Genomic DNA, 57513 nt, shown 5'->3' with positions numbered 1-57513 from the left:
ACCTCTATTTTTTGATCGGTAACAAAAACCCGTGATGACTTTCATCACGGGTTTATTTTATGATTTGCTATTTTCAGCTTGCTTTTTAGTTCTTGCTAGTCTCAAAGCTCTATTTGGATTGAGGCGATTAAACAGTTCTTCTAACTTCTTCTCATTCCAGACATCTGCTGCAGAAACAAAATTTCCATCAGCATCACGGAAAGATATCGGTTTATCTCCCATAGCTATCTCCTAGTCCACAAATTCAAACTCAAACTTACCGATACGAACCAAATCTCCATCCTTGGCGCCACGGGCACGGAGAGCTTCATCAACTCCCATGCCACGCAACTGACGAGCAAACTTCATAACAGACTCATCACGGTCAAAGTTAGTCATGTTAAAGAGTTTGATGAGTTTTTCACCTGAAAGTACCCAAGTTGCATCATCATCACGACTAATTTCAAATGGTTTTTCTTCTTCATCAAAGCCATAATAAACTTCTTCTTCCATTTCTGACTCGTCATAAAGAAGGAATTCTGGAGTCTTATCAAGAAGATCTGCTGTTGCATCTAGTAAAGGTGCTAAACCTTGTTTGGTCAAACCTGATATTGGGAAGATTGCTGGTAATTCCTCGAACTCATCAAAGTTAGTTGCCAATTTTTTCTTGAATTCTTCGAGATTTTCTTGACTCTCTGGCATATCCATCTTATTAGCGACAATGATTTGGGGACGCTCCATCAGACGAAGGTTATAAGATTCCAACTCCTTGTTAATAGCTAGATAATCTTCGTAAGGATCGCGACCTTCACTGGCTGACATATCGATGATGTGAAGGATAACGCGAGTACGCTCAATATGGCGAAGGAACTGAGTTCCCAAGCCCACGCCTTGACTAGCACCTTCAATCAATCCAGGTAGGTCTGCCACTGCAAAGGACTCCCCTGATTGGGTACGGACCATACCAAGATTAGGAACGATTGTTGTAAAGTGGTAGGCACCAATTTTAGGTTTTGCAGAGGTAATTACACTGAGCAGAGTTGATTTTCCAACTGAAGGGAATCCAACCAAACCAACATCAGCAAGAATCTTAAGTTCTAACTGTAATTCACGTTCTTGACCAGGTTCTCCATTTTCTGAGATTTCTGGCGCAGGATTTTTAGGTGTTGCAAAACGGATATTTCCGCGACCACCACGACCACCGTGAGCAACAATAAACTCTTGGCCGTGCTCAATCAAGTCAGTGATAACTTTTCCAGTTTCTGCATCACGTACAGTTGTACCTTGAGGCACTCGAACAATCAAGTCCTCTGCTCCTCTACCATGCATTCCTTTGGTCATCCCTTTTTCACCCGATTGGGCTTTGAAATGACGATTGTAACGGAAGTCCATCAGGGTACGTAAACCTTCATCTACAACAAAGACAACGTTACCACCACGGCCTCCATCACCTCCCCATGGACCGCCATTAGGGACGTATTTTTCACGGCGAAAGGCAACCATCCCATCGCCACCATTTCCAGCCTTGACCTTGATCTTGGCTGTATCTAAAAACATACTCATATTCTTTTCTCACTCTAAAAAGGGCTGGGAAATCCCAGTCACCAACTATTACAACTTGCTAGAAAATCTAGCATTTTAAAATCTGCTAAATACACCTATGGCTGTAGCAAAGATACCTGCTAGGGTTACAAATAACATAATCAAAACGACAAACATTGTTAGTTTTTCAAAGAAAGTTTTTTTACGTTTCCCATTATCACCAAATGCCATTTTTTCTCCTTTACTATTCTTAAAATTCATCTGATACAGGAGCGATTGCCCACAAAATCAAGTAAGCAATAAGTCCAGCACCATAACAGAAAGCTAGAACTCCCCAAATCACACGTACAATTGTAGGATCAATATCAAAATAATTAGCTAAACCAGCGCATACACCACCGATTTTTTGATCTCTACCACTTCTCATAAATTTCTTTTTCATTTTTTTCCTTTCTTTGATTCGATTAATCGTTCAAATATTTTCTTAAATGACTCAACTGTTTTCTAGAAGCCTTCAACATACGTCTTGAACCCTTGACTGGCATAGACACTGCTTGTTGTGGTATATAGAATACTGTCTTTAAAATGCGTTTCGTAACAGGTTCATCTGCAGTCAATTCTTTTTCAAAATTATTTGAAATAATAACATCTAGATAGAATTCATGCACTCTCTTAGCAAAATTCTCAGCCGAAATTTCATACAATTTTTCAGCCAAAAGTTTCTCATCCATCTTTGGAGTTGCAATTAAAGCTTCTAAAATAGCCCCTGCTAGATCTCTCTCTTCATAATAAAGCGTTCCAAACATTTTATGATTGATGAGGTTATCAAGATAGGGATTTCCATGAGCTATTACCGGAGTCTTACTTGCAAGACTTTCAAGATAGGTCAAGCCTTGAGTTTCACTAGTTGAAGCTGAGATAAAGAAGTCAGCCGCCTTATAATAGAGCGCTGTCTCACTCGGGGCAACCATACCAGTAAAGATAACAGAATCTTGAATCTTTAAATCTGATGCTTGCTCCTTGAGATTTTCCAGATAAGGACCATCTCCAGCTACGACTAATTTAACATTTTGCTCTTCTTTTAGAACATCTGGAAATGCTGCCAGAACGGCTTGAATGTTCTTCTCGTAAGAAACACGCGAAAGGCTAAGAAGCATCTTTTCATCTTCCTTAATACCTAGTTTAACCCGTAAGTCTGCGATATGTTCTGGTCCAATCTCTGGTCGTTCAAACTTGGCTAGCTCAATCCCTGTAGGAATAACACGCTTTTCAACTTTGACCTTATAATCTGATAGAAGGTCGCGCACAATTTCACTCGGACAAATCACACCATCAACATCATGAAGGAAGCCCCTCACAAGATACTTGACCATACCTGGACGAATCAACATCCCTTTAGCGATATAGTGAACATAATCCTCGTACTGGGTATGATAGGTATGTATAACAGGGATTTTCAACTCACGCGCTATCCAAATCCCTAATAAACCAAGAGAAAATTCGGTCTGCGTATGAATAATATCCAGCTTGTATTGCTTTGCTATCTCAAGAGCTTTCGTAAATCCACGATAGGCGAAACGACGATCCTTAAAGGCAAAGAAAGGAACACTAGGGATACGGATAATCTGCCAGTCTTCATAACGATTAACATCCTTGTCTGTTGTTGTAAAGATAAAGACGGCATGGCCTTGCTTTTCAAGTTCTGTTTTTAAGGTTCGAATACTGGTCGCAACACCCGAGACCTGCGGGAAATAAGTATCTGTAAATAAACCAATTCGCATATACTACCTCATTTTTTTCCTAAAGCTGCTTGCTCCCGATAGAATTTTAGCCAGATTTCAAGAAGATGCTCTTCTGAATATTCTCTTGAAATAGCCTTAGCCTTTTCTTTTAATTCTTTTAGTTCTTCTGGATGCTCGCGATATTCCAAGATAGCCTCTCTCATCTCTTCAACATCACTTGTTGGTCTGTAATTTCCTTCAAGAATGACCTTGTAAAGATCTAGATCACGAAGCATAATGGGTGCTTCACAACTCGCAGCTTCTAGAATAGTCATTGGAAAGAGCTCGTTATAACTTGGAAGCAAGAAAAGATCAGCCAAGGCATAGAGTTCTCTCATCCGTTCTGGATCTACAATCCCTGGGAAAATTAGATTTTCAGGAGGATTATCCATAATTTTTTTATAGCGCTCATAACCATCGGTTATTCCCCCAAAAGAGAATCCACCAGCCCAAATAAAAGTGATATCAGGTAATTCCTCAGCTAGAGTGATAAAGTCATCTATTCCTTTACGCTTCTGAACCTGACCTGCACCAACGACTACAAACTGATTCTCATCAATCCCCATATCTTTACGAAGTTGTTCAATTTGCTCTATAGGAAGTGGATGCCATTTTTCTTTGTTGACAAAGTTAGGAATATAGGTCACTTTTTCACGTGGAATTCCAGCAGCAACCAAATCCTCAATGAAGGTAGGATTGACCACTACCAGATGCTCCATACGGTCATAAAAAGAAAACACATAGCGTTTGACAATCCCCTTTAAGAAGAATGGAATCTTCAAACTACCTTCCAAGGTATCCGGTAAGAAGTGAACATAGCCAATCTTACGTCCAGAACGTTTTTTCTGAAAGGTCGAGAGATAATAAGGAAAATCAATCGTATGAAAATGAGTAACATCCGCTTCGATTGGAAGATTTTCTGTTACGATCAGTTGGTCTTTCGCATCTCGTTTTAAAAGCTGTACCAGTTCACGGTATGCACCAGACACACCTTGGCCCGCCACTTTTTCACTTGAACTTAGCATGTTGATGCGTAATTTCTCTTTTTCCATAGTAACCATTATACCATTTTCTTCAAATAAAATCAGCAAATAAAAAGAGAGATAGCATAAAAGCTGGGAATTCCTGGCGTCTACACTATTTCTCTTTTCATAATATACTTACTTGATACCTAAAGCGATACGAGCGTAACGGCTCATTTTCTCAACTGTCCAAGCTGGATACCATACTAATTTGACTTCAACGTTAGTAACTTCTGGAACATCTGTCATAGCATCATAGATTTGGTCAGTTAAAAGATCTGCCAAGGGACAACCCATGGTTGTCAAAGTCATATCAATTTCAGTCTCACCTGTATCGCCATCAAAACGAATCTCGTAGATCAAGCCTAGATTGACAATATCAATCCCCAATTCTGGGTCAATCACTTCTTCTAGTGCTGTCAAAATACGTGTTTTGATATTTTCAATTTGCTCTTCTGTATAAGCCATCTTCACTCTCCCTCAACTTAATCTTCAATGAAATCACGAAGTGGTTTGCTTCGACTTGGCTGGCGAAGTTTTCTCAAAGCTTTTGCCTCAATCTGACGGATACGTTCACGCGTTACGTTGAAGACTTTACCAACATCCTCCAAGGTACGCATTTTCCCATCATCAAGACCAAAACGAAGTCGAAGAACATTTTCTTCACGATCTGTAAGAGTATCCAAGACCTCATCCAACTGCTCACGCAAGACGATGCGAGTTGTGTAGTCCACTGGATTCTCAATCACTTCGTCCTCGATAAAGTCACCAAGATGGCTATCGTCCTCTTCCCCGATAGGTGTTTCTAGAGAAACAGGTTCTTGGGCAATCTTGAGGATTTCACGAACTTTGTCAGGTGTCATATCCATGCGTTCAGCGATTTGTTCAGGAGTTGGATCTTGTCCCAACTCTTGAAGAAGATTACGTTGTTCACGAACAAGCTTGTTAATGGTTTCCACCATGTGTACAGGGATACGGATGGTACGAGCTTGGTCAGCAATGGCACGAGTAATAGCTTGACGAATCCACCAAGTCGCATAAGTTGAGAATTTGAACCCTTTAGAGTAGTCAAATTTATCAACAGCCTTCATCAAGCCCATGTTTCCTTCTTGGATCAAGTCAAGGAACTGCATTCCACGTCCAACATAACGTTTAGCAATAGATACTACCAAACGAAGGTTCGCTTCTGCAAGGCGTTGTTTAGCTTCGATATCACCCGCTTCAACAGCAAGAGCTAATTCTTTTTCCTCTTCATTTGTAAGCAGAGGAACAACCCCGATTTCTTTCAAATACATACGGACAGGGTCATTGACCTTAGCAGAGGTTGAACCAATCAAATCTTCATCAGTCAACTCTGGTTCTTCCTCAGTGCTCAAAACACGCGCACTTGGATTTCCTTCGTTGTCCGTAATTGAGATACCAGCATCTTGAATACGTTGCAAAAGATTCTCAATACCTTCCACATCTAAAGTGAAGGGGATTACGAGGGCGTTATTGATTTCGTCATCTGTAGCCGTCCCAGTCTTTTTATGATTGCGAATAAATTCCGCTACTTGGACGTCAAAGGTTGTTACTTCTTTTTGTTTTGTTGCCATTCTTACTCCATTCTTCTTTTTTGGGCAATTAAGCGTTCTAGCTCTTCTAATGCGGTTTCTGTATCACCGACATGGCTAGCTTCCTGAACTTTCTTTTTAATTTGCAGATTTTCCTGATTCAAAAGAGCTCTTTTTCGAGACTCTTCCACTTCAGCTAACTCGTGAGGGGACATCTCAGGTGGCAAATCTAAGGCTAGGACTTGATACCAAGCACTCTCCACTTCTCTAGTCTGATGAGCCAAATCCTCAGATGAGATACTTCCATTATCAATCAAGAGTCCATACAAGGTCTGAAACTCTGGAGTTTCAAAAATAAAGTCATCTCTTAAGCGGTAGTCATTGAGCACCAAAGGATGTTCCATCATTCGGTAGAGGATATGAGCCTCCGCTCTCATCACTGCTGTCAGCTGCTTGGAGACAGACATAGTGATAGGACTAGGACTATAGGTCTCCTTGACCTTCTCCTTTCTCTGTCTAACACGACTTTCATTGACAATATGTTCGACTTGCTGATAGTCAAAAGATGGCAAGTGATCCGTCAAAATGTGAATGTAGGAATTCTGAGCTGTGATAGAGGGTTCCTTGGCGATTAAGGGAGCAATTTTCTCTATAAATTCAATCTGAGCTTGTAGATTTTCACTGTTTTCCGGTCTGAAATGATGGATGTAAAACTCAACAGGACTAATGCGTGTATTGGTTAAGAGATAAGCCAAGTCTTGAGGAGAGTTTTTCTGCAAATATTCATCCGGATCCATCGCGTCAGGAATCTGGACTACTTGGACAGGTATATCTTTAAGCTCGTCCAAGGCTTTAGCCGTCGCAGCTTGCCCAGCCTTATCTCCGTCATAGGTGACGATCACTTTTTTGGTAAAGCGTTTCAGATGCTCCACATGTTCACTCGTCAGTGCGGTACCCATAGAAGCAACTGCATTTTCAATACCAGCACGATAAGCCGCAATGACATCCATAAACCCTTCCATCAGGTAGATTTCAGGTGCCTTGCCCGAGCCTTTTTTTACCCTCTCCAAATGATATAATTCGTAACTTTTGTTAAAAATTGCCGTCGCTCGACTATTTTTATACTTTCCAGTTTGAGAATCAGTCTCTTGCCATACACGACCAGAAAAGGCAATCACCTTTCCTTGATCATTTGAAAGAGGAAACATAATACGATTATGAAAGGTATCAAAGAATTGGTTACTCTCAGATAGATAAAACAAACCTGAATCCAGCAAGTCCTTCTCACTATAATCATCTGCTAAACGCTGATAAAGATAAGAGCGTTCTGCTGGAGCTAAACCAATCATAAAATGCTTGAGAACATCATCTGTTAAGCCACGTTTATAGAGATAGTTTCTCGCCTCTTCACCCATCTTAGTCGTCATGAGAATGGCATGATAAAAACGAGCGGCTTTCTCATGCATATCGTAGAGATTCTGATGGGGCGACCTAGGCTGTACAGAACCTTGAACAGGCGCTGCCATCTGAATCCCAAGTCTCTCAGCTAATATCCTCACTGCATCCGCAAAGGTTACCTGCTGATACTCCTCAATAAACTTAAAAACATCTCCAGAACGACCACATCCAAAGCAGTGGTAAAACTGCTTATCTTCGACCACGTTAAAGGAAGGGGTCTTTTCACCATGAAAAGGACAGAGCCCTAAAAAGTTCCGTCCAGATTTTTGTAAAGAAATCACTTCTCCTATGATTTCGACAATATTGGTATTGTTTTTGATCTCTTCGATGAGTCTCTTGTCAACCATAGACAATACCTCCATTTTATCACAGTTTACTCTAACTAGTATAGCTTATTTCTGAAAAAAAGTAAACCATTTCATACACTTTACATGAGACTATTTCATAAGTTTCCAGCTATCATGAAAAACTGAATCTTCTGAGCAAATCATTCTAATATTTGAAAGAAAAACAAAAGAAATAAAATCCTATTTCACTTGATCTTCGAGATTATTTTTCAATATTCTGCTAATATACTGACCATCTTTTCTACTAATACAAGCCGTTGCAAAAGTCATAGGTGCTATATAAACTTCTCCTCTATATGATGGGTCGGTCAATACAGGCATAGAATAATAGGCATTCTTTTTATTATTAAGATCAATAAACCATTTACCTCCTAGGTGCTTACGGAAGGTTTCACCGATATAAACGGTCAAATAATCCAACATCTGGCGGTCTGCTATCAAAGCATGGTGGTCTTCGTAGTGAGCCAAGATCCAAGCCTCCAAATCATCCAAAGACTGCATGCTATAGTCTAAATGAAGTCCTTGTTCCTCAGCAATCTCCCTAGTAAAATAGTCCATCTTAAATCCAATTTGAAAAATCCATTCTTGAAAATCTTCTTGTGTGTAAGTCATCTTTTTATCTCCTACTCCTATCAAAGTTTAATATTCTTATACTGATTATACTCCAAACTAAAACTGACGAAAAGGAAAAAAAGCAATATTTAAAATTCACCAAAAAACTTAGAAGCAAAAGCCTACTTCTAAGTTTTTTATCTCAATTATTTAAAATCAATTACTCAAACAGTTGATAGTAATCGGAAATTTTCATCTTGGCTTTTTCATCCTTGTTTAAATCTTGGATGATTTGTCCATCTTTCATAACAATCAAGCGATTTCCATACTTGAGAGCATCTTCCATATGGTGAGTAATCATCAAAGCAGTCAGATGGCCCTTGTTGATAAAGTCATTTGTCAATTCCATCAAGGCGACACTTGTTTTAGGGTCAAGAGCAGCTGTGTGTTCATCCAGTAAAAGGAGCTCTGGACGTTTCAAGGTTGCCATTAAGAGACTCAAAGCCTGTCTTTGTCCACCTGATAAAAACTCAATCGGAGTATCCAAATGCTTCTCTAGCCCATTGCCAACCTTCTCAATGGTTGCTTGAAATTCTTCCTTATAGGATGACAATTTTCTTGGGAAAAGTCCCCGTTTTTCTCCACGGAACTTGGCAATCAAAAGATTTTCTGCAACCGTCATACGCGGAGCTGTCCCCATCTTTGGATCTTGAAAAACACGCGAAAGATACTTGGCACGCTTTTCAGGGCTAAAATGAGTTACATCTTCGCCCATGATGCGAATGCTACCGCTGGTTAAAGGTAAAGTTCCCGCAATGCTATTAAAGAGGGTTGATTTCCCTGCACCATTTCCACCCAAAATTGTGATAAAGTCGTGTTCATAAATATCAAGCGAAACATCATTTAGGATAATCTTTTCTTCGTCAAAGCCATTTGTCACAATTTTTGTGGCATTTCTTAATTCTACTATTGCTGTCATTTGCTTAACTTGACTCCTTTCAAGTATTTATCCTTAATCGTTGGAATGACTAGACAAGTTGCTAGGATAAGGGCACTGTATAGACGGAGGTAGCTAGTGTTAAATCCGAGAGCAATGACTCCCCATACCAAGAATTGATAGCTGATGGAACCCACTACAATAGTAACCAAGCGTTCTGCTAAGGTAAGACTCTTAAAGAGGACTTCACCGATAATCAAGCTAGCAAGACCAACAACGATAACACCGATACCACGAGAGACATCCGCATAACCTTCTTGTTGAGCGATAAGTGCGCCAGCAAGTGCGATTACACCATTTGACAAGACCAAGCCCATAAGCTCCATACGTCCTGTATTGATACCAAAACTACGAGCCATATCTGGATTATCCCCTGTAGCGATATAGGCCTGTCCAAGTTTAGTATCTAGGAAGAAAAGCATGAGAAGAATAACCAAAGTCACAAAAATTAAACCTGTCAGTAATTGATTAACCTCTGATGAAAATGGAAGAACATCTTGGATTTGCTTGGTGTTTAATAGTCCAAGGTTAGCCCGTCCCATAATCATGAGCATGATAGAATGACAAGAAGTCATGACTAAAATTCCTGATAAAAGAGTTGGAATTTTCCCTTTGGTATATAATAACCCCGCTGCTAAACCAGCAAGACAACCTGCTCCTACAGCCGCTAAAGTCGCAAGAAAAGGATTGACCCCTTGGGTAATGAGAGTCACTGCTACCGCTCCTCCCAATGGGAAAGAGCCCTCCGTTGTCATATCTGGGAAGTTCAAGATTCGAAAGGTCATAAAGATTCCCAAGCCCAGAATAGCCCAGACCAATCCCTGTGAAATAATTGATATTAGCATGTTTGATTCATTTCCTTTATTCTAAAAATTGGAGGAGATGTCTCCAACTCCTCCTTCATTCTTATTCGATTACTTGACCAGCTTCTTTGAGAACTGATTCAGGAATAGTGATTCCAAGTTCTTGAGCAACTTTTTTGTTGATCACTGATTTACCAGTTGAGAAGACATTGACTGGTGTATCTGCAGGTTTTTCACCCTTCAAAACTTTGGCAATCATTTTACCAGTAGCAACACCAAGATCGTGTTGGTCAACAACAACTGATGCCAAACCTCCAGCTTCTACCATGGCAGTCGCACTTGGGTAGATTGGTTTTTTAGCTGTTTGATTGCTTGAAACGACAGTTGAGAATGCAGATGCGATTGTGTTATCGATTGGAACCCAGATTGCATCTACTTTACCAGTCATAACGTTCACTGTTGAAGCAATTTCGTTCGTTGAAGGAACTGCGAATGTTTCGACTTTCAAACCAGCTTTTTCAGCGTAAGTTTTGAATTCTTCTACTTGTGATTTAGAGTTATCTTCACTACTTGAATAAAGTGCTCCAACCGTCTTCACATCAGGAGTCAATGTTTTGATCAATTCAACCTGTTGTTCAGCAGGGTTATGGTCAGACACCCCAGTGATGTTCCCACCTGGTTTTTCCAAGTTTTGTACGAGGTTAGCACCAATTGGGTCTGTGATAGCTGCCATGATGACAGGAAGGTCTTTTGTTGCACTTGCAAGACCTTGAGCTGCAGGTGTTGCAATTCCGACAACGACATCATTTCCGTTTGCCACCAATTGTTTACTCATTGTAGCAACCTTACTTTGGTCACCTTCAGAGTTCATAAAATCGATTTTGACTTGGTCACCTTTATAACCTTCTTCAGCAAGTCCATCTTGGATACCTTGGTAGATCAAGTCAAGCGATGGGTGGCTTACAAACTGAAGAACACCAACTTTAGCTGTTTTATTAGCTGTCTCAGTTTTAGTTTCTTGTTTCGTTAAGCTAGAATATACCAAGCTTCCTCCAACTACAAGTGCTAATGCTACGATAATACCGAGTAGACGTTTGTTTTTCATAATTTTCTCCTTATTTCTTCTTAACTTATTATTTTTTTATTCAATCACTTATTCAAGCGACGCCATCGTTTGATTTCCATAATTTTTTCCTCCCCATAGAAAAAGTCCTCACACAAAAAACTTGTGTGAGGACGTCGATGCGCGGTGCCACCTCAATTATAGGAACTAGTCCTATCGCTCTTACTCGCTAAAACGAGTTGCACTGTAAGGTGTGCTCACCGAATTCTTATGATTTCAAATTCTTAATAACATTCAGCCCAATTTTCATCACTTCCACCTATCTGTTTCCACCAACCACAGACTCTCTAAAAAATTTCAATGATTACTTTCTGAATGCTTAAATTATATCATTTTACTAAAACTTGTCAAGGGTTTTCATAAAATATTTTAAATATTAACAAAAATTCCTACGTTTTTTATAAAATCTAACTTGTATCAGCCTGAATTACGTAATCCTGTAGCAATTCCGTTGATAGTTGTATGGATCAATCGTTCTTCATCTGAAGATAGCTCACCACGACGTTGACGCTTAATCAATTCCAACTGAATATAGTTAAGGATATTGAAATAAGGCATCCGGTAGTTGAGACTGTCTTTCAAATAAGTATTTTCTGCCAAGAGTTCCTCATGGCCTTCAATAGCCAAGATAACGTCCTTAGTCAACTGCCATTCATCCAAGATAGTATAGTAAATTGCTTGTACTTCTTCACTTTCACACAGTTTAGCGTACTCAAAGGCGATGTTCATATTTGATTTGGACAAGACCATATCAACATTAGATAGGAGTGACTGGAAGAATGGCCAATTTTGATACATATCACGAAGGAATTCAATATTTTTTGGATCTTGGTCAATAAATTCCTTGAAGCTTGAACCAACACCATACCAACCTGGGAACATAACACGACTTTGTGACCATGAGAATACCCAAGGAATCGCACGTAGACCACCGATTTCAGTGATTGTTTTACGAGCTGCTGGACGAGAACCAATATTGAAACTTGAAATAGCCTTGATTGGACTAGATTCAAAGAAATAATCATAGAAATGGTCATTTCCAAATACTAGCTCACGGTAGATATCGTAACTACGTTCTACTACTTGGTCCATGATAGCTTCATAGCGATTTGATGTATTGGTATCACTCTTCTTCTTGGTAATCATACGGTTGATAGCTGCTGAAACCAACATTTCAAGGTTATAGTAGGCAGCATCCTTGTTTCCATATTTGTTTCCGATAACTTCCCCTTGCTCTGTCAAACGGATACGATCCTTGATGGACTTGAGTGGTTGAGAAGCAATAGCATCATAAGTAGGGCCACCACCACGGCCAACGGTACCACCACGACCATGGAAGAAGGTTACTTTGACTCCAAATTCATCACCAATAGCAGTCAATTGTTGTTGGGCCTTATAAAGTGTCCAACAAGATGATAGATAACCGCCATCCTTATTACTATCAGAGTAGCCAAGCATGATTTCTTGGTAATTGTTTTTAGAAGCAATCCATTTCTTAGCAAGTGGTAGAGAGAAATACTTTCTCATTGTTTCTTCAGAATGGTCCAAGTCCTCAATTGTTTCAAAGAGAGGAACAATCTGAACACGCGCTTTTTCAGCATCTACCAGACCAACTTCTTTTAGCATAATAGCCAACTCAAGCATATCTGACACGCTTGTTGCATGTGAGATAATCGTTTGACGAATGACATCTTCTCCTAAACGGTCTTTTAATTCACGTGCTGTTTGGAAAATAGCCAGTTCTTTTTCGAGAAGTTCAGACTTCTCAGCATGAGTTGCAGACAAGATTCGAGGATCTTCTAATAATTCATGCAAAAGCAAGTCACATTTTTCATCTTCTGATAAATCACTATAGTGGTCATTGATTCCAGCAGATGCCAACAATTCTGCTACACAGGCTTCGTGGACGCTTGAATCTTGACGCATGTCGATGGAAGCCAAGAAGAAACCAAAGACTTCTACAGCTTCTAAAAGTTCTGCAAATTCACCTGTGAGTAAGGCCTCTGCCTTGTTTTCAAGTAATGAGTCCTTAATAATGTATAGATCTTGCTTAAACTCTTCGACTGTTTCGTAAAATGGTGGACGATCTTCAGCCAGCTCTTGAATAGCTCCTGAAAGTCGATTGTTAATATAGTCTGTAATCACTCCTTGTTGATGCCCTTGCGTACCGAGAAGACGTTCAACAGGATGACGTTCATCAGCTGACGAGCCAACCACAGACCATTCTTTTATATTCAAGAGAGTTTGAATCAATTTGGACTGAATCAAATGAAAGGCACGACGATAGGGTTCTTTTTCACGAAAGACGGATGTATCTCCAGACTGAGCAGCCATTTCTTCAACAGCTTTGCTAGTTTTTGATAAATTTGTTGAAAGAGAGAAGGTACGATAAAGACTAGAAATCTTACTGATATAATAGTTCAAAACCACTTCACTTTGAATGGTAGCAGAACGCATAAGTGTCTCAGCTGTTACAAATGGATTTCCATCACGGTCTCCACCGATCCACATTCCCATAGTAATTGGTTTGGCTTGTTTAAGATCAATTCCTTGCTCTTTTGCTAGACGTTTGTACTCTAGCATCAAGTTAGGGACAGCCTGTAGGAAGGAACTATTGTAGTACTCCATCACATTGGTGATTTCGTTGGTTACTTTTAGTTTCTTCTCACGAATCATATCCGTCTGCATGATAATCTCAATGTAGCGACGAAGATCATTATGCCATTTTTCCTTGTTAATGAGGCCCATTCTCACATCACGATATTTACGTAAAAGATTATGGATATGAGTGGTCAAATCCAACATACTCTTACGTTGAACCTGAGTTGGATGGGCTGTCAAAACTGGTACCACGTTCAAGTGTTCAAGAATCTCAGCAGCGTTTTCTTTTTCAGCCACCATTTTGATCGTTGTTGACAATTTACCGAGATAGTCTTGATCGACATTATTTAGGTGATTAATCTCGTAAGCCAAGTCTACGTCTTCTGAGATGTTAATTAAAAGTGGCAAGATAGAGAAGTATCTAGAAATGTAGACCATTTCATCATTTGAAAGACCTGTTACTACTTTATCTAGCCCTTGATAGTCAAGTTTTGAAGAAAGTTCCTTCAAGTGCATGATCTTATCAAAGGTTTCAGCAGGAAGCATATTTTTCGTGATATCTTCCAGCATATCCGTCAAGATTTGAACTTCCTCTTGTACGACCGTTTTGTTACTATAATTTTCTAACTTTTGAAGAGACATTTTTTTCTCCTTGTTATCTATGTCTTAAAGCTGTGCGTCGTATTCGCTAAAAAGTCGCGCACGCTTTTCACTGGCATCAATATTTAATACAAATGCTATGGCTACAGAAAGAACCAAGAGACTATTCCCCCCTTGTGAAAGGAAAGGGAAGGTTACTCCTGTTGAAGGAATCAAGCCTGATATACCCCCAATGTTAACAAATACCTGTATCAGGATCATTCCCCCAATACCTATTGCTACCATTGAGTTGAAAGGATCCCTTGCGCGAATTCCTACCAAAATGATTCGTAGAATTAAGAAGAATAGGAGAGCGAGAATAAGACTTGCTCCTACAAATCCAAACTCTTCAATGACAATCGAAAAGACAAAGTCCGTATGGGCTTCTGGCAGATACCCTCGTTTTTCAATAGAATTTCCTAATCCCAGACCAAACCATCCTCCATTAACCATAGCATAGTAGGAATTGGCCAACTGGTGTCCAGCTCCAGCCAAGTCATTAAAGGGGTTGAAAAAAGCACTGAACCGCTTGGCAACATAACCAAATACAGGAATTTTAGAGAATTTCTCAACACCGATTATCCGAATGGCTGTTAAGGAAATCATAGAGACACCAGCTAGTAAGCCCAGAATAGTTGTGAACCATCGATAAGCTATTCCACTGATAGTATACATGAGCAAGGATACTAAAATCAAGATAGTAGCATTTCCTAGGTCTGGGAAAATCGCCAAACTACCAATCATAACCAGTAGAACAAAACGCCAATCATTAAATGCTCGAGGAATCCACTGATTAAGGGTTAAAACTTGGAAGTCGTAAACAGCTATCTCATCCTGTTGTTTTGAAAAACGCTGTGCTAGATACCAGACAATGATAATTTTTAAATACTCTGCTGGTTGAATCGTTATTGGACCAACCTTGATCCAGCCATAGGCCCCATTGACAGGAATCCCAATTAAACGCGCTAGAGCTAGCAGTATCAGCTCAACAAACATGACGATGAAGATTAATCGCTCATTTCGCAGAAATCCTAATTTCAATTTATAAATCAAGGCAATTAAAAACAAACTGGCTATCCAGAAAATTCCTTGATTTCGAACCAGTTGCAGGGTACTTTTTCCCTCTTGGATAAGAGTTGCACTCGTTGTCGAATAAACTACTATCAATCCTAGAACGGATAACAGTAAATAAGGAATCAAAATGGAATAATTCAGCAGGTGCCTTTTACTTATTTTCATATGTCACCTATCTATCGGAAAAATTATCTTATTTTCCCATATTATTTCTAGTTTTATAAGCTATTATACCATTTTTTAGCCTAGAAAAAAACTCTTACAGTATAAACATTCGAATTTTACTCAAAACAAACTCTGGACTAGAATGTCTTGAGTGATCCCCTTATCCGACCTATCGAGCGTTTTAAGTTACTAGGACTTTTAAAACTATAATCTTGATATTTTATAAACCTAAAAACTACCTTCCAGACAGAGGAAGGTAGTTCATTACTATCTTAGTTTGAGGCGCTACTGCTGCTGTCAGAAGTTGTTTCGCCTTTGATGTATTGTGTAAAGATATTTTGGAAGGCCGGATCTTTAACTTTAATGTTGGCATCTTGCAATTCTTTACTAATAACACCTTGAACAAAGGTTGCATCATTTTGTTTTTGAGTCAAAATGATTGTTTTAAGTTTTTCTTTATAATCATCCAAGTTAGAAGATTTTTCTGATTTCTTCGTCAACTTAACAATGTAGAAACTACTTGTATAAGCTTGAGTTCCTGGAGCAGTGATAACATCTGAAATTCCGTTGACATCAAGCGCAAAAGCGGCTTTCTTAACTACGTCTGGTAATTCTGTTGATGCAGAGTCAAAAGTAATTTCTCCACCATTTTCTTTTGTCTTTTCGTCTGTAGAATTGTCTTTTGCAAGTTGTGCAAAGTCAGCTCCAGACTCTTTTGCTTTGGCAAGAACTTCCTTAGCCTTATCTTCACTATCAAGTTTAATAATTTGAGCCGTTACTTCTGGAGTATACTCTTCAAAAGCTTTTTTGTAGTTTTCATCTGTTAATTCAGCTTCAGCGGCTTTCTTAACAGCATACTCAACTAATTTACTTGTACGAATTTGAGCTTTACGGCTTTCTGCAGTCATACCTGAACGAGCGAGAATCGTTTGATAGCTATCACCGTATTTCTTTTGTTCTTCTGCAACTGCATCATCTACTTCTTTATCACTTACTTCTGAACCATATTGTTTTTCAAAAACTTTTTGAATGGTCATATTCAGCAAGACTTGTTGAGCAGTCGCATTATTTTTGACTTCTTCAAAGAATTGATGCTCAGTAATAACATCGCCTTTCATGCTAATCAAGTCAGTTCCTTCAGAACTGTTTGAACAAGCAGCCAAAGTAGCTACTGACAACAATGTGATGGCTCCCGCCATTAGTTTTTTCTTCATGTTTACTCCTTTTGTTCACTAAATAAAGGTTTACCTTATCTATTTTACCAAATTGTCTTAAAAATATCTGAAATCAATCAATATCAGGCAGTTCTACTTCTGCTTGATTCTTTCTTAGCAAGAGAATCCCATCTCCAAGTGGAACCAAGCTAGCGGTTAAGCCAGGATTGTCTAAGGTTGCATCAAATAGTCTTTGCAAGCCACGATAAATCGTCCGTTGTCCACGTCGGACTTCCATGATATCCCTTGCAATATCTCCTCCTTGGAAAATATCATCCAAGACAACGACTCCACCTACTTCGAGGTGTTTGAGGATTTCTGGTAGAAAGACGATGTATTTGGACTTGGCAGAATCCATAAATACAAAATCATAGGTCTCAGTCAACGTTGACAGGACATCTACCGCATCACCTTCTAAGAGAGTGATTTGTTTGCGGCTATCAAAGTTTGCAAAATTTTCTTTGGCAAAGCCAATCATCTCAGGATTTCGGTCAATAGTGGTGATTTTTGACTTAGGTGAATGCTCTGCCATCAATAGGGCAGAAAAACCAATAGCCGTCCCGATCTCTAAAATGTTTTTTGGTTGAATGGTTTCCATAAGGAAACGAAAATAAGCGACGGTTTCATGAGGAATGATAGGAATATTCTCCTTGCGGGCAAAGTTTTCTAGTTCTTTTAGGGAACCCGTCACCTGCTTTTGTCTGTGGCGCATGAACTCGACAATCTCATGCTTGACAACAGGACGTCGCATGTTATGATTGGCATTTTTACTATAAGACTTTACCATCTGCCTTATGCCAATCCTAATTTTTCAACAAGGGCTTCAAACTCATCCAAACGGCGTTCAAAGACTGCAAAGGCATCGTTGAGGTAATCTTCTTTTTCCATGTCAACGCCCGCTTTACGCATGATATTGAGTGGATAGTCTGACTTCCCTGCCTTGAGGTAGTCGATATAGCGGTCACGATCCTCTTGGCTACCATGAACAATCTTTTCAGCCAAGGCTGAAGCAGCTGCAAAGCCTGTTGAATACTGATATACATAATAGTTATAGTAGAAATGAGGGATACGAGCCCACTCGTACTGGATTTGAGGATTGTCTTCCTTGCTCAAGCCATAATATTCTTGGTTCAAGTCAGCATAGAGATTGTTTAGGAACTCACTTGTCAAGACTTCACCATTTTGATCAGCTTGGTGGATAGCATGTTCAAATTCAGCAAATTGAGTTTGGCGGAATACTGTTCCACGGAAACCATCCAAGAAGTTGTTGAGAATCGCAAAGCGTGTTGCATCATCTTGAACTTCTTGTAATAATTTTTCTGTTAGGATGTTTTCATTAGTAGTTGAAGCAATTTCTGCCAAGAAAATTGAGTAATCTCCGTATACATAAGGTTGTGTTTCACGCGTATAGCTTGAATGCATACTGTGACCTGTCTCATGGACAAGGGTAAAGAGATTATCGAGGTTATCCTGCCAGTTAAGGAGCATAAAGGCATTTGTATCGTATGATCCACCTGAATATGCACCTGAACGCTTGCCTTGATTTTCATACACATCAATCCAACGTTCGCTGAAGGCACGTTTAACTCGGCTCATGTAATCCTCACCAAGAACTGCCAAAGCTTCTTCTGCCTTCTTCAAGGCTTCCTCATAAGTAAAGCTGTATTCCACTGAAGACAATGGGGTATAAACATCGTACATCTTGAGATCTGGAATACCCAAGATTTTTGAACGAAGAGCCAAATAACGATGCAAGAGTGGCAAATGCTTACGAACAGCAGATACTAGATTATCATAAACACTTTCTGGCACAAAGTTTGCTGCAAGAGCTGCTTCACGCGCACTCTTATAGTTTCGAACTTTTGCACGGTAGTTTTGCACTTTAACATTGGTCTGCAAGGTTTTAGCGTAAGTGTGCTGGTATTGCTCATAAGTAGCATAGAGGGCTTCATAAGCTCCACGACGAACCTCACGATTTTTAGATTCTACCAAGCGCATATAAACGCCGTGTGACAATTGAACTTCATTTCCATCTTCATCTTTAACAAATGGAAAGACGATATCTGCATTATCTAAAATAGCGAAGGTTTCACTAGCAGCACCGAAGATTTCACCAGCACCTGCAAGCAACTCTTCTTCACGTTGTGAAAGGACATGGTCCTTATTTTGCAATAGTTTATCAAAGAAGTGTTTATAAGGCTGGAGTTTTGGTTCTTCTGTTAAAAAGTTTTGATACTGATCTTCTGTGATAGCCATAAATTCCGGCTCATAGAAAGAGAAGACCTGATCAAGTTGACTATAAAGAGCCATTGCTTTTGCATAGTATTCTTGATACTTAGCTACTCGAGTATCTTGGTCGTTTTTCATATGTGCATAGACATAGAGTTTTTCAAGACGACGACTCAAGTCCAGATAACGCTCTGTAATGTCAAGAAGACTCTCTGCACTATCCAATAGATGTCCCTCAAGACTAGCTGCTTGTTTTGTATCTTCCGTTAAAAGGGCGAGTTCTTCTTCCCATTTCTGGTCTGTTTCAAAGATCGTTGATAGATCCCATGTATCTTTTTCATTGATTTCATTTCGTTGTAATACCATAAGTTTCCTCCATCCTTTCTATTTTACCATATTTTTTAAGAAATATTGCTGATAAAAGGCAGGTGGATAGAGCTTTTGTAACTCAGTTTGAGGATTTTTTTGATAATAAATTCGAAAGTTGCGATAATAATCACTAATATCCTGTTTAATTTGACAAAAAGAATCATTTTCTATCGGCCTTACTTGAGGATACCAGTCCTGATTCTTCAGATTCAAAAGGTTCTCCCCTCTCAAGTAGGCCTTGGCTTGTTGCTTCATCCAATAGGGATTTTGATAGTAGAGTTGTTTTTGAATGTAACGACAAATGTTCTTATCTTGTTCGACCGAAAAAGTGATAATATTTTGTTGCTGATAAGGAGTCCGTAATATTTCTAGAAGATTTCCTTTGTCATAAGAAAATTCCTTGACTTGATAATGGAGTTTCCCTTTCAAATCTTGATGAAGGAGGTACTTGAGTCTCAAAACCTGTTTTTTATGGTCTAACTCCCAAATATGAAAGCCCATGTTATTACTAAAGTAAAGAAAATCTCTCTGAAGTTGAGTTAGTCGCTCTTTTAGCCAGAGCTTTTCTCCTAGTAGCCAAAGAACTTGAATTCCCAAACTTCGATAACCATTGCTTCTCTCCCTCAAAAGGTCACAAGAAATGGGACTACACTGGATTTCTAGAGCTAGTTGCTTATTGATAAAGATATCTGCGATTTGCTTCAGTTCAGGTATGGGATATTCCATCTCAACTTCATCATTCTTCTTAACCCAATAAAATAAACGTTTCTTGTTTTCCAGATGCTCTGGTCCTTCATTTTCATGGAAAAAATCACATTTTTTGAGACTTTCATGTGCAAAATGTGCACGCACGTTTTTTCCTTTCCTCAAGCGGACACTTGTTCCACAAGCTGGACAATAATAAGCTTGTTTGACTAGTTCATCCTCCAAGGCATTAACTAGGCGCCCGTTTTTATCTCTAGCTAAAAACATAAAATCTCCTTTTCTACTTTATTCGAAAAGGATAAGAAAAAGGCTGAGAAAACCAGCCTTTCTATTATATTTTTAGAATAATCCTTTAATCCAGCTCATATTTTATGCTTCTTGATCTGTTTTTGTAACATGGGAATCAGATTTGAAATTTGATCTTGTTTAATCACCGACACACCATACTCTTGACAACGATTGTTATATACGGGATTGATTTTGCCAGAGCAAACAATTAATTTCAAACAAGTTTCACCAACAAAATGATTGGCATATACCTCTAGTTCATTAATAGCTTCTACAGACAAGTCTGTCATTTTACAAGATATAAAAATAATAGATTGACCTTTACGGAGGACAACATCAATTTCATTTTGTACATTATCGACCTCAGGGAAAATACCATTCCAGTCAATTTCTGCCCCTATCATACATTCATCAAAATACTCTGACTCTATCGCTAAAAGATAGAGATATAATTCTAAAATATGACCTTTAGTGCGACAGAGCAATTGTGCCTCGGGGCTAGAAAAAGTGTAACTAATATGATCGGAACTTTCCTCATCAATATGAATCAAGTTAGCTTCTGTTAGTAGAGGAATCATAGATTCTGGATAAGGGTACTTTTTACCGTTACTTTCCAAAACTCTTGCTGTTTCAGCGTGGAAATCAGTTGTTTTTGCTAATGCAAAGAATTGAGTGATCAGATACCATTCTTCTGGGTTTAAAATTGCATAGTTTGCTAGTTTTTTGATGGTAGTAATTTGTTTCGGACTGTATTTAGGTTGTTTCGATTTGATGAGTTTGCCACCCCTTAAGGCCATCAACTGTTCAATGGTCAGACTAGGAATCACTAACTCTTCCTTCTCCACTTTACCCATTTTCCATTTAAATTGTTTTCCTTGCTCAATATCTATTGCAATAATCGGTAATTGCTTTTCCATACCATATTGATACAGGAAAATAGCTAATATCGAATCTCCTCCAAAAACATCTAAGGTCACTGAATCATAGTTAGTCAAGAAAAGATTCAAATCATCCGTAATCTTATCTAGACTTATTTGCCGAAAATGCACTTGCTTTACATGGGAAACTTGATCCAGCAAAAAATGTTTCAAGGACAACCTTTCTTCTTCTGTAATTTTTTTCAGGGAGAGAAATAAAACCTCATCACAATCACAAATAAAAGTCTGATAAACATTTTTCTCGATAGTATGATGATCAAAAAGTTCGACTAAAAGACTAGGCATATCGCTACCTCCCTATTAAAAATTTGCTAGTAGTATGGAAAATTTAAAATTACTTAGAATAAACTTCATAGAAATATGGGTTAAGAGATTGTCTTTAGCATTTTCTACACATCTAGTATAGCATAATTCAGTTGATTGGCCCTCAAGTCTTTATATAAAAAAACGAATAGAAATGGATAGCTATTCGTTTTAAGATTTTTATTTTACTTTTTTAGCCAACATTGTTGCAAAGCGTAGTTGGATACGATTGCCATTTTCATCACGACGGTGTAAATGACCAGGGTTTTCATTGTACTTCACTAACTCCCAATCCTTGTAGTAATTGGCCAATTCTCCCTCTTTAAAGGTGAATGGGAAGTTCACTGAGCAAGGATAATCCTCCGTGTCCATGGCACAAACGATAAGATTGTAGCCACCGATAGAGGTTTGTTCTTGCATGTTTTGGATAATAGCAGGAATACGTTCTGCTTGTAAAAACATGAGCACAACCGTTGATACGATAAAATCGTAAGTTTGGCCTATGCTAGCTGAATTGATGTCGTAGAGACCAACAGGCATTTCTAAATCTTCTTGCTCTACGATACTTTGCAACATTTCAAGGGATAGCTCATTTTGGTCCACTGCTGTGACATCAAATCCATGTTGAGCGAGAAAGAGGGCGTTTCTTCCTTGACCACACCCTAGATCCAGTGCCTTACATGGTTTGACCGTCTGCATAGCTTCTAAAACCTCCGAATGAACTGGATTGGTATTGTATTTCTTAGGGAAATAATCTTCCGGCTTACAATAAAATTCTAAATACCACTCCACATCATCTGTGGCAGCTTCTACACGGTGCCAAGCTTGAGGTTGCGCCATCGGATTATCAGCACCCGCTTCAAAGAGGTACTCAGCTATAACTTCTCCCTCCTCAGTCAATTCAATAAACTTAAGAGCCCCTTTTAATACGGTAATCTTGCCCCAGGTTCCGACCTTGGTATTGTGTTTTCTTTGAACAGCTTCAGGCATGGTGTCTTTATTCCATACTGGCATTCGTTTATAGGCAACTAGTTTTTCCATTTCCTTCACTCTTTCTATCGATGGTTAACTGCTTTCATAACACGCGCAATGTCTCGGTCTTGCTCACGACGTTTAATCGACTCACGTTTATCGTAGTCATGTTTTCCTTTAGCAAGTCCTAAAAGAAGCTTGGCATAGCCGTCTTTGATGTAGACTTTAAGTGGAACCAGAGTCATCCCTGTCCCTTTGGTTTCTTGCTCCAATTTCTGGATTTGCTTTTTATGAAGGAGAAGTTTACGACGACGTTCTGGTTCCTGATTCCAGATGTTGCCCTCCTCATAAGGAGCGATATGGACATTGCTCAGCCAAACTTCCCCATTCTTAACCTGAGCAAACCCATCTTTCAGATTGATGCGGGCTGCTCGAACACTCTTGATTTCAGTTCCTGTCAGGACCATTCCTGCTTCTAGCGTATCTACGATAGTATAGTCGTGGTGCGCTTTTTTATTTTGCGCGACGACCTTTCCCTCGCCCTTTGCCATGCTTAGCTCCTTTCTTTGCTACTTCCTTATAAAAAGGTTTCTTACTTTTTTTCTTCTTGTCTTTTGAAGAATGCTTACGCTTATCATTTGAGCGACTAGCTTTTCTCTTGTCTTCTTTCTTATCCGAACGACGACCTCTATCCTTACGGCCAGAATGTTTCAAGCCTTTCTCAATGACATCAAATTCACTTGGAATAAAGGAGAAATCAATCTCACCAGTCATCTTATCGGCTCTTTCAACACGAATACGTATCTGTTGTCCCACACGGAAGGTTATCCCTGATTTCTCCCCACGAAGAGTCAAATCACGTTCGTTAAAATGATAGAACTCAGGTAAATTAGTAATGTGAATCAAGCCTTCGACTGTATTTGGTAATTCAACAAAAAGACCAAACTTGACGATACTTGAAACGACTGCATCATACTCTTCACCCACAAACTCTTCCATGTATTCAGCTTTTTTCATGGCTTCAACTTCACGCTCTGCCTCAATAGCTCTGCGCTCACGATTTGAAGACTGGGTCGCAATCTCTGGAATGACCTGTTCAAAATGTTCTGCTATTTCCTTGGAACGTCCATAGTCACGAATCATACGGTGAACCAAGAGGTCCGGATAACGGCGAATCGGACTGGTAAAGTGAGTGTAATAGTCCGCTGCCAGGCCATAGTGCCCATGGTTATGCTCAGAATAACGAGCCTGTTGCATCGAACGCAGAAGCATCATAGAGAGAACATCCGCATAAGGCTCACCTTCAACAGCACTCATGATGTCTTGGAGGGCTTCCTGACTAATCTCACTAGCAGTTCCGTAGATTCGCAAACCAAAACTAGAAGCGTAATCAATAAATTTCTGAACTTTTTCAGCTTTAGGTTCCTCATGGATACGATAGATAAAAGGTAAATCAAGCTTGCTAAAATGCTCTGCAACTGTTTCGTTTGCCATCAACATAAAGGACTCAATCATACGTTCTGCAGTACCGCGATGACGAAGAACAATATCTACTGGTTTCCCTTGCTTGTCAACCAATATTTTAGCTTCATTGGTATCAAAATTAAGAGCTCCACGCTTAATCCGCATACCTTCAAGAATTTCATGGAGCTTAGCCATGAGTTCAATGCTAGGAACAATTTTCTTATACTCTTGTCTCTTCTCCTCATCACCTGCTAGGATATCATTCACATCACTATAAGTCATACGGAAACTTGTCTTGATAACTGTCTGCGTAATGGTGTAATTACGAACCCGACCATTTTTGTCAATCTCCATAATGGCAGACTGAGTCAAGCGGTCCACTTGAGGATTAAGAGAACAGATGCCATTTGAAAGTCGTTCTGGCAGCATTGGTACAACTCGGTCTGTCACATAGACGGAAGTCGCACGATTTAGGGCTTCCTTATCAAGAGCAGAACCTTCCTTTACATAATAAGAAACATCCGCGATATGAACTCCAAGTTCAAAATTTCCATTCTTCAATAGCTTGATGTGAACTGCGTCGTCCAAGTCCTTAGCATCTGCTCCATCTATGGTAAATGTAATTTCATCTCTCAGGTCCAGACGGCCTTCCATGTCTTTTTGGGATGGAGCATCAGGTACACTTTCCGCTTCTTGCAGAACAGCCTCTGGAAACTCTGAGACAATATCCATAGACTCTAGGACTTCAAGGACATCAATCCCTGCATCCGTTGAATGTCCCACAACATCTAGGACACTCGCCACAAAGAAGTCGTGTTTCTTACTTGGGTATTTATCGATAAAGACCTTGAGAACTTCTGTCCCTTCTAGCTTGAGAGATGGTTTTTTCACATAAATCGGTTGACTTATTTTTTGGTTTTTAGAACGGATATAACCTGCATACTTAGGCTTTTCCTCATCGAGAATAATTTGCCCAACAACTGTCGTTAAACTGTGCTCTAGGATGTCGATAATCTTTGCTTCTGCAGCAGTTCCTTTGTTACGGTCAGCAACTTTCTTGATGACAACTTCAACAGTATCGCCATCAATGGCATAGTTAACATCACTTTTTCCAACAAAAAGATCGTCTTCTTCGCCTTCAAGACTTACAAAACCGAACCCATTTTTATGGGCATGGAAAATTCCTTTTAGAGTAATCTCATGTTTTTTCTTCTGGTCTAGGGTTAAACTACCATCTTCTTCAAAGCGAATCTGGTGCTTACGTTCCATCAAGGAGAGAGTTTTGATTAACTCACGGAAGTCCTTTGAACCATCCTTCCCGAGAGCACTGGCCAAGTCATTGACTGTGACACTCCCCTTCTCTTGTAAATATTCTTTTATTTTATCTTTCATGTTTACTTTCTAGATTTATAATATTTTCTTTTTGGTGTAAAACCTTATTTCTTTTAAAAATAAAAATAGGCAAAGACCTAGTCCCGCCCATTATTTTCTTATCTACTTGATAATACCGTCAATGCTAAGGCAATGGCTAGCCAGAAAAAGACTAAAATTCCTGTCAAACGTTGCATCACAGCTTCAAAACCGCGCGCTTTGCTACGTTCAAACAAATCACCTGCACTGGCATCAAATACATTGCTAGATTGGTTTTTAGTTGGTTGCATAAAAATTGCAATCACAATCACAACAGATAATACTAATAAAATGGTTAATAATAGGTTATACATATCAAACTCCTTAAAATCCCTATTATTCTACCATAATTTCTACTTAGATTCAAGATGTAGAGTCACTTTTCTTTCTTTAGGACAATACTTTAAGACCTCAATCTTGTCTGGATGGGTTTTGGAGTTCTTACTGGTTAGATAATTGATGCTACCACAAGAGGAGCATTTGAGATTGATTTTTACTCGCACTAGATTTCCTTCACTTTTAATAATGTTCTAAATTGGATAAGGTTAAATAAACAACTGAGAGCTACACAAAGAGCTGTTGCATAAAATACTGAGTGATAGCCAAATTGTCCCGCTACTGCTGATCCTGCTAAGGGACCTATCACTCCTCCTAGATAAAAGAAGACTTGATTAAAGGCAAATACCCTTGAAATGCCTGATTTGGGGGTCATCTTGCTAAGGAGTGCATTTACACCAGGGATCAGAGCTCCTGTCCCCAGACCAAATAGAAAACGATAGAAGCCTAATTGGAATGGGCTAGTCGCATTTGCACATAATAGATATATGAAAACTGAATATACCTGAGCTACGACAAGGAGTCGATGATTGCCCACTTTATCACCTAATTTACCCATGATACCTGCACTCATCATACTTGAAAATCCCATACTGGATACAATCAAACCAGAGACAAAAAGAAGATTCTCTTTCTGTCCCAAATCTCGTACATAAAGGGCAAGGATGGGACCGATAGATTGGGCGGCAAATTGAATCACAAAACTAGTTAGAAATAGATTCAACAGGATAAAAGGGTATTTGACAGAGGTAAAAAGTTCTCTTGTGGGAAGGGCTTTTTCTTTCGATACTGGTTGGAATTTTTCTTTGATAAAAAGAATGGTTAAGAAAGCAGCCAAAAATAGGAAACTACCAACTAATAAAAAGACATTTCGAATGCCAAAAATTTCGGCAATGAGTCCACCGACAAAGGGGCCAGTCAAAGTTCCAGCGACAACACCAGTTGATAAAGTCCCTAGAGCGTATCCAGACCTATCTTTGGGTACTTGACTAGCAATCAAGGCTGTTGCATTTGGAACAAATCCTGTAAAAACTCCATTAAGGAATCGTAAGAACAAGAGCCAGAAAACATTTGGAACGAAAGCTAAACCGCCCATGGTAATGGTCATGGCTAGCCCTGCACGAATCATCATAGGTTTTCGACCATACTTGTCTGCTAATATTCCCCAAATTGGTGATACAAAGGCTGCAGAAATTGCAGAAACAGATATAGCTAAACCTGAATAAAAGGCAACTTGATCCCCTTTAACTCCTAACTGTTCCACAAAAATAGGCATGAAAGGAACAACAAGAGAAATGCTGGCCCCCGTTAAAAAGCAACCAAACCAAGCAATACGAAGATTATCCTTCCAACTAATCTCTTGCATGGATATAGCCTCCTTCAAGTAATTTCACTACCTGACTCAAAAGTTGCTCTCGACTGCCATTATTATCTATTACACAAGTAGCCAATTTTTTCTTTTCTTCTAAGGGCCACTGGGAGGAAAGACGGGCTTGTGCTGCATCTATAGTCAAACAATCTCGTTTCACTAAGCGATCCAGCTGGGTATCTCGACTTACATAAACTAGCCAAGTTTCATCAAACCATGAAGCATAGTCTTGCTCAAAAAGTAATGGAATATCCATGAAAAATACGTCCTCAGTCTGAGCTAACTTGTCTCTCAAATCCCACAATTCTTCACGGATAATTTGGCCTTGAGTTTGTTTAGACCACTCTCTCTCCTCAGAGTTAGAAAAGATAAGACTGGCAAGTAATGGTCGATTCAATTCATCATTCTCAAGAAGGATATTCTCCCCAAAATGATCCACTAAAATCCGATAAAGTCGTCCACCGGGTTTTTGTAGTTGGTGAACCACGGCATCTGCATCCACTACTTCAAACCCATTTTGCCTTAGAAATTCTGTAACGGTCGATTTCCCAGAAGCAATACCGCCTGTGATTCCGATTATTTTTCCCATCAGTCCCTCCTTTGACAGTTTGGACAAAAGTGAGTGCCTCTCCCGCCGAGCTGAAATTTCTCAATTACGGTTCCACAACACGAACAAGATTGCCCAGTTTTATCATAGACCTGATGAAATTCTTGCATGGTGCCATCTTCTCCAAATGCATTGGTATAGGTGCGAATAGTTGAACCACCCTTTTCAACAGCCTTTCCTAAAACCTTAATCGTTTCATCATGGACTTTTCTGGCCTCTTGAGCAGTTAAACTGTTAGAAAGTCTAGAAGGGTGAACCTTGGCCCTCCAGAGTACTTCGTCTACATAAATGTTTCCCAATCCTGCAACTAGCGTCTGGTCAAGTAAATGAGATTTAATAGGTTTTTTTGACCTTTTCAAGGCTCGTTTAAATCTTCCTAAATCAAAATCTTGCTCAGTAGGTTCTGGTCCAAGCTTTTTAGATGCAAAGTAAGCATCTAAGAGTTCAGGAGCAAGCAATTCCATAGTGCCAAACTTGCGTAGATCCTCATAAACTAAAGTACCACCATCTTCAAACTGGATGAAAATATGATCATGCTTACGTTCAGGAACATTGGTTGGATAATAAAAATACTTGCCTTCCATCCGTAGATGAGAAATCAAAACCTTATCTGTCAAGTAGAAAAGTAAATACTTGCCACGGCGCCCCATCGATTGAATCTCTTGACCAGGCACTTCATTTTGAAACTCGTCCAAATCTGTCTTAATCATCTTGGGATAGCGAATTTCTATACTCGAAATCTTCTTCCCTAGAATCAGTTTTTCAAGACCTCGTCGAACCGTTTCGACTTCAGGTAATTCAGGCATAACTCCTCCTTCTCTAAAAACAAGAAGCAGGCTACTGCCCACCTCTTCTTAATATTCTTTTTCGTTATAGCCAAAGTCAGCCAAATCTAGCTTCTTATCTCGCCAGTTTTTCTTAACCTTGACCCAAGTTTCTAGGAAGACCTTGTCCCCTAGCATAAGCTCGATATCACGACGGGCCATAGTCCCAATTTTCTTGAGCATGGCACCACCTTTACCGATGACAATACCTTTTTGGCTATCACGTTCGACCATGATAGTTGCTCGAATATGAACCTTGTCTGTATCCTCGTCTCTTTTCATTGAGTCCACCACTACTGCAACTGAGTGTGGAATTTCTTCACGAGTTAAGTGTAAGACCTTTTCACGAATCATCTCAGAAACCAAGAATCGTTCTGGATGGTCAGTAATTTGATCCGCAGGGAAATATTGGAAACCTTCCTCAAGATTTTCACTGAGAATATCGACTAGACGAGAAACGTTATTTCCCTGAAGGGCTGAAATAGGAACAATTTCCTTGAAATCCATCTGATTACGGAAATCATCAATTTGAGCCAAGAGCTGGTCTGGATGAACCTTGTCAATCTTATTGACCACCAAAATTACAGGAACTTTAGCAGCTTTAAGACGCTCGATAATCATATCATCACCCTTACCACGCGCTTCATCAGCAGGCACCATGAATAAAACAGTATCCACCTCACGAAGGGTGCTATAGGCTGACTCTACCATAAAATCTCCGAGTGCTGTCTTAGGCTTGTGAATTCCAGGAGTATCGATAAAGACGATTTGCTCCTTATCAGTGGTGTAAATCCCCATGATTTTATTGCGCGTTGTCTGCGCCTTATCACTCATGATGGCAATCTTTTGCCCCATAACGTGATTCAAAAAAGTTGACTTCCCTACATTTGGACGTCCTAAAATGGCTACAAAGCCTGATTTAAATGTCATAATTTCCTCTTACTGTTTAAAATAATAAATCCCAAATCCGTGGGAGAAAGATAAGTGCACCTGTCAAAGCGGCAAAAAGAGAGACCACAAGCACGGCACCAGCTGCCATGTCTTTAGCTTTTTTTGCCAACATAGAAAAGTGATAGTGACTAGCCAAATCTACTACATTTTCAATAGCTGAATTAATAATCTCAAAAGCTACTACCATGAAAATGCTCAAAAGTAGAAATAACCATTCGATTCGTGACACCTGAAAAACAAAACCTGCAAGGACAACTATTAGAGCCGTCACTGCATGCTTTCTCATGTTACGTTCTTCCTTAATCGCAGTAAAAATCCCTGTAATGGCAAATTCTAAACTGGAGATTAGGTCACGATTTTTCCATTTTCGTTTATTGTCTTGTGAGTCCATAGGCTGTCAAAATTTCTTCTTGTAAACCGAACATCTCCGCTTCTTCCTCGGGAGTGTAGTGATCATAGCCGTTAATGTGTAAAAAGCCGTGCACTGCCAAGAAGCCCATTTCACGTTCAAAACTATGACCGTACTCCTCAGCTTGCTCATGTGCCTTATCAATGGAAATGAAAAGCTCACCGATATAAGCATCAAATTCTGACATCATATCTGCCAAGTCGGGATCATTTTCCAGATCTTCCTCATCAAAGGCAATCTCTAACTCCGGCTTATATTCAAGACTGATAACATCTGTTGGACGATCGGTATCACGAAACTCTAGATTGAGTTCATGGCTTCGTTCGTTGGTCACAAATGTGACCGCCATTTCCTTGTCTTCTTTTCCAATTTTTTTTGCAGCAAATTCTAAAATTTCCTGTGTTTGTTCTAAAATTTCTTTTGAAACTTGTCCAGTTTCATCTACCATTTCAATATACATGTGCTTCTCGATTCTCTTTACTTGGCTTTATTATATCACATTTCTATGATTTTATTCTACCTTTTTGATATAATACTATGGAATACATTCACGAGGAGAGAACCATGTCATTTGATGGATTTTTTTTACACCACATGGTTGAGGAATTGCGAACTGAACTACTAAATGGTCGCATCCAAAAGATTAATCAACCCTTTGACCAAGAATTGGTCCTGCAAATCCGTAGCAATCGTAAAAGTCATCGTTTGCTCCTGTCTGCCCATCCAGTTTTTGGACGCATCCAGTTAACAGAGTCCACCTTTGAAAACCCTGCTCAGCCATCTACTTTTATTATGGTATTGAGAAAGTATCTTCAAGGAGCAGTTATTGAGTCAATCGAGCAAATTGAAAACGATCGTATCGTGGAAATCACGGTTTCCAATAAAAACGAGATTGGGGACCATATCCAGGCCACACTCATCATCGAAATTATGGGGAAACATAGCAATATTCTCCTTGTAGATAAGTCTAGTCACAAAATTCTTGAAGTTATCAAGCATATCGGTTTCTCTCAAAATAGTTACCGTACCTTATTACCAGGTGCTACTTATATCGCTCCTCCAAGTACAGAAGCTCTCAATCCTTTTATGGTCAAGGAAGAAAAACTCTTTGAGATTCTACAAACCCAAGAGTTAACTGCTAAAAATCTTCAAAACCTCTTTCAAGGTTTGGGAAGAGATACAGCAACCGAGTTAGAAAGACAACTGCTTAATGATAAACTAGCCACTTTCCGGAACTTCTTTGGACAAGAAACCAACCCTTGCCTAACAGATAAATCCTTTTCTTGTGTGCCTTTTTCTAGTAAAACAGCGGAGAATTTTGACAGTCTTTCACAATTACTTGATATTTATTATAAGGATAAAGCCGAACGTGACCGAGTGAAGCAGCAAGCTAGCGAACTCATACGTCGCGTCGAAAACGAACTACAAAAGAATCGTCAAAAACTAAAGAAACAAGAAAAAGAACTTCTGGCTACCGAAAATGCAGAAGAATTTCGTCAAAAAGGTGAGTTACTAACCACTTTCCTTCATCAAGTTCCCAATGACCAAGATCAGGTTATTTTAGAAAACTACTACACCAACCAGCCTATCACGATTGCACTTGATAAAGCTTTAACTCCAAACCAAAATGCTCAACGCTACTTCAAACGCTATCAGAAATTAAAAGAAGCTGTTAAATACTTGACTGACCTGATTGAAGAAACCAAGGCAACCATTCTCTATCTAGAAAGTGTCGAAACGGTACTCAATCAAGCCGGACTCGATGAAATTGCTGAAATTCGCGAAGAATTGATCCAAACAGGATTTATCCGCAGAAGACAAAGGGAAAAAATCCAGAAACGGCAAAAACCTGAGCAGTATCTAGCTAGTGATGGAAAAACGATCATCTATGTAGGGCGCAATAACCTACAAAACGAGGAATTGACCTTTAAAATGGCCCGTAAAGAAGAACTCTGGTTCCACGCTAAGGATATCCCTGGAAGTCATGTTGTTATCTCAGGCAATCTCAATCCGACTGATGAGGTAAAAACAGACGCTGCAGAACTTGCAGCCTACTTCTCTAAGGGACGTCTCTCAAATCTCGTTCAGGTAGATATGATTGAAGTTAAAAAACTCAACAAACCAACTGGTGGAAAACCTGGTTTTGTCACCTATACTGGGCAAAAGACCCTCCGTGTTACACCCGACCCTGAAAAAATTCAGTCCATGAAAATCAAATAAAGTCTTGTATACTTGTGGGCTGTTACTGCTATAGACTCAAATAAAAATGGGAGGTGCATTCAATGCTACGGCATATCAAATCTATTTTAACCATTATATTCGGAGCAGCCATTTATGCCTTCGGACTCACGTATTTTGTTGTGCCCCACCACTTATTCGAGGGTGGAGCAACGGGAATCACCTTGATTACCTATTATCTCTTTAACATCCCTATCTCCGTGATGAACCTCATCATCAATATCCCATTATTCATTCTAGCCTGGAAAATATTTGGTGCAAAGACCCTATACAGCAGCCTACTCGGAACCATTTCCTTATCCATGTGGTTAGCAATCTTTGAGAAGATTCCTCTCAACTTTAATCTTGAAGGAGATCTGGTCATTGTTGCATTAGTTGCGGGTGTTCTTTTAGGACTTGGTCTGGGTATTATCTTCAATGCTGGTGGTACCACTGGAGGAACAGATATCGTCGCTCGAATCCTGAACAAGTACACCAATATCTCCGTGGGGAAATTACTCTTTGCATTAGACTTCCTTATCTTAATGCTCATTTTAATTATCTTCCAAGACCTTCGTCTCGTTACTTATACACTTCTATTTGACTTCATCGTTTCTAGAGTTATTGACTTGATTGGTGAAGGCGGATATGCTGGAAAAGGTTTTATGATTATCACTCAAAAGCCTATGGAAGTGGCAGATAAAATCAATGAAGAGTTAGGTCGAGGTGTCACCTTCATATCTGGACAAGGTTACTACAGTCAAAAAGATTTAAAAATTATCTACTGTATCGTAGCAAGAAATGAAATGATTAAGATGAAAGAATTGATTCATACGATTGATCCTAAGGCCTTTATCACCATCACTGAAGCTCACGAAATTCTTGGGGAAGGCTTCACATTTGTGAATGAAGAAACTTCCTAATATATAGACAACAAAAATAGTAACTTCAAATTCGAAGTTACTATTTTTTTGATGATAAAAACGGAAGAAAAAAATCTTCCGTTTTACAAGTCATTATTTTTCAGCTGTAAGTGCAGCCATTGTGATGTAGTTGTATGGTTTGTTGAAGTGTGGCAAGAAGAATAGGTCTGTCAATGCCAACTTGTCGATTGTAACATGTTCTTGGATAGCCAATGAGAACATGTGAATTCCCATGCTGATTGCTGAATCACGTGATACCATTTGAGCACCAAGGATTTCACGGCTATCTTTATCAAAGACAATCTTGATTGCTACTTCATAGTTGTCATGTTTCATAAATTCTGGTTTTTGAAGATCGTTGAAGCCTGTTTCAACAGCATTGTAGCCTGCAGCTTTAGCTTTTTCAAGAGTCAAACCAGTTGAAACCATGTGAAGACCATAGATTGAGATACCGTTTGATCCTTGAACACCGATTCCTTCAAGTTCATGTCCACAAGCATTGTAAGCACCTACGATACCAGTACGTACAGCATTTGATGCAAGAGCGATGTAGCTAGTGTCTTTACGAGCGTTGTCATAAACAGTCGCACAGTCACCCACAGCGAATACTCCTGGAAGTGATGTTTCTTGTTTCTTGTCTACAAGGAAGGCACCGTTGCGGAAAAGTTCAATCTTGCCATCAGCAAGAGCTGTGTTAGGACGGAAACCAACTGCAAGAACAACCATGTCAACATCGAATGTTTCTTTGTCAGTGATCAAGCGTTCAACTTTACCGTCACCTTCGATAGCTTTAACAGTTTGTCCAAGTGCCAAGCGGATATTGTGGTCTTCCAAGTTCTTAGCCATCAATTGCGTGAAGTCTTTATCGTAGTAACCGTTCAAGACTGTATCTACGATATCAACAAGGACAACTTCTTTTCCAAGACGTTCAAATGCTTCAGCAAGCTCAACACCGATGTATCCACCACCGACAACAGCGATACGCTCAAGATGTTTGCTCTTGTCAGCAAGTTTGTTGATAACTTCTTCTGCGTTTTGGTACAATTTAACGAATTGTACATTTTCAAGAGTTGCTTTGAATTCGCGGTTACCCTTAACAATTTCAACACCTTCGATTGGTGGCAAGATTGGAGTTGAACCAGTCGCAAAGATCAATTTTTCGTATGATTCTTTGTGTTCTTTTCCATCAACTTCAGCAGTTACAACTTTGTTATCATAGTCAATTGAAAGAACTGGTGAGTTCATATAAACTTTAGCACCTTTTGCTTCCAATTTTTCTTTATCTGAGTAGAAGAGACCTTCTGGACCATCGATTTGCTCACCAATCCAAAGAGCCATTCCACATCCTAGGAATGAAATGTTTGAGTTTTGGTCAAAGACAACGATTTCATTTTCACTTCCAAAATTGTCCAACATAGTGTTGATACAAGCAGTTCCAGCGTGGTTAGCACCCACGACTACGATTTTACTCATAAGATAATTCCTACCTTTAATTTTTTATTTACCTTTCTAGTATATCATTATCTGTGAGCGTTTACAAGCTTTTTGACTAGTTTGCTGTTTTTTTGAAATTTTTTTGAAATATATATTAATTTATTTTCAACCTTTCCAAAGTTTTTTGCACATTTTTTATTTATTCAAGCATATTTCTTGACTTTTTGTAAAAAATAATTTGTGAAAACGCTGACTTTATGATATTCTATTTATATGGAAATGAAATTTAAATCTTCAGATTGCTTTCATATCTGGATTTACAACTATTTCCAATTGATTTGAAGGGAGTTGATTCTTTGCCTCTCAGTTCATTATCTGAACGGTTAATGGGAACTACGATTACTATTTCCTTGGTACATGAACAAGCGGATAATCTTCTCCGTCAAGCTTTTGATTTGCTAAAAGAACTTGAATTTCGATTTAATGCAAATAGTATCGAATCGGAATTGATGGAAATTAACTATCAGGCGGGAATTGCCCCAGTTAAGGTACACCCTGATCTGTTTGAACTGATTTCTTTAGGATTAGAACACAGTCTAGCTCCTGGAAGTCATCTCAATATCAGCATTGGTCCTTTGGTACAAACCTGGCGTATTGGTTTTTCCGATGCAAAAGTTGCTAGTCCTGAAGAAATTTCTTCGGTTTTACCATTGATAGATCCCCGTTTTATCAAACTTGATTCAATTTCTTCTACTGTTTTCTTAGAAAAGAAAGGAATGAAAATTGATTTAGGTTGTTTAGCGAAGGGCTATAGCGCAGATAAGGTTGCTACTTTCTTAAAAGAAAATGGTGTCACTTCTGCTCTTATCAATCTTGGGGGAAATATCCTTACCATTGGTAATAACCAAGCCAGAAATGGACAACCTTGGCAAATTGGTATTCAAGACCCTAATCATCCACGTGGGAATCACCTGATGACCTTATCTATTACTGGAAAGTCAGTTGTTACATCTGGAATTTATGAACGGCATCTTGAAATCGATGGAAAGGATTATCATCACATTTTCGACAGCGAAACTGGCTATCCTATTGAGACGGATTTGGCTAGTTTAACGATTATATCTGACCGCTCAGTTGATGGTGAGATATGGACCACACGATTGTTTGGTGAACGTAGCGCTTCTATCATGTGGCAAATCGAAAATATCGATGGAATCGAAGCCATCCTTATTGATAAAGATGGACATATCGCTTGTTCATCCGGTATCCAAAGATAAATAATAAATAATGCAAAAAGAGAAAGGAAAGCTCATGCTAAAACTTATTGCTATTGTAGGAACTAACTCTAAACGTTCCACAAACCGCCAACTGCTTCAATATATGCAAAAACACTTTGCTGATAAAGCAGAAATCGAATTGGTCGAAATTAAAAATCTTCCAGTTTTCAACAAACCAGCCGACAAACAAATTCCAGCTGAAGCTATGGAAATCGTAGCTAAAATCGAAGCAGCTGATGGTGTTATCATCGGTACTCCAGAATACGACCACTCAATTCCAGCTGTTCTTATGAGCGCCCTTGCTTGGATTTCTTACGGAGTATTTCCACTTTTGAACAAACCAATTATGATTACTGGTGCTTCATACGGTACACTCGGTTCTTCACGTGCTCAATTGCAACTTCGTCAAATTTTGAATGCTCCTGAGATTAAAGCAACAGTTCTTCCTGATGAATTCTTACTTTCTCACTCTCTTCAAGCTTTCGATAAGAATGGTGACTTGGTAGATCTTGACGTCATTAATAAATTGGATGCCATCTTTGATGACTTCCGTATCTTTGTCAAGATTACTGAAAAATTGCGTAGCGCACAAGAATTGCTTCGTAAAGATGCAGAAGAATTTGACTGGGAAAATTTGTAAGATAGGAGACAAAATAGAATGAAATTTGTTGGACTTGTTGGATCAAACTACGATCAATCATATAACCGCAAACTCTTGGAATTCATCCGCCGTCAGTTTAAAATTAAATTTGAACTAGAGGTTTTGGAAATCGATGAAGTTCCAATGTTTAACCAAGACGAAAAATGGGACGACAGCTTCCAGTTGCGCCTACTTTACAATAAAATTACTCGTGCAGATGGTGTCATTATTGCAACTCCTGAGCACAACCACACTATTTCTGCTTCACTTAAGTCTGTACTTGAATGGCTTTCATACGAAGTGCATCCGTTTGAAAACAAACCAGTCATGATTGTGGGTGCTTCATACTATGATCAAGGAACTTCTCGTGCTCAAGTTCACCTTCGTAAGATTCTTGATGCACCAGGAGTGAATGCTTACACATTACCAGGTAATGAATTCCTCCTTGGAAAAGCTAAAGAAGCTTTTGATGCAAATGGAGATATTATTAACGAAGGAACTGTTAAATTCCTTGAAACTTGCTTAGATAACTTTGTCAAATACGTAGGAGTCGTTTCTAAATTGAAAAAACCAAAACCAATTGAACCAGAAGACTTGGATTGTGGAAAACCAATCGCTACAACGATTACAGAAGTTGACCCTGATGATCCAGAATGGGTAGAAAAAGTTGCAGAAATTACAGGTGCTGTATCCGGTGATACGTACGTTAAGCTTGACCATGGTATCTTGACTGTTAACCAAATCGATATGTTCTTGAAAGCTATGCCTTTTGAATTGACATACGCTGACGATAACAACCAATTCCTCTACTACAACAACGCTCACCAAGACCCTGATACAATGTTTGCAAAACGTGTACCATCTCAATCTGGTAGCCGTATGTCAACCATTCACGATTCACTTCCACCAGCACGTATGAAAAATGTTGAGTGGGTTATCGGAACACTTCGCAATGGTAACCAAGAATACGTACGTACAATCGTTCCTGGTTCACCTGCAGGTGTTATTAACACTCACAACTACCAAGCAATGTACTATCCTGACGGATCATATGCTGGTATCAATGAAATTGTCTTTAACTTCCAACCATGGCTTGACTGGTACTTGAAAGAAACAGGTCAACGCTTGGTAGGAGGCAGCGGACCATTTGCTCCTGCTGGCGGTCACGGTGACGCAGATGCTACTTCAGGTGCATCTGATGCCGGAGGTCACGGTGATGGAGGTCATGGAGACGCGGATGCTACATCTGGGGCAAGTAACTAATACTCAATGAAAATCAAATAGCAAACTAGGAAGCTAGCCGCAGGTTGCTCAAAGCACTGCTTTGAGGTTGTAGATAGAACTGACGAAGTCAGTAACATATATACGGCAAGGTGAAGCTGACGTGGTTTGAAGAGATTTTCGAAGAGTATAAAATTTAATACTAAAGGAACCTCTTTAGGTTCCCTTTTTAAAACAAAAACTCGGTTAGTTTTCCCTAACCGAGTTTTCTATATCTCAGAATTATGAATTTGGATCGTCAAGACTACGACCATGTAAGCCTTTTTCCCGTTGTACCTGACGAAGTTTTTCAGGAGTCACATCATTTCCATCTTCATCTACAATTTTGATTCCTTCAATGTGATGACGAACAGAACGACGATAGCCTTCGATATATTCCTCACGAAGTTTAGCTTGTTCTACTTTTTCTTCCGCAGTCAACCCTTCTGTTTTTTTCTTTTTAGCAAGCTCATTAATACGAGCAATTTTTTCTGGTGTCATATTAGAACCTCCAATTATTTTTTAATTTTATTTTGTATTGAGAAGATTGAAAGCAGCCACTGTTTTTGCTTTATTTACAAGTTCAGCAAGGATAGCTAAACGGTTATTCTTCACATCAACATCATCTGCCATAACCATTGTATTATCAAAGAAAGCATCAATTACAGGACTAAGAGCAAATAGTTGCGTTAATTTATCACTAGCTGAACCTTGCAATTCAAGACTTTCTACTGCTTGAGCAAGTTCTTTTTCTTGTTCATTTTCAAAAAGACTTGCATCGACTTTAACCAAACCATTTGCTTTTTCAGCTAAATTAAAGGCACGAGATAGAGACTCAACTGATGATTTGTAATCTTCAGTATTTGCAGCTTCGCTTAAAGCTTCTGCAGCTTCAATCATATCAGAAACAACAAAATTCGAACTTGCGAGAACAGCTTCTTTGATATCTTTTGCAGTAGAACCCATCATCTTATCAACACGAGCTTTAATGAAGTTAAGCACTTCTTCTTGATTATCATAAGTTAGACTTTCAAATGATAAGGCATAAAGGCTCGCAATCAATTCGTCCATTGGAATCTTCCAACCAAAGTCTTCCAAGATTCGAACAATTCCTTGTGTTGCACGTCGAAGAGCATATGGGTCGTTTGAGCCTGATGGAATCAAGCCAACCGAGAAGAAAGATAAGAGAGTATCTAATTTATCGGCTAGTGCAAGTATTGCTCCAACTTTAGATTCAGGAAGAGCACCATCTGCAGAATCTGGAAGGTAGTGTTCACGAATAGCTTGTGCTACTGCTGCATTCTCACCAGCGAGAAGAGCATATTTCTCACCCATGATTCCTTGAAGCTCATCAAATTCACCAACCATACCAGTCAAGAGGTCAAACTTATAAATAGCTGCAGCACGAGCAAGGTCAACAGTTTCATCAACTGATAAACCTGCTTTTTCTGCCAAAAGAATAGCAATTTGCCCAGTACGAATCATGTGCTCACGAAGTGAACCAATCTTTTCATGGAAGGTTACGTGTGATAATTTAGCTACAAGATCTTCAATCTTGAGTTTTTGGTCTTCACGCCAGAAGAATTCACCATCTTCCAGACGTGCAACTAAGACTTTCTCATTTCCTCGGATAACATTATCCAGATACTCTGCATTTCCGTTACGAACAGAAATAAAGTTTGGTTTTAGATTTCCATCAAGGTCACGAACTACAAAGTAGCGTTGATGAGTCTCCATTGAAGTGACTAAAACTTCTTCTGGAACCTCTATGTACTTAGGATCAAAATTCCCTATAAAGGCAGTTGGGTATTCAACCAAATTCAGAACTTCATTTAAGAGTCCTTCATCAATTTGTACCTGAACACCTTCTGTAGCTTCGATAGCCTTAATTTGCTCACGAATCATATTTTCGCGTTCAATGCTATCTGCAATAACATAAACTTTGCGCAGGTCTTCTTCATAGCTGTCAGCATGCTGAATTTCTACTTCGTGACCAAGGAAACGATGTCCACGGCTAACTCTTCCTGAATGAATATCTAAGAAATCCATATCGAGTGCCACATCATCCAAAAGAACTGTCAACGTATGGACTGGACGGATATATTCAAAGGTATTGTTTGCCCAGTGCATACTTACTGGGAAGCTTAAGCTAGCCAATACTTCTGGAATTCCAGCCAAAACTTCCTCAGCTGGTTTTCCAGCTTCATGCTTAGTTACGTAGACATATTCTTCACCTTTGATTTCACGGAATTCGATATCATCTACAGTCAAGCCTTTACCACGGACAAACCCTTGCGCTGCTTTAGAGAAATTTCCTTCTGCATCCAAAGCAATTTTTTTAGAAGGTCCTTTAAAATCTTCAGTCAAATCCGTTTGTTGGTCTGCCAAGCCAAGTACGCGAACAGCCAAACGACGTGGAGTTGAAAAAGTTTGAATTCCTTCGTATGAAAGGCGGTTATTATCCAAAAAGGCTACCATTTTTTCACCTAGTTGTTTTTCACTTGGTGTGACAACGTAGGCTGGTAACTCTTCGAGTCCTAGTTCTACTAATAAGTTTTTTGCCATGTTTTTTCCTTTACAAAATTTCTTCTTTTTGATAGGCACCTTAGGTACTGGGGACGTTGCTAACTAACTTTGTGAGTCTGTGGGGAAATCTTCTGTCTTCTTGACAAAGTTTTCCAACAGTCTCATCAAAGTGGATTTAGTCAACTGATTTTTGAACCTAAAGTTTCAAAAATCCCCAGATATCAGTACGGCGGTGCCTATCCCTTTAGCAAGTCTTCGACTTGCCTCTGAGTGCCATACGGGCTCACTTTGTTCGCCCCTTTTCTATCCTTGTAACTTTTTTATTCTTCCTCTTCTGCTAGGAGTTTGGCGCGTGTGGCTTCGTCAAGAAGTGGGTAGCCGAGTTTTTTGCGTTCTGCTACGAAGGTTTTGGCTACTACACGGGCCAAGTTACGGATACGAGCAATATATCCAGCACGTTCTGTAACTGACACAGCTCCACGAGCGTCAAGCAAGTTGAAGGTATGTGAACATTTCAAAACGTAGTCGTAGGCTGGATGCACAAGACCTAGTTCTAATGCACGTCCAGCTTCTTTTTCAAATTTTTCGAAGTTTTCAAGAAGCATGTCTTGATCTGAAACTTCAAAGCTGTATTTTGAGTGTTCGTATTCTGGTTGAAGGAAGATTTCTCCATATTTAACTCCTGGAGCCCACTCGATATCGTAAACTGAGTCTACCTCTTGGATATAAGAAGCTAAACGTTCTAAACCATAAGTAACCTCAGCTGTAACAGGACCAGTTGCCAAGCCACCGACTTGTTGGAAGTAAGTGAACTGAGTGATTTCCATACCGTCAAGCCACACTTCCCAACCAAGACCTGCAGATCCAGTGGATGGGTTTTCCCAGTTATCTTCAACGAAGCGGATATCGTGTTCCAATGGGTTGATGCCCAATTTTTCCAAAGACTCAAGGTAGAGCTCCTGGATGTTTGATGGAGATGGTTTCATGACCACTTGGAATTGGTGGTGTTGGTAAAGACGGTTAGGATTTTCCCCGTAACGACCGTCAGCTGGACGACGTGATGGCTCTACATAAGCAGCATTCCATGGCTCAGGTCCGATAGCACGAAGGAAGGTGTAAGGACTCATAGTTCCCGCACCTTTTTCGTTATCATAAGCCTGCATAAGCATACAACCCTGATCATTCCAGTATTGTTGCAAAGTAAGGATAATTTCCTGGAAGGTTAGTTTTTTGGACATGTTTTACTCCTTTAATTTATATTATCTTTTTAGGTTTATTTATCAAGCAACCAAGAAAAAGCTGGATCCTGAAAAATATGACGTTTGGGAACAGTTTGTAAATTCTGATTGCATTCATCTATTGTACCTAATTTCAAAGCACAGACTTCTGGTATATTTTCTTGAACAGTGAAAATTTGACTATGACAGTTCTGGCAGTAATAACGCTGTTTTCCTGGAGAAGAACTATACGTAACAAGCTTTTCTTTTCCATGCAATACTAGATTTTTACTGCTAACTTTGGCATTAACTGTATAGGCAGACGCAGTTGCTTTCCGACAGAATGAACAGTGGCAAAAAACTAATTCAGATAATTCCTCATCTAGAGTGTAAGTCACTGCTTTACATAAACAAGATCCTTTAAGCATTGTACTCCTTTCTACTTAGGCATTAGACGAATTCAAAAAGAACCGAATTTCAACACCCAAGCCTTGCGACTAGGGGCGTTAAAAACGCGGTTCCACCCTAATTTATTACTTCATTATCTTTATTAAAATACCAAAAGCGCCACACTTATCTCTCAACCACCTGACTTCCACTACCACAGGCTCGCTTGGGATTTACTGATAAGATATTCTTTCTTGTCGTCTATTATAACAAAAAGGAATGAAAAAGTAAAATTATTTTATCACTAGTCCTATATATTTCTTAGCCAAATTAATTTAACTGCCCCATTTATGTCCCTTTTTGAACAAAAAGAAAAACCGCTAATCCTAAGACTAGCGGTCTAATCATGTTTTTAAGCTACGAATGTAGTTGCTCTATTATTTAAGAGTAACTGAAGCTCCAGCTTCTTCCAATTTAGCTTTGATTTCTTCAGCTTCTGCAGCTGCAACGCCTTCTTTGATGACACCTGGTGCACCATCAACAAGTTCTTTAGCTTCTTTAAGACCAAGACCTGTGATTTCACGTACAACTTTGATAACGCCGACTTTCTTGTCGCCTGCAGCTGTCAATTCAACGTCAAATGAATCTTTAGCAGCTTCTTCAGCACCACCAGCAGCAGCTACAGCTACAGGAGCAGCTGCAGTTACACCAAATTCTTCTTCGATAGCTTTTACAAGGTCGTTCAATTCAAGGATTGAAGCTTCTTTAATTTCAGCAATAATGTTTTCAATGTTCAATGCCATTGTTATTTCCTCCAAATAAGTTTTAAAATTAGTTTTTTATTTTTTCGTAGCTAGGCTACGCTGCGTAGCTTAAGATTAAGCTGCGTCTTCTTTGTTGTCTGCAACCGCTTTGACTGCAAGAGCAACGTTGCGCACTGGCGCTTGAAGTACAGAAAGGAGCATAGAAAGAAGTCCTTCGCGGTTTGGAAGAGTTGCAAGAGCAACGATTTCTTCTTTTGATGCGACAGCGCCTTCGATTGCGCCACCTTTGATTTCAAGTGCGTCAGCGTTTTTAGCAAAGTCGTTCAAGATTTTCGCTGGAGCGATAACATCTTCGTTAGAAAATGCTACAGCAGATGGTCCAACAAATACAGATGCAAGTTCTGCAAGGCCAGCTTTTTCAGCTGCACGACGTAAGATTGAGTTTTTAATAACTTTATACTCAACTTCGCTTCCACGAAGCTCACGACGAAGAACTGTATCTTGTTCAACTGTCAAACCACGAGCGTCTACAACGACGATTGATGCAGCAGCTTTCATTTTTTCAGCTACTACGTCAACTAGTTCCGCTTTTTTAGCAATAATTGCTTCACTCATTAGTGTGTTCACCTCCGTAATTATTTTGCTTGGGGAATTTTTCCAAAAGAAAAACGCGCCCAAACCTAGACACGAAAGTACAATACGCTTCTTTTTACATGATACGTTTTGTCCTCGGTAGGATATTTATGAGTCGAGCTCCCCTACTGTCTTAGGCAGTTTTTTCAAACCGTATATAAGTATACCATACTACTTTGTTTAGTGCAAGAGTTTTTTGCTTATTTTTTAAAAATTTTATTTATTTTTTAACCTTATTTCCAGATAATCTCATCAAAAATCAATTTTAGTTCTTGACTTGTTTGATTTTTTATTGTACTATACAACTGTATATACAGATAAAAAGGAGTTATTATGAATACACAAAAGAAAACACAATTCATGACCTTGACCGCATTGCTAACAGCTATCGCTATTTTGATTCCTTTGGTGATGCCCTTTAAAATTGTCATTCCTCCCGCTTCCTACACTTTAGGAAGTCACGTTGCTATTTTTATCGCAATGTTTCTCTCGCCATGGATGGCTATCTTTGTTATTATAGCTTCTAGTTTAGGATTTCTCATGGCTGGGTATCCGATTGTCATTGTACTTCGCGCCTTTTCCCACATATTCTTTGGAAGTCTGGGTGCTTTCTATCTTCAAAAACATCCTCAAACCTTGGACAATAAGAAATCTTCATTGATTTTTAACTTTGTACTTGGTTTGGTTCATGCTATTGCTGAAGTTTTGGCTTGTATGATCTTTTATGCTAGTACTGGAACTGACTTAAAAAATATGTTCTATGTCTTGTTTGTATTAGTTGGATTTGGTACTATTATCCATAGTATGGTAGACTATTACTTAGCCTTGGCTGTTTATAAAGCATTGAGAAAACGCCGTTAAGCGTTTAGAGAGAAGAATATGACAAAAAATCGAAAAGAAGCTCTTTTACAACTGTTAAAGGAGTCTCAAAAACCTCTAAATGGTCAAACATTAGCAGACCGTTTTCATGTAACCCGCCAGATTATCGTTCAGGACATTGCTGTTCTTCGTGCAGACGGTGCTCCTATCTTATCAACCAATCGTGGCTATATTTATAAAGAAAATAAAACCAATCCTTATGTTCACAAACTGTTTAAAGTCAAGCACGAAATGGAAGAAATTGGCCAAGAACTTCTAGCTATCGTCGATAATGGGGGACGTGTTCAGAATACCTTGATTGATCATCCTGTCTACGGTGAAATTGAAACCTTGCTCAAACTCTCTTGTCGCCGTGATGTTCAGCATTTTTTAGAGCAAGTCGAACGGTCTGACTTTAGACCACTTTCTGAATTAACAGATGGCGTCCACTATCACCTTGTCGAAGCTGAAAACGAACAAGACCTTCTCTATATCGAGAAGGCCTTGGATAAGTTAGGTTATTTAGTAAAAGATTAGAAAGTCTTCTTTTCCCACCCGTCTTCTGTACGGTGACGATAGAAAAATTCAGACTTGTCTGGAGCTTCCATCATCTCCATCAAAGGTAACATATCATAGGCCAGATCCAAATTTGGAATCTGGTCTTTTTGTACCCAGGACACTTCTCCTTCTTCAGAGGACTGGAGAGTACCCGTAAATTCAGTCGCCTTGTAACAAAAGACAATGTAGCGCTCACCCGAATCTAAAGGCCAATTTTTAATGCCGACCAGTTGAGGATTTTGGATTGTCAGACCTGTCTCTTCATAGATTTCTCGGATAACTGACTCTGCAAAAGCCTCTCCATCTTCAACATGGCCTCCTGGAAAGGCATAGCCAGACCAGCGATTGCTTTCAGGTGATCGATACTGCATAACCACGCGCTGCTTTTCAAGATCTTCAATTAGGCAAATATTGGTTAGAATGGTTAATTGTGCACGAGACATACATAGACTCACTTTCTAATGTTTAATTTTCAACATACTTAACTTTAGACTTCATAATCAAAGGATTAACTAAGTCGTGATATTCATGAATTTCATGGAGCAAGGATCCTCTAATGATTCTGATTTCATTATTTTCTTTATTAACGTAGTAGTCTATATTGATTGGCATAGATGAATCTGGAACCATGGAAAAGAAGAAAAATGTCATGAACCAGATCAAGAGAGCAATGAATCCGCTGAGAGCCTGAAAAATTAGATGATGCCACTGAAAAATTCTCGTTTTATAAAAGATGGTCCATGGTTGGATAAATAAGGTCAAGCAAAGACCAAAGAACCAGAAATTCCACAAGATTGGTGTAAAGGCAAAACCAAAGAGGCCTAAGATAAAATGAATCAGTACAAATACTAGGCACAAAAGATAAATAAACCTAAATACAGTTAGATGTTTCATCATGATTGACTCCTTTTCTTTTCAATATATTTCATTACTAGAGTTATAATAGATGCCAAACTGAAAAAGATCAGATAAGTTGCAATAGGAAACCAAATGTAACGGTGATCTAGGGATAAGAGGGGAGGTAAAATTCCTTTACTATTTTTCCCGCCAATACCAATAAAGAGATGAACTATTAAACCAATACTATTAAGATAGATAAATAAATCTGCATATCTTTTTATCGTCATTCTTGTGCTAGTCAAGTCTAGGAACCAATAGTCAAATAATCGATACACCAGACAAAAAAGATTTATATATATTGGAAAACTATAGTTGATATCTCTGTAGGGTGACGGAATAGGAAGGAGTTTAAAAACAAGAGTGACACCTAGTCCTATTCCTAAGATGAGAGCAAGGATCAGGAAAAAACCTATAATTTGATGAGAATCTAGCCAAAGCTGAAAACTTTCTTTCCTTGAAAGATTCTTTTTTGTATTTGACTTTCTTTTGTTACTTTTATTTGATTGTATTTTTCCCATTTTCTTCTTTTCTCTTTTTCTTTTCAATATACTTGGAAATTATAATTGTCACAATAGGCACTAGAAAGAAAATGAAATAAGTAACGAGGGGAAACCAGATATAGCGATAGTCTAATGCCCATATAGGAAGTAATCTTCTTCCTCTTTTAGAGGTCATCCCAATCGTTAACTGTAATACACAAGCAATTCCGTTAAGATATAAAAACTTTTCTGCAAAATTTTGCAAGGAAATCCATTCTTTCCTAAAGGTACGAAGGAAAGAATGATAAGATGCATTCACCAAAAGAACGATATTTAAATAAAGTGGAAAACTATAATCCAGTTCCCTATAGGGACTTGGAATGAGAGGTGTTCCGTACAATAGGTAAAATATTCCTAGAGCAGAGAATAACAAAATACTTGCATCAAGGATATAGGCAATTGTTGAAAGTTCAACAAACCACAAATTCATGCTGTCTAGTCAACCTATTTTCGCTTTAATTTCTGGTGTTTTTTAATGTTTCCTGTCTCTTACTTTTTTGTTTCATGATAGTCTTTTAACTTCTTCTGCTATCTTTTGGAGGTGTTTTTCACGCATACTAGCTGTATTCACCTCCCTACCGACTTCACCCAAAATACAGACACGCTTGGTTTTAATTCCACAGTGATTCAAGATAGCATTTTTCAAAACAGAAATGCCATAACTATCAGGAATGTTAAGAGAACCTGAAAAAACCTTGTACCACCACGTAGGGGCCATCGAAGTCGCATAAATACTGGCCGTTTTGCCTTTGAGCAACTTCTTAAATTGCTTACCTCTGAGGTAATTCCAGATAAAGCTGCCCTGATCATTGGCCGAGTAGGCTATCCCCGGTGTAAAGACCCGATCAATCCAACCTTTCAGGAGACTGGGCATACTACTCCACCAAATAGGATAAATAAAGATAAAATGGTCAGCCCACTGGATTAATTCTTGGGAACGAAGGATAAACGAATCTTTCTTCATCCGTTTTCGATAACCATAACGTAAAACAGGATCAAAATCTGCTTCATTGAGATTAATTACTTCAAACTCATGATGCGTTGAGTCAATATTTTCTACTATGGTTTGAAAAATAGCCTGACAGTAGCTTTCCTTATCAGGGTGCCCATTGATAACTAGAATTTTCATAAGTTCTCTCCTTCATCTCTTTGTTTCATTCTATCTATTTCACTTTTTATACTTGATTAGTTGATAATGGTTCAAAGATTGTAGATACGTCCTTTAGGAACTTTTATTTGCAGAACACATCATCCTCAATTCCTTAACAGGTTTTCCAAGGTCAAGTATTTTTTCTTGCCCATCAAAAGTAAAACCCATTTTTTGATAGAAAGCAATGGCTCGCTTATTATCTTTCAATACCCATAAATAAATTTCAGAGAAATGATCGAGAGCAACAAATGCAGCATGTATTAACTGTTCACTCACACCTTTTCCATAGTAATCTTTTAAAACATATAAGGCAATGATTTCACCAGCTTGAATAGTCTCATCACGAAAATTTCCATAGCTGATAAATCCAACGACCTGCTTTCCATCCATCGCAATCAAGGTATTTTCTGGATATTTTTGACTAAAGAATCGACATCTTTCTAATGTCATCGTCTCCTGAAATTCCGCGGGTAAAAGATCGTCATAAGCCTCTCTCCACGTTTGCCAATGAACGAGGGATTTGCCTTCTATCTCTTCAGGAGTTTCCATTGTTTTAATGATAATATTCATTCGCTTTATCCTATCTACCCCAACGCCTTGACTTCCAACATCATATCACGGATTTGCGCTGCCAACTCGAAGTCAAGCACTTCAACGGCTTCTTGCATTTGTTTTTCTAGTTTCTTAACCAATTCTTTGCGTTCTTGTTTGTTAAGACTATTGATATCGACTTCCTTGTCTTCTTCTTTAGCCACAGTTTTTGTGACAGAAATAAGGTCACGGATTTCCTTCTTAATAGTTTGTGGGACGATGCCATGCTCTTCATTATAGGCCATTTGAATCTTACGACGGCGAGCCGTTTCATCGATAGCTTTTTGCATAGACTGTGTCATTGTGTCAGCATACATAATAACATGCCCTTCACTATTACGGGCTGCACGACCGATGGTTTGTATAAGACCACGCTCATTTCGAAGGAAGCCTTCCTTGTCAGCATCGAGAATAGCAACCAGACTTACTTCAGGAACGTCAATCCCTTCACGAAGGAGATTGATTCCAACCAAGACATCAAAGACTCCTAATCGTAAATCTCGGATAATCTCTGTCCTCTCTAAAGTCTTGATATCCGAGTGCATGTACTTGACCTTGATCCCCATTTCCTTGAAGTAGTCTGTCAAGTCTTCTGCCATTTTCTTGGTCAAGGTTGTGATAAAGGTGCGTTCATTCTTTTCAACACGGGCATTGATTTCACCCAAAAGATCATCAATTTGTCCCATAGTCGGACGGACTTCCACTTCTGGATCCAAAAGACCAGTCGGACGAATGATTTGCTCAATAACGGTGTCCGTTTGTTCCATCTCGTAATCACCAGGTGTCGCTGAAACGTAGACAATCTGGTGGACATGACTTTCAAACTCTTCACGACGAAGGGGACGGTTGTCCAAAGCAGACGGCAAACGGAACCCGTAGTTAACCAACATTTCCTTACGTGAACGGTCACCATTATACATTCCTTTGATTTGCCCCATGGTCATATGGCTCTCGTCAATCATAATCAGAAAATCATCTGGGAAAAAGTCAAGAAGGGTGTACGGAGGCTCCCCTTCGCTTCGTCCATCCATGTGACGTGAGTAGTTTTCGACACCATTGGTATAACCCATCTCACGCAACATCTCGATATCGTACTCTGTCCGTTGTTTCAAGCGTTGCGCTTCGAGGAGTTTGCCTTCTTTTTCAAAGATAGCTAACTGCTCCTCCAACTCAGCCTGAATCTTAGCAATGGCTACTTCCATATGGTCGTCATTGGTCACAAAGTGAGTGGCTGGGAAAATCGCCAAATGGTCCACTTCACCGAGGACTTGACCAGTTAAAGCTTCAACCTCCCGGATGCGATCAATCTCATCTCCGAAGAACTCAACACGAAAGGCATGCTCGTCACGAGATGCTGGGAAAATCTCCACCACATCCCCACGTACACGGAATCTTCCCCGTTGGAAATCAATGTCGTTACGTTCAAATTGAATATCGACCAATTCATTCAGGAGTTTATCACGAGAAATTTCAAGTCCCGGGCGCAGACTTACTACACTATCAGCATATTCTTTAGGGGAACCCAAACCATAAATACAAGATACAGATGCTACAACGATGACATCGTTACGCTCCAAGAGCGCTGATGTAGCGGAGTGACGAAGTTTATCAATCTCATCGTTGACTGAACTATCTTTTTCGATATAAGTATCACTAGAGGGAACATAAGCTTCAGGTTGATAGTAATCATAGTAGGATACGAAGTACTCGACCGCATTCTCAGGGAAAAATTCTTTGAACTCCCCATAGAGCTGGCCTGCTAGGGTCTTATTGTGGGCGATAACCAGGGTCGGTTTATTGACCTGGGCAATCACCTGACTCATGGTATAGGTTTTCCCTGTACCAGTCGCCCCCATCAAGATTTGAGCTTTTTCACCACCCTCGATGTTATCTACCAACTGTTCAATAGCTTGTGGTTGATCCCCAGATGGTTGGTATTTGGATACGAGTTTAAATTTATTGTCTGTAATTCTATTGATCATCTCTTTGTCCTCACATATATAGACCTTATTTTACCATAAATCGCCAGAATTCTCTGAGTTGGGGAATAAAAGGGAAATACAAGATGTAACAAAATAATCCCGTAAATCAGTACATGTTTAAATGACAATATAATTAAATGGACTCATATTAGAAGTGAAGAATAAATAAGACTCTCGATATTACTTCGAAAGTCTTGTCTTTTATTTGAAACAATGCAATACGTAATAAACATCAACGTCAATGACTTACAGAAGTAGCAAAGCTTGTTCATCAGCATCATTTTTATGAGACTACTTAACTTCTTGATTTCTTATCAAAAGGTAAAGAGTGGCTCCAAGTAAAAACACCAATTCCATAGCATAAACACATAGTTGCAAGTAGGATGCTCTCCCTAGTATTGTATCCGTAATAATATTATAAAATAGATAACTAGTCATTGGTTCCGCTACTCTTTCTATGAACGGTTGTAACAAAATAGGAAATAGCAACAAAATAGCTAAACTCCCCATGGGACTTTTGAAAAAATAACTTAAAAAGTAAGAAATTAAAAAGTATTGGATGGAGCCAATCAAATAGAAACTGAAAATTTCTAAACCGACACCATTTTCGCTACTTAAAAAATGAAACCATATATGTAGTATAATGAAATATAAAGTTGATTGTAGTAACACATCAAATAACTCTACGAACAGGATACTCATTGAACTTAAGATCCTTTTTCCACTCACCAAATAAACTAATTTTGTTTCGTGTGATTGTAAGTCTACAAATGCATTAACACACCCAATAGCAACAGAGAACATTGATGCAAAAACAAGAGCTTGCTTTAAAGATAATTCTACAATTCTACCATTGATTGCAACTGGTAACACACTTAGTAGGCACACAAATCCTACCAACATTGACTGTATAGCTATCTGGTACTTTACGGGTTTTAAGCTATATTTTTTGACGATAAGACTGATAAATATTCTTGCCATTCTTCCTCCTCATTCGAATCATTTCTACAACAATTATTAATACCAAGAATACGACTCCTTCCACTACTAAAAGAGTAAATCCATACAATTGGCTCGTTTGAGTCCCTTCAATTCGACCAAAAGCAAATGACTTTGCTCCAATCAAAGGCAATAGATTCTCTATGTTAGAAGAAAGTCCTCTTAGAATACCTGATAGAGTGATTACTAATAATAAAACGATTGCAATTAATGATGAAATGGATTTTTTTGTGACTCTTACTAAAAATATAGCTAATAAAGTGAGGACAATCGCAAATATCATAACTCTTACCGTAACATCTAAAAACAAAGTAAATTCTATATAGTTCTTTAAAGTAGAATCTAGAAAAATGAGTAAAACAACAGCATTTACTATCGAAAATATTACAGTAGAAAGTAGTGATAAGACAATCGAACTAGCAATAAAACCAGTAAGTCGAACTTTCCAGTTAGGAATTATTAACTGAGTAAAATAATTATCACCAAATTGATAATGGGTTGAATAAACAAGTGAAACCAGAATTGGCAAGAAAATAACACTAGCTTGGTAGGGTGAAGATAAGAGAGCATCCCTGACTGTATAGACTGAATTCGATGATAAGATAGATGGATCAAGGTTTACTTCCCGTCCATTTCCTTCTACTAAGGCATTTATCACCTGAATATTTTGAATTGTAAAAAATATGCTGACTCCCAAAATAAGAGAAAAAGTTATTTTAAAAGTAGGTAAGCTACTATATTTATAAAGGTCACTAAAAAAGGAACGCTTTAACATATTATTCACCTTCTTTCCCTTCGAGCGCTTTAAAATATGCTTCCTCAAAAGAGCCAAACTGTTTCAAAATATCTTTTGTAGGAGCATCAATAACGATCTTCCCATTAGAAATACCAACTAAATGATCTACAGTTAATTCTAACTCACTCATATAATGACTTGTCATTAATACAGTTTTACCTTCATTGACAAAAGATTTTAAAAAATTACGTACCCAGCGAATTCCTTCTGGATCTAGTCCATTGATTGGTTCATCTAAAATTAAGATGTCAGGATTTGCTAATAAGGCTGTTGCTAATCCAAGACGTTGCTTCATTCCTAATGAATAGTCTTTTACTTTTTGATTTCTAGCTTCACTTAACCCCACCAAGTCTAAACATTTCTTGCACCTATTTCTGTCAACACCACAAGCCAAGCCAATCCACCGAAGATGCTGAAATCCTGTTCTCGTTGGATAAGGTTGGCAACTGTCGAGGAATGATCCAACAATACAAAAAGGATTATCTCCCAATTGCGAGTATTTTTTGCCATTGATCAATGCCATTCCTGTTTGACTATTTTCTAAACCAAGTAAAATTCTGATTAAAGTCGATTTCCCAGAACCATTTGGTCCAATCAATCCAGTTACCTCACCTTTCTTTGCTTTAAAAGTTACATTTTGCAGGACAATTTTATTATTATATTCCTTATGTAGATTTTGAATTGTTATCATCTATCCTTTTCCTTTCTGACTTTTTGTGAAATTCAACCTTCACTTGGAGCAAGTATATCAGGCGAATATCAGGAAAAAATCAGAATAAACATTTTTATAATTATTTTTTCATTTTTAACAAATTACTTTTTATGTTTGCTATAATATACACAAGTAATTGGAGGAACTATGAAGTATAAAATTTTAGCAATTGATGATGATGAAAAAATCTTACGATTAATAGTGAATGCATTAGAAGCAAACAACTTTAACGTAGAAACTCGGTCAAATATAGAAGAAATCGACATCTGTGACTTTACTGGATTCGATCTGATTTTACTTGACGTCATGATGCCTATTTCTGGTTTAGAGATTTGTCGCTCCATTCGTTCACAAATTACTACTCCAATCCTGTTTCTAACCGCTAAAAATTTTGAAGAAGATTTACTAAAGGGGATACAAGCTGGAGCAGATGATTACATCACAAAACCATTTAGCATTAAGGAATTGATTGCAAGAATTCAAATGCATCTTCGTAGAGAGGAAAGATCTCACCCTGCCTCTAAAGAAGAATTGATTTCAGATATAACTTTTTATCGAGATAGTCAAGAAGTTTATTATCAATCAAAGAGCATTTCTCTAACTAAGCGAGAATTTAATCTACTTTATCTTTTAGCTAAAAATGAGAACCGAATATTTAGCGCAGAGGAACTTTACGATTACCTCTATCCTGTAAGCTCTGATGTACAACTACGGTCAATCACCGAATACATCTATCAAATCAGACAAAAATTTAAGGCTCATCAAATTGATCCTATCAAAACGGTTTGGGGAGGAGGATACAAATGGCAAAAGAACTGACAATCAAGCAACTCATTAAGCGTACTTATCTTACAATCATTTGGCAATTTCTTCTATGTCTTATACTTTTTTACATAGTTCCAGCTCTTCTATCTTCTGTATCTGGAATCAATGAGAAAAATGCCAATTTCTTTGCTTTATTTTTTAGCGTCAGTTCTTGGATTTATCTTTGCATCATTTTAATTCTTATCATTGTAACAAATATTCGAAAATTATTAACCAAGATTCAAAAAGAAATGAACATGGTTTATCATAGTGGTCTATATTTCAACAAAAATGATCATCAGCATTTTCAGATTAAAGAATTTATTGAAACAAATGATCTGATCGAAAAAATGCAAGCTGATATAAAAAATAGGATTGAAAATGAAAAAGAACAAAAAAAAGAACTCATGTTTCAAGTATCTAGCGCTGCACATGATCTTCGAACTCCTCTAACTGTCATCAGAGGAAATGCTGAATTCCTACAATCTACCAAACAAACACCCCAAGTAATGGAATGTCTAAAAGATCTGGAGCAAGCAAGTATTCAGTTAAATGAGTATTTCAACCACTTCATCCAATACTCCAAAACTTTTTATGACCATGATATTCAACTTGAAAACATATCAATTAAACAAGTAACTCATCAATTAAAGGAACATATCACACCTTTACTTCCTAGAAATACACACTTTGTTTTTACAAACACAGTAAATCCATCAACACAAATTGCAATTCATTCCAATCTATTTTTCCGAGCAATCACAAATATTATTAATAATGCAATACAACATCAAAAAGAAAATGATGCACAAATCCACCTAACAATTTCACAAGAAAATAGTCAATTAGTTCTAACTATATGGAATAACCAATCTAGTTTTTCAAAAAACATATTACAAAATGCTGGAAATCTTTTCTATAAAGATGACCAAGCAAGAACTCCCTCTCAAGAAAGTCACTATGGACTTGGTTTATCTTTCGTCAAACGTGTCATGAAACTTCATAATGGAACTATGCACTTAGAAAATAGCAATAATGGTGCACAAGTCAAGCTAATCATTCCTATTATATAGAACAAGCCGAACTCATCATTATGTGTTCGGCTTCTTTTAATTTTACATCAAAAAAATCAGTATTACAAGAAACTACATGTCACATCTTCTCACATCAAAATGCTAAATATTTGCCAACTTTTTTATTTTCTGCTATAATGGGTAAATATTCTAAAAAGGAGACTAAACATGAAGAAAAAAATCCTTGCATTTTTATTATTTTTATTTCCCTTATTCTCTTTAGGCTATGTTAATGCGGACACTATCAAGATTGTTAGTGATACTGCTTATGCACCCTTTGAGTTTAAAGATACAGACCAGACTTATAAAGGAATTGATGTCGACATCATCAATAAAGTCGCTGAGATAAAAGGATGGAATATCCAAATGTCTTATCCAGGATTTGATGCTGCTGTCAATGCGGTCCAAGCAGGGCAAGCAGATGCAATCATGGCTGGTATGACAAAAACCAAAGAACGTGAAAACGTCTTTACCATGTCTGATACATACTATGATACAAAAGTTGTCATCGCAACGACTAAGTCTAACAAAATCACTAAGTATGAAGAACTCAGTGGTAAAACTGTTGGTGTTAAAAACGGTACTGCCGCACAACGTTTCCTAGAAAGTATCAAAGATAAATATGGTTTCACTATCAAAACCTTTGATACTGGTGATTTGATGAATAACAGTCTCAGTACAGGTGCTGTAAATGCCATCATGGATGACAAACCAGTCATCGAGTACGCTATTAACCAAGGGCAAGATCTCAGTATCAACATGGACGGAGAAGCCGTTGGAAGCTTTGCTTTTGGAGTTAAAAAAGGTAGCAAGTACGAATACCTAGTTACAGAATTTAACGAAGCTTTAGCCCAGATGAAAAAAGATGGTAGCTTGGACAAAATTATCAAGAAATGGACAAGTTCTTCTAAAACTAGTTCACAAGTAACTTCTCTCACTTCTACTACAAGCGCAGGTCAAAAAGCTACTCCAGTCAAATCAAAATACGTTATCGCAAGTGATTCTTCATTTGCACCATTTGTTTTCCAAAACTCAAGCAACCAGTACACTGGTATTGATATGGACTTGATCAAGGCTATTGCCGAAGACCAAGGTTTTGAAATTGAAATCACCAACCCAGGTTTTGACGCTGCTATTAACGCGGTTCAATCTGGTCAAGCTGATGGTATGATTGCTGGTATGTCTGTTACAGACGCTCGTAAAGAAACCTTTGATTTCTCTGATTCTTACTATACAGCTAATACTATTCTTGGAGTTAAGGAATCAAGTACCATTTCTTCTTATGAAGATTTGAAGGGTAAAACCGTTGGTGTTAAAAACGGTACTGCTTCTCAAACCTTCCTAACTGAAAATCAAAGCCAATATGGTTATAAAATTAAAACCTTTGCAGACGGTTCATCTATGTATGATAGCTTGAACACTGGTTCAATTGACGCTGTGATGGATGACGAACCAGTTCTTAAATACTCTATCAGTCAAGGGCAAAAATTAAAAACACCAATCGAAGGTACTCCAATCGGTGAAACTGCTTTTGCAGTTAAAAAGGGAAGCAATCCTGAATTGATTGAAATGTTCAACAATGGTCTTGCAAATCTTAAAGCAAGTGGTGAATTCCAAAAGATTCTTGATAAATACCTTGCAACTGATTCAACAAGTGAATCATCAACTGTTGACGAAACTACTATCTTGGGCTTGTTGAAAAACAACTACAAACAACTCCTCAGCGGACTTGGAATTACCCTTTCTCTAGCTTTGATTTCCTTTGCAATTGCGATTGTTATCGGGATTATCTTTGGTATGTTTAGCGTTAGTCCTTATAAATCACTTCGTCTTATTTCAGAAATCTTTGTCGATGTGATTCGTGGTATTCCATTGATGATTCTTGCTGCCTTTATCTTCTGGGGAGTTCCTAACTTTATCGAATCCCTTACAGGCCAACAGAGTCCAATCAATGACTTTGTCGCTGGTACAATCGCCCTCTCCCTAAACTCAGCCGCTTATATCGCTGAAATTGTTCGTGGTGGTATTAAGGCAGTTCCTATCGGACAAATGGAAGCTAGTCGAAGCCTTGGTATCTCATACAGTAAAACCATGCGTAAGATTGTCTTGCCACAAGCAACCAAACTTATGCTTCCAAACTTCGTCAACCAATTTGTTATCGCACTTAAAGATACAACGATCGTATCTGCAATCGGTTTGGTCGAACTCTTCCAGACTGGTAAGATTATCATTGCTCGTAACTACCAAAGTTTCAAAATGTATGCAATTCTCGCAGTCTTCTATCTTGTGATTATCACTCTTCTTACTAGACTTGCAAAACGCTTAGAAAAGAGGATTCAATAATGGCTAAATTAAAAATCGATGTCGATAATTTACATAAACAATATGGTAAAAACAAAGTCCTTAAAGGAATCTCAGCAAAATTCTATGAAGGAGATGTTGTTTGTATCATTGGACCTTCTGGTTCAGGTAAATCAACTTTCTTGCGTAGCTTGAATCTCCTTGAGGAAGGTACAAAAGGTCATATCACAGTTAATGGCTATGATTTGACGGATAAAGCAACCAACGTGGACCACGTTCGTGAAAATATCGGAATGGTGTTCCAGCACTTCAATCTTTTCCCACACATGACGGTATTGGAAAATATCACTTTCGCACCAGTAGAGCATAAGTTGATGACTAAGGCCGAAGCTGAAAAATTGGGAATGGAACTTCTTGAAAAAGTTGGACTCGCTGATAAGGCTAATGCAAATCCTGAAAGCCTATCAGGTGGTCAAAAACAGCGTGTGGCTATCGCTCGCGGTCTAGCCATGAACCCTGATATCATGCTCTTTGACGAACCAACTTCTGCCCTCGACCCTGAGATGGTTGGAGACGTTCTTAACGTTATGAAGGAATTGGCCGAACAAGGCATGACCATGATCATCGTAACCCACGAAATGGGATTTGCTCGCAAGGTTGCCAATCGAGTTATCTTTACTGCAGATGGTGAATTCCTTGAGGACGGTACACCTGACCAAATCTTTGATAACCCACAACATCCGCGTCTTAAAGAATTTTTAGACAAGGTTCTAAACGCTTAAAAGAGATTGGGCAAAAAGTCTTTATAATCAAAAAAACGCATTGTATCAGGTATAAAAAACTTGATATTATGCGTTTTATTGTGGGAAAATTTACTTCGGTTTCTCCTAATACTCAATGAAAATCAAAGAGCCAACTAGGAAGCTAGCCGCAGGTTGCTCAAAGCAC

General features: G+C 38.6%; 60 protein-coding genes and 1 other annotated feature (1 of these 61 only partly in view). Of the genes, 12 read left to right on the top strand and 48 right to left on the bottom strand.

Annotation, left to right across the window (positions count from 1 at the left end; all coding sequences use genetic code 11):
• Positions 1-22: the end of an arginine repressor gene (locus tag HMPREF2795_RS04735; protein ID WP_001030117.1), read on the top strand. It extends 449 nt beyond the left edge of the window; the window shows 22 of its 471 coding nt (coding positions 450-471); its start codon lies beyond the left edge, outside the window; its stop codon occupies positions 20-22.
• Positions 23-57: 35 nt separating this feature from the next.
• On the opposite strand, the gene HMPREF2795_RS10595 is transcribed toward HMPREF2795_RS04735, so the two are convergent.
• The 31 genes from HMPREF2795_RS10595 to ybeY form a co-directional block, all read right to left on the bottom strand.
• Positions 58-222 carry a hypothetical protein gene (locus HMPREF2795_RS10595; RefSeq protein WP_000502583.1) on the bottom strand — a complete coding sequence of 55 codons (165 nt, stop codon included), beginning with the start codon at positions 220-222 and terminating at the stop codon, positions 58-60.
• 9 nt (positions 223-231) lie between these two features.
• Entirely contained in the window at positions 232-1542 is a 1311-nt protein-coding gene (obgE, locus tag HMPREF2795_RS04730; RefSeq protein WP_007556074.1) for a GTPase ObgE, read from the bottom strand.
• A 75-nt stretch (positions 1543-1617) separates the two neighbouring features.
• Complete coding sequence (locus HMPREF2795_RS04725) at positions 1618-1752, bottom strand: DUF4044 domain-containing protein (RefSeq protein WP_000863850.1); 135 nt, start codon at positions 1750-1752, stop codon at positions 1618-1620.
• 19 nt (positions 1753-1771) lie between these two features.
• Positions 1772-1963, bottom strand: coding sequence for a PspC domain-containing protein (locus HMPREF2795_RS04720; protein ID WP_000726417.1), 192 nt, complete (start codon positions 1961-1963; stop codon positions 1772-1774).
• 22 nt (positions 1964-1985) lie between these two features.
• Positions 1986-3302 carry a glycosyltransferase family 4 protein gene (locus tag HMPREF2795_RS04715; RefSeq protein ID WP_075228348.1) on the bottom strand — a complete coding sequence of 439 codons (1317 nt, stop codon included), beginning with the start codon at positions 3300-3302 and terminating at the stop codon, positions 1986-1988.
• 8 nt (positions 3303-3310) lie between these two features.
• On the bottom strand, positions 3311-4363 hold the full coding sequence (locus HMPREF2795_RS04710) for a glycosyltransferase family 4 protein (RefSeq protein ID WP_075228347.1): 1053 nt from the start codon (positions 4361-4363) through the stop codon (positions 3311-3313).
• A 99-nt stretch (positions 4364-4462) separates the two neighbouring features.
• Entirely contained in the window at positions 4463-4792 is a 330-nt protein-coding gene (locus tag HMPREF2795_RS04705; RefSeq protein ID WP_000331926.1) for a metal-sulfur cluster assembly factor, read from the bottom strand.
• Positions 4793-4809: 17 nt separating this feature from the next.
• Positions 4810-5919, bottom strand: coding sequence for an RNA polymerase sigma factor RpoD (rpoD, locus tag HMPREF2795_RS04700; protein WP_000201894.1), 1110 nt, complete (start codon positions 5917-5919; stop codon positions 4810-4812).
• A 2-nt stretch (positions 5920-5921) separates the two neighbouring features.
• The gene (gene dnaG / locus HMPREF2795_RS04695) at positions 5922-7682 is read right to left on the bottom strand and encodes a DNA primase (protein ID WP_075228346.1); all 1761 of its coding nucleotides are present in this window, start codon (positions 7680-7682) and stop codon (positions 5922-5924) included.
• Between the two features lie 180 nt (positions 7683-7862).
• On the bottom strand, positions 7863-8294 hold the full coding sequence (locus tag HMPREF2795_RS04690; RefSeq protein ID WP_075228345.1) for a hypothetical protein: 432 nt from the start codon (positions 8292-8294) through the stop codon (positions 7863-7865).
• A gap of 160 nt (positions 8295-8454) precedes the next feature.
• Positions 8455-9213 (bottom strand): ABC transporter ATP-binding protein, encoded by a 759-nt coding sequence (locus HMPREF2795_RS04685; RefSeq protein ID WP_075228344.1) that lies wholly within the window; start codon positions 9211-9213, stop codon positions 8455-8457.
• Entirely contained in the window at positions 9210-10076 is an 867-nt protein-coding gene (locus HMPREF2795_RS04680; RefSeq protein ID WP_075228343.1) for an ABC transporter permease, read from the bottom strand. The genes HMPREF2795_RS04685 and HMPREF2795_RS04680 overlap by 4 nt, the downstream gene beginning before the upstream one ends.
• Positions 10077-10137: 61 nt before the next feature.
• Complete coding sequence (gene trpX, locus HMPREF2795_RS04675) at positions 10138-11139, bottom strand: tryptophan ABC transporter substrate-binding protein (protein WP_075228342.1); 1002 nt, start codon at positions 11137-11139, stop codon at positions 10138-10140.
• A 435-nt stretch (positions 11140-11574) separates the two neighbouring features.
• Positions 11575-14400 carry a phosphoenolpyruvate carboxylase gene (ppc, locus tag HMPREF2795_RS04670; RefSeq protein WP_075228341.1) on the bottom strand — a complete coding sequence of 942 codons (2826 nt, stop codon included), beginning with the start codon at positions 14398-14400 and terminating at the stop codon, positions 11575-11577.
• Between the two features lie 24 nt (positions 14401-14424).
• Complete coding sequence (gene ftsW, locus HMPREF2795_RS04665) at positions 14425-15636, bottom strand: cell division peptidoglycan polymerase FtsW (protein WP_070459442.1); 1212 nt, start codon at positions 15634-15636, stop codon at positions 14425-14427.
• Between the two features lie 272 nt (positions 15637-15908).
• Positions 15909-16850, bottom strand: coding sequence for a peptidylprolyl isomerase PrsA (prsA, locus tag HMPREF2795_RS04660; protein ID WP_045763302.1), 942 nt, complete (start codon positions 16848-16850; stop codon positions 15909-15911).
• A gap of 73 nt (positions 16851-16923) precedes the next feature.
• Positions 16924-17637 carry an O-methyltransferase gene (locus HMPREF2795_RS04655; RefSeq protein ID WP_075228340.1) on the bottom strand — a complete coding sequence of 238 codons (714 nt, stop codon included), beginning with the start codon at positions 17635-17637 and terminating at the stop codon, positions 16924-16926.
• A 5-nt stretch (positions 17638-17642) separates the two neighbouring features.
• Positions 17643-19445, bottom strand: coding sequence for an oligoendopeptidase F (gene pepF, locus HMPREF2795_RS04650; RefSeq protein ID WP_075228339.1), 1803 nt, complete (start codon positions 19443-19445; stop codon positions 17643-17645).
• An 18-nt stretch (positions 19446-19463) separates the two neighbouring features.
• On the bottom strand, positions 19464-20420 hold the full coding sequence (locus tag HMPREF2795_RS04645) for a competence protein CoiA (RefSeq protein ID WP_075228338.1): 957 nt from the start codon (positions 20418-20420) through the stop codon (positions 19464-19466).
• A 95-nt stretch (positions 20421-20515) separates the two neighbouring features.
• Entirely contained in the window at positions 20516-21664 is a 1149-nt protein-coding gene (locus HMPREF2795_RS04640) for a PDDEXK family nuclease (protein ID WP_075228337.1), read from the bottom strand.
• 198 nt (positions 21665-21862) lie between these two features.
• The gene (tehB, locus tag HMPREF2795_RS04635) at positions 21863-22723 is read right to left on the bottom strand and encodes an SAM-dependent methyltransferase TehB (RefSeq protein WP_075228336.1); all 861 of its coding nucleotides are present in this window, start codon (positions 22721-22723) and stop codon (positions 21863-21865) included.
• 14 nt (positions 22724-22737) lie between these two features.
• On the bottom strand, positions 22738-23205 hold the full coding sequence (gene smpB / locus HMPREF2795_RS04630) for an SsrA-binding protein SmpB (protein ID WP_001051741.1): 468 nt from the start codon (positions 23203-23205) through the stop codon (positions 22738-22740).
• Positions 23168-25510, bottom strand: a complete 2343-nt coding sequence (gene rnr / locus HMPREF2795_RS04625) for a ribonuclease R (protein WP_000653286.1) — start codon at positions 25508-25510, stop codon at positions 23168-23170. Before rnr ends, smpB begins: the two co-directional genes overlap by 38 nt.
• A 98-nt stretch (positions 25511-25608) precedes the next feature.
• Entirely contained in the window at positions 25609-25842 is a 234-nt protein-coding gene (gene secG / locus HMPREF2795_RS04620; RefSeq protein WP_000282514.1) for a preprotein translocase subunit SecG, read from the bottom strand.
• A 39-nt stretch (positions 25843-25881) separates the two neighbouring features.
• A complete protein-coding gene (gene rpmG, locus HMPREF2795_RS10285; RefSeq protein ID WP_001809104.1) occupies positions 25882-26031 on the bottom strand; it encodes a 50S ribosomal protein L33 in 150 nt (49 codons plus the stop codon).
• Positions 26031-27230 (bottom strand): multidrug efflux MFS transporter PmrA, encoded by a 1200-nt coding sequence (locus tag HMPREF2795_RS04615; RefSeq protein WP_001156292.1) that lies wholly within the window; start codon positions 27228-27230, stop codon positions 26031-26033. The genes rpmG and HMPREF2795_RS04615 overlap by 1 nt, the downstream gene beginning before the upstream one ends.
• Positions 27217-27822, bottom strand: coding sequence for a dephospho-CoA kinase (coaE, locus tag HMPREF2795_RS04610; protein WP_000516161.1), 606 nt, complete (start codon positions 27820-27822; stop codon positions 27217-27219). The genes HMPREF2795_RS04615 and coaE overlap by 14 nt, the downstream gene beginning before the upstream one ends.
• Positions 27822-28646 carry a DNA-formamidopyrimidine glycosylase gene (mutM, locus tag HMPREF2795_RS04605; protein WP_001114615.1) on the bottom strand — a complete coding sequence of 275 codons (825 nt, stop codon included), beginning with the start codon at positions 28644-28646 and terminating at the stop codon, positions 27822-27824. The genes coaE and mutM overlap by 1 nt, the downstream gene beginning before the upstream one ends.
• 48 nt (positions 28647-28694) lie before the next feature.
• Entirely contained in the window at positions 28695-29594 is a 900-nt protein-coding gene (gene era / locus HMPREF2795_RS04600; RefSeq protein WP_000143255.1) for a GTPase Era, read from the bottom strand.
• 16 nt (positions 29595-29610) lie between these two features.
• A complete protein-coding gene (locus tag HMPREF2795_RS04595; protein WP_000378151.1) occupies positions 29611-30006 on the bottom strand; it encodes a diacylglycerol kinase family protein in 396 nt (131 codons plus the stop codon).
• Positions 29987-30484 carry an rRNA maturation RNase YbeY gene (ybeY, locus tag HMPREF2795_RS04590; protein WP_000275150.1) on the bottom strand — a complete coding sequence of 166 codons (498 nt, stop codon included), beginning with the start codon at positions 30482-30484 and terminating at the stop codon, positions 29987-29989. The genes HMPREF2795_RS04595 and ybeY overlap by 20 nt, the downstream gene beginning before the upstream one ends.
• 104 nt (positions 30485-30588) lie before the next feature.
• On the opposite strand from ybeY, the gene HMPREF2795_RS04585 reads away from it, so the two are divergent.
• Together HMPREF2795_RS04585 and HMPREF2795_RS04580 are read left to right on the top strand one after the other, a co-directional pair.
• Positions 30589-32244, top strand: coding sequence for an Rqc2 family fibronectin-binding protein (locus tag HMPREF2795_RS04585; RefSeq protein WP_075228335.1), 1656 nt, complete (start codon positions 30589-30591; stop codon positions 32242-32244).
• 62 nt (positions 32245-32306) lie between these two features.
• On the top strand, positions 32307-33164 hold the full coding sequence (locus HMPREF2795_RS04580) for a YitT family protein (RefSeq protein WP_000943915.1): 858 nt from the start codon (positions 32307-32309) through the stop codon (positions 33162-33164).
• A 93-nt stretch (positions 33165-33257) separates the two neighbouring features.
• Here HMPREF2795_RS04580 and nox read toward each other — a convergent pair whose 3' ends face one another.
• A complete protein-coding gene (gene nox, locus HMPREF2795_RS04575) occupies positions 33258-34637 on the bottom strand; it encodes a H2O-forming NADH oxidase (protein ID WP_000036803.1) in 1380 nt (459 codons plus the stop codon).
• A gap of 317 nt (positions 34638-34954) precedes the next feature.
• Between nox and HMPREF2795_RS04570 the strand changes: the two genes are divergently transcribed.
• The 3 genes from HMPREF2795_RS04570 to HMPREF2795_RS04560 are packed head-to-tail and all read left to right on the top strand — an operon-like array spanning position 34955 to position 37778.
• Positions 34955-35875 (top strand): FAD:protein FMN transferase, encoded by a 921-nt coding sequence (locus HMPREF2795_RS04570; protein WP_025171319.1) that lies wholly within the window; start codon positions 34955-34957, stop codon positions 35873-35875.
• A 34-nt stretch (positions 35876-35909) separates the two neighbouring features.
• The gene (locus HMPREF2795_RS04565) at positions 35910-36515 is read left to right on the top strand and encodes an NADPH-dependent FMN reductase (RefSeq protein WP_049503883.1); all 606 of its coding nucleotides are present in this window, start codon (positions 35910-35912) and stop codon (positions 36513-36515) included.
• Between the two features lie 18 nt (positions 36516-36533).
• Entirely contained in the window at positions 36534-37778 is a 1245-nt protein-coding gene (locus HMPREF2795_RS04560) for an NAD(P)H-dependent oxidoreductase (protein WP_049503885.1), read from the top strand.
• Between the two features lie 240 nt (positions 37779-38018).
• On the opposite strand, the gene HMPREF2795_RS04555 is transcribed toward HMPREF2795_RS04560, so the two are convergent.
• From HMPREF2795_RS04555 to rplJ, 6 genes are all read right to left on the bottom strand, one after another.
• Positions 38019-38276 carry a DUF896 family protein gene (locus tag HMPREF2795_RS04555; protein WP_000187071.1) on the bottom strand — a complete coding sequence of 86 codons (258 nt, stop codon included), beginning with the start codon at positions 38274-38276 and terminating at the stop codon, positions 38019-38021.
• Positions 38277-38303: 27 nt separating this feature from the next.
• Entirely contained in the window at positions 38304-40340 is a 2037-nt protein-coding gene (gene glyS, locus HMPREF2795_RS04550) for a glycine--tRNA ligase subunit beta (protein WP_049508563.1), read from the bottom strand.
• Positions 40341-40621: 281 nt separating this feature from the next.
• Positions 40622-41539, bottom strand: a complete 918-nt coding sequence (gene glyQ, locus HMPREF2795_RS04545; protein WP_000038760.1) for a glycine--tRNA ligase subunit alpha — start codon at positions 41537-41539, stop codon at positions 40622-40624.
• A gap of 35 nt (positions 41540-41574) precedes the next feature.
• Complete coding sequence (locus HMPREF2795_RS04540) at positions 41575-41946, bottom strand: GFA family protein (RefSeq protein WP_000912014.1); 372 nt, start codon at positions 41944-41946, stop codon at positions 41575-41577.
• 396 nt (positions 41947-42342) lie between these two features.
• Complete coding sequence (rplL, locus tag HMPREF2795_RS04535; protein WP_001196968.1) at positions 42343-42708, bottom strand: 50S ribosomal protein L7/L12; 366 nt, start codon at positions 42706-42708, stop codon at positions 42343-42345.
• Between the two features lie 75 nt (positions 42709-42783).
• A complete protein-coding gene (gene rplJ / locus HMPREF2795_RS04530; RefSeq protein ID WP_001287269.1) occupies positions 42784-43284 on the bottom strand; it encodes a 50S ribosomal protein L10 in 501 nt (166 codons plus the stop codon).
• A 38-nt stretch (positions 43285-43322) separates the two neighbouring features.
• Positions 43323-43458: a sequence feature (ribosomal protein L10 leader region), on the bottom strand.
• A gap of 177 nt (positions 43459-43635) precedes the next feature.
• On the opposite strand from rplJ, the gene HMPREF2795_RS04525 reads away from it, so the two are divergent.
• Positions 43636-44163, top strand: a complete 528-nt coding sequence (locus HMPREF2795_RS04525; RefSeq protein ID WP_001095969.1) for an ECF transporter S component — start codon at positions 43636-43638, stop codon at positions 44161-44163.
• 18 nt (positions 44164-44181) lie between these two features.
• Entirely contained in the window at positions 44182-44697 is a 516-nt protein-coding gene (locus HMPREF2795_RS04520; protein WP_075228334.1) for a transcription repressor NadR, read from the top strand.
• Here the strand turns inward: HMPREF2795_RS04520 and HMPREF2795_RS04515 are convergent.
• From HMPREF2795_RS04515 to HMPREF2795_RS04470, 10 genes are all read right to left on the bottom strand, one after another.
• The gene (locus HMPREF2795_RS04515; RefSeq protein WP_075228333.1) at positions 44694-45161 is read right to left on the bottom strand and encodes an 8-oxo-dGTP diphosphatase; all 468 of its coding nucleotides are present in this window, start codon (positions 45159-45161) and stop codon (positions 44694-44696) included. The genes HMPREF2795_RS04520 and HMPREF2795_RS04515 overlap by 4 nt on opposite strands.
• Positions 45162-45183: 22 nt before the next feature.
• A complete protein-coding gene (locus HMPREF2795_RS04510) occupies positions 45184-45615 on the bottom strand; it encodes a hypothetical protein (protein ID WP_075228332.1) in 432 nt (143 codons plus the stop codon).
• Positions 45612-46136, bottom strand: a complete 525-nt coding sequence (locus tag HMPREF2795_RS10880; protein WP_261675679.1) for a hypothetical protein — start codon at positions 46134-46136, stop codon at positions 45612-45614. Before HMPREF2795_RS10880 ends, HMPREF2795_RS04510 begins: the two co-directional genes overlap by 4 nt.
• On the bottom strand, positions 46114-46587 hold the full coding sequence (locus tag HMPREF2795_RS04500) for a hypothetical protein (RefSeq protein WP_083303344.1): 474 nt from the start codon (positions 46585-46587) through the stop codon (positions 46114-46116). The genes HMPREF2795_RS10880 and HMPREF2795_RS04500 overlap by 23 nt, the downstream gene beginning before the upstream one ends.
• Before the next feature lie 72 nt (positions 46588-46659).
• A complete protein-coding gene (locus HMPREF2795_RS04495) occupies positions 46660-47286 on the bottom strand; it encodes an NAD(P)H-dependent oxidoreductase (RefSeq protein ID WP_075228331.1) in 627 nt (208 codons plus the stop codon).
• Between the two features lie 93 nt (positions 47287-47379).
• Positions 47380-47877, bottom strand: coding sequence for a GNAT family N-acetyltransferase (locus tag HMPREF2795_RS04490; protein WP_075228330.1), 498 nt, complete (start codon positions 47875-47877; stop codon positions 47380-47382).
• A 14-nt stretch (positions 47878-47891) separates the two neighbouring features.
• Positions 47892-49880 (bottom strand): excinuclease ABC subunit UvrB, encoded by a 1989-nt coding sequence (uvrB, locus tag HMPREF2795_RS04485; RefSeq protein WP_075228329.1) that lies wholly within the window; start codon positions 49878-49880, stop codon positions 47892-47894.
• Positions 49881-50171: 291 nt separating this feature from the next.
• Positions 50172-50861: a hypothetical protein gene (locus HMPREF2795_RS04480; protein WP_075228328.1), complete on the bottom strand. Its 690-nt coding sequence runs from the start codon at positions 50859-50861 to the stop codon at positions 50172-50174.
• Positions 50821-51654, bottom strand: coding sequence for a hypothetical protein (locus tag HMPREF2795_RS04475; protein ID WP_075228327.1), 834 nt, complete (start codon positions 51652-51654; stop codon positions 50821-50823). Before HMPREF2795_RS04475 ends, HMPREF2795_RS04480 begins: the two co-directional genes overlap by 41 nt.
• Position 51655: 1 nt before the next feature.
• On the bottom strand, positions 51656-52366 hold the full coding sequence (locus HMPREF2795_RS04470; RefSeq protein ID WP_075228326.1) for an ABC transporter ATP-binding protein: 711 nt from the start codon (positions 52364-52366) through the stop codon (positions 51656-51658).
• A gap of 168 nt (positions 52367-52534) precedes the next feature.
• Here HMPREF2795_RS04470 and HMPREF2795_RS04465 point away from each other — a divergent pair, with 168 nt between their 5' ends.
• The 4 genes from HMPREF2795_RS04465 (at position 52535) to HMPREF2795_RS04450 (ending at position 57347) form a co-directional block, all read left to right on the top strand.
• Complete coding sequence (locus HMPREF2795_RS04465; RefSeq protein WP_075228325.1) at positions 52535-53206, top strand: response regulator transcription factor; 672 nt, start codon at positions 52535-52537, stop codon at positions 53204-53206.
• Positions 53191-54264, top strand: a complete 1074-nt coding sequence (locus HMPREF2795_RS04460) for a sensor histidine kinase (protein WP_075228324.1) — start codon at positions 53191-53193, stop codon at positions 54262-54264. Before HMPREF2795_RS04465 ends, HMPREF2795_RS04460 begins: the two co-directional genes overlap by 16 nt.
• Positions 54265-54432: 168 nt before the next feature.
• Positions 54433-56607 (top strand): ABC transporter substrate-binding protein/permease, encoded by a 2175-nt coding sequence (locus HMPREF2795_RS04455; protein WP_075228323.1) that lies wholly within the window; start codon positions 54433-54435, stop codon positions 56605-56607.
• Positions 56607-57347, top strand: a complete 741-nt coding sequence (locus HMPREF2795_RS04450; protein WP_001096308.1) for an amino acid ABC transporter ATP-binding protein — start codon at positions 56607-56609, stop codon at positions 57345-57347. The genes HMPREF2795_RS04455 and HMPREF2795_RS04450 overlap by 1 nt, the downstream gene beginning before the upstream one ends.
• Positions 57348-57513: the final 166 nt, after the last annotated feature.

It is taken from the genome of Streptococcus sp. HMSC056C01 (assembly GCF_001811305.1).
Taxonomy (GTDB): Bacteria; Bacillota; Bacilli; order Lactobacillales; family Streptococcaceae; genus Streptococcus.
This window is presented reverse-complemented; position numbering and strand designations above follow the sequence as displayed.

What these genes read in the sequence shown, in the direction of transcription:
- rplL (WP_001196968.1), bottom strand. Translation starts at nt 42,708, where the DNA reads ATGGCATTGAACATTGAAAACATTATTGCTGAAATTAAAGAAGCTTCA.
- HMPREF2795_RS04475 (WP_075228327.1), bottom strand. Translation starts at nt 51,654, where the DNA reads ATGTTAAAGCGTTCCTTTTTTAGTGACCTTTATAAATATAGTAGCTTA.
- trpX (WP_075228342.1), bottom strand. Translation starts at nt 11,139, where the DNA reads ATGAAAAACAAACGTCTACTCGGTATTATCGTAGCATTAGCACTTGTA.
- HMPREF2795_RS04680 (WP_075228343.1), bottom strand. Translation starts at nt 10,076, where the DNA reads ATGCTAATATCAATTATTTCACAGGGATTGGTCTGGGCTATTCTGGGC.
- HMPREF2795_RS04690 (WP_075228345.1), bottom strand. Translation starts at nt 8,294, where the DNA reads ATGACTTACACACAAGAAGATTTTCAAGAATGGATTTTTCAAATTGGA.
- coaE (WP_000516161.1), bottom strand. Translation starts at nt 27,822, where the DNA reads ATGGGAAAAATAATCGGAATCACAGGCGGTATTGCTTCTGGGAAATCG.
- HMPREF2795_RS04725 (WP_000863850.1), bottom strand. Translation starts at nt 1,752, where the DNA reads ATGGCATTTGGTGATAATGGGAAACGTAAAAAAACTTTCTTTGAAAAA.
- HMPREF2795_RS04720 (WP_000726417.1), bottom strand. Translation starts at nt 1,963, where the DNA reads ATGAAAAAGAAATTTATGAGAAGTGGTAGAGATCAAAAAATCGGTGGT.
- HMPREF2795_RS04705 (WP_000331926.1), bottom strand. Translation starts at nt 4,792, where the DNA reads ATGGCTTATACAGAAGAGCAAATTGAAAATATCAAAACACGTATTTTG.
- obgE (WP_007556074.1), bottom strand. Translation starts at nt 1,542, where the DNA reads ATGAGTATGTTTTTAGATACAGCCAAGATCAAGGTCAAGGCTGGAAAT.
- HMPREF2795_RS04455 (WP_075228323.1), top strand. Translation starts at nt 54,433, where the DNA reads ATGAAGAAAAAAATCCTTGCATTTTTATTATTTTTATTTCCCTTATTC.
- ybeY (WP_000275150.1), bottom strand. Translation starts at nt 30,484, where the DNA reads ATGTATATTGAAATGGTAGATGAAACTGGACAAGTTTCAAAAGAAATT.
- HMPREF2795_RS04480 (WP_075228328.1), bottom strand. Translation starts at nt 50,861, where the DNA reads ATGGCAAGAATATTTATCAGTCTTATCGTCAAAAAATATAGCTTAAAA.
- HMPREF2795_RS04495 (WP_075228331.1), bottom strand. Translation starts at nt 47,286, where the DNA reads ATGAAAATTCTAGTTATCAATGGGCACCCTGATAAGGAAAGCTACTGT.
- uvrB (WP_075228329.1), bottom strand. Translation starts at nt 49,880, where the DNA reads ATGATCAATAGAATTACAGACAATAAATTTAAACTCGTATCCAAATAC.
- era (WP_000143255.1), bottom strand. Translation starts at nt 29,594, where the DNA reads ATGACATTTAAATCAGGCTTTGTAGCCATTTTAGGACGTCCAAATGTA.
- HMPREF2795_RS04470 (WP_075228326.1), bottom strand. Translation starts at nt 52,366, where the DNA reads ATGATAACAATTCAAAATCTACATAAGGAATATAATAATAAAATTGTC.
- rplJ (WP_001287269.1), bottom strand. Translation starts at nt 43,284, where the DNA reads ATGAGTGAAGCAATTATTGCTAAAAAAGCGGAACTAGTTGACGTAGTA.
- HMPREF2795_RS04595 (WP_000378151.1), bottom strand. Translation starts at nt 30,006, where the DNA reads ATGGACTCACAAGACAATAAACGAAAATGGAAAAATCGTGACCTAATC.
- HMPREF2795_RS04465 (WP_075228325.1), top strand. Translation starts at nt 52,535, where the DNA reads ATGAAGTATAAAATTTTAGCAATTGATGATGATGAAAAAATCTTACGA.
- HMPREF2795_RS04685 (WP_075228344.1), bottom strand. Translation starts at nt 9,213, where the DNA reads ATGACAGCAATAGTAGAATTAAGAAATGCCACAAAAATTGTGACAAAT.
- prsA (WP_045763302.1), bottom strand. Translation starts at nt 16,850, where the DNA reads ATGAAGAAAAAACTAATGGCGGGAGCCATCACATTGTTGTCAGTAGCT.
- HMPREF2795_RS10880 (WP_261675679.1), bottom strand. Translation starts at nt 46,136, where the DNA reads ATGGGAAAAATACAATCAAATAAAAGTAACAAAAGAAAGTCAAATACA.
- HMPREF2795_RS04500 (WP_083303344.1), bottom strand. Translation starts at nt 46,587, where the DNA reads ATGAATTTGTGGTTTGTTGAACTTTCAACAATTGCCTATATCCTTGAT.
- HMPREF2795_RS04715 (WP_075228348.1), bottom strand. Translation starts at nt 3,302, where the DNA reads ATGCGAATTGGTTTATTTACAGATACTTATTTCCCGCAGGTCTCGGGT.
- glyS (WP_049508563.1), bottom strand. Translation starts at nt 40,340, where the DNA reads ATGGCAAAAAACTTATTAGTAGAACTAGGACTCGAAGAGTTACCAGCC.
- mutM (WP_001114615.1), bottom strand. Translation starts at nt 28,646, where the DNA reads ATGCCTGAATTACCTGAAGTCGAAACGGTTCGACGAGGTCTTGAAAAA.
- HMPREF2795_RS04565 (WP_049503883.1), top strand. Translation starts at nt 35,910, where the DNA reads ATGCTAAAACTTATTGCTATTGTAGGAACTAACTCTAAACGTTCCACA.
- rpoD (WP_000201894.1), bottom strand. Translation starts at nt 5,919, where the DNA reads ATGGCAACAAAACAAAAAGAAGTAACAACCTTTGACGTCCAAGTAGCG.
- HMPREF2795_RS04540 (WP_000912014.1), bottom strand. Translation starts at nt 41,946, where the DNA reads ATGCTTAAAGGATCTTGTTTATGTAAAGCAGTGACTTACACTCTAGAT.
- HMPREF2795_RS04490 (WP_075228330.1), bottom strand. Translation starts at nt 47,877, where the DNA reads ATGAATATTATCATTAAAACAATGGAAACTCCTGAAGAGATAGAAGGC.
- nox (WP_000036803.1), bottom strand. Translation starts at nt 34,637, where the DNA reads ATGAGTAAAATCGTAGTCGTGGGTGCTAACCACGCTGGAACTGCTTGT.
- HMPREF2795_RS04555 (WP_000187071.1), bottom strand. Translation starts at nt 38,276, where the DNA reads ATGACACCAGAAAAAATTGCTCGTATTAATGAGCTTGCTAAAAAGAAA.
- HMPREF2795_RS04525 (WP_001095969.1), top strand. Translation starts at nt 43,636, where the DNA reads ATGAATACACAAAAGAAAACACAATTCATGACCTTGACCGCATTGCTA.
- tehB (WP_075228336.1), bottom strand. Translation starts at nt 22,723, where the DNA reads ATGGAAAAACTAGTTGCCTATAAACGAATGCCAGTATGGAATAAAGAC.
- ppc (WP_075228341.1), bottom strand. Translation starts at nt 14,400, where the DNA reads ATGTCTCTTCAAAAGTTAGAAAATTATAGTAACAAAACGGTCGTACAA.
- dnaG (WP_075228346.1), bottom strand. Translation starts at nt 7,682, where the DNA reads ATGGTTGACAAGAGACTCATCGAAGAGATCAAAAACAATACCAATATT.
- HMPREF2795_RS04710 (WP_075228347.1), bottom strand. Translation starts at nt 4,363, where the DNA reads ATGGTTACTATGGAAAAAGAGAAATTACGCATCAACATGCTAAGTTCA.
- smpB (WP_001051741.1), bottom strand. Translation starts at nt 23,205, where the DNA reads ATGGCAAAGGGCGAGGGAAAGGTCGTCGCGCAAAATAAAAAAGCGCAC.
- HMPREF2795_RS04655 (WP_075228340.1), bottom strand. Translation starts at nt 17,637, where the DNA reads ATGGTAAAGTCTTATAGTAAAAATGCCAATCATAACATGCGACGTCCT.
- HMPREF2795_RS04560 (WP_049503885.1), top strand. Translation starts at nt 36,534, where the DNA reads ATGAAATTTGTTGGACTTGTTGGATCAAACTACGATCAATCATATAAC.
- HMPREF2795_RS04515 (WP_075228333.1), bottom strand. Translation starts at nt 45,161, where the DNA reads ATGTCTCGTGCACAATTAACCATTCTAACCAATATTTGCCTAATTGAA.
- pepF (WP_075228339.1), bottom strand. Translation starts at nt 19,445, where the DNA reads ATGGTATTACAACGAAATGAAATCAATGAAAAAGATACATGGGATCTA.
- secG (WP_000282514.1), bottom strand. Translation starts at nt 25,842, where the DNA reads ATGTATAACCTATTATTAACCATTTTATTAGTATTATCTGTTGTGATT.
- HMPREF2795_RS04640 (WP_075228337.1), bottom strand. Translation starts at nt 21,664, where the DNA reads ATGCCTAGTCTTTTAGTCGAACTTTTTGATCATCATACTATCGAGAAA.
- HMPREF2795_RS04580 (WP_000943915.1), top strand. Translation starts at nt 32,307, where the DNA reads ATGCTACGGCATATCAAATCTATTTTAACCATTATATTCGGAGCAGCC.
- HMPREF2795_RS04615 (WP_001156292.1), bottom strand. Translation starts at nt 27,230, where the DNA reads ATGCAAGAGATTAGTTGGAAGGATAATCTTCGTATTGCTTGGTTTGGT.
- HMPREF2795_RS04585 (WP_075228335.1), top strand. Translation starts at nt 30,589, where the DNA reads ATGTCATTTGATGGATTTTTTTTACACCACATGGTTGAGGAATTGCGA.
- ftsW (WP_070459442.1), bottom strand. Translation starts at nt 15,636, where the DNA reads ATGAAAATAAGTAAAAGGCACCTGCTGAATTATTCCATTTTGATTCCT.
- glyQ (WP_000038760.1), bottom strand. Translation starts at nt 41,539, where the DNA reads ATGTCCAAAAAACTAACCTTCCAGGAAATTATCCTTACTTTGCAACAA.
- HMPREF2795_RS04450 (WP_001096308.1), top strand. Translation starts at nt 56,607, where the DNA reads ATGGCTAAATTAAAAATCGATGTCGATAATTTACATAAACAATATGGT.
- rnr (WP_000653286.1), bottom strand. Translation starts at nt 25,510, where the DNA reads ATGAAAGATAAAATAAAAGAATATTTACAAGAGAAGGGGAGTGTCACA.
- HMPREF2795_RS04460 (WP_075228324.1), top strand. Translation starts at nt 53,191, where the DNA reads ATGGCAAAAGAACTGACAATCAAGCAACTCATTAAGCGTACTTATCTT.
- HMPREF2795_RS04510 (WP_075228332.1), bottom strand. Translation starts at nt 45,615, where the DNA reads ATGATGAAACATCTAACTGTATTTAGGTTTATTTATCTTTTGTGCCTA.
- HMPREF2795_RS04645 (WP_075228338.1), bottom strand. Translation starts at nt 20,420, where the DNA reads ATGTTTTTAGCTAGAGATAAAAACGGGCGCCTAGTTAATGCCTTGGAG.
- HMPREF2795_RS04520 (WP_075228334.1), top strand. Translation starts at nt 44,182, where the DNA reads ATGACAAAAAATCGAAAAGAAGCTCTTTTACAACTGTTAAAGGAGTCT.
- HMPREF2795_RS10595 (WP_000502583.1), bottom strand. Translation starts at nt 222, where the DNA reads ATGGGAGATAAACCGATATCTTTCCGTGATGCTGATGGAAATTTTGTT.